This is a genomic window from Bradyrhizobium sp. UFLA05-112, from assembly GCF_053572325.1.
In genome coordinates this window covers 57,672-109,326 of the sequence record NZ_JBANBK010000021.1, presented here as the reverse complement: position 1 = coordinate 109,326, position 51,655 = coordinate 57,672, and the positions used below count along the sequence as shown (strand labels likewise).

Annotated in this window: 43 protein-coding genes and 1 pseudogene (1 of these 44 running past the window's edge); 25 read left to right on the top strand and 19 right to left on the bottom strand. The window is 63.8% G+C overall.

Features of this window, described 5'->3' with window-relative positions:
- Positions 1–73: 73 nt before the first annotated feature.
- Complete coding sequence (locus SO180_RS15140) at positions 74–1,591, bottom strand: acetyl-CoA acetyltransferase (RefSeq protein WP_449379627.1); 1,518 nt, start codon at positions 1,589–1,591, stop codon at positions 74–76.
- 126 nt (positions 1,592–1,717) lie between these two features.
- A pseudogene (locus SO180_RS15135) lies at positions 1,718–1,849 on the bottom strand (nitronate monooxygenase); the annotation flags it as partial.
- A 246-nt stretch (positions 1,850–2,095) separates the two neighbouring features.
- Between SO180_RS15135 and yghU the strand changes: the two are divergent.
- Positions 2,096–2,977, top strand: coding sequence for a glutathione-dependent disulfide-bond oxidoreductase (yghU, locus tag SO180_RS15130; protein ID WP_449379626.1), 882 nt, complete (start codon positions 2,096–2,098; stop codon positions 2,975–2,977).
- Between the two features lie 128 nt (positions 2,978–3,105).
- Here the strand turns inward: yghU and SO180_RS15125 are convergent, their stop codons facing one another.
- From SO180_RS15125 to SO180_RS15115, 3 genes are all read right to left on the bottom strand, one after another.
- Complete coding sequence (locus SO180_RS15125) at positions 3,106–4,380, bottom strand: acyl-CoA dehydrogenase family protein (RefSeq protein WP_449379625.1); 1,275 nt, start codon at positions 4,378–4,380, stop codon at positions 3,106–3,108.
- A gap of 265 nt (positions 4,381–4,645) precedes the next feature.
- Positions 4,646–5,023 (bottom strand): VOC family protein, encoded by a 378-nt coding sequence (locus tag SO180_RS15120; protein ID WP_449379624.1) that lies wholly within the window; start codon positions 5,021–5,023, stop codon positions 4,646–4,648.
- 126 nt (positions 5,024–5,149) lie between these two features.
- Complete coding sequence (locus SO180_RS15115; RefSeq protein WP_449379623.1) at positions 5,150–5,929, bottom strand: SDR family NAD(P)-dependent oxidoreductase; 780 nt, start codon at positions 5,927–5,929, stop codon at positions 5,150–5,152.
- Between the two features lie 171 nt (positions 5,930–6,100).
- Between SO180_RS15115 and SO180_RS15110 the strand changes: the two genes are divergently transcribed.
- The 3 genes from SO180_RS15110 to SO180_RS15100 are packed head-to-tail and all read left to right on the top strand — an operon-like array spanning position 6,101 to position 8,266.
- Entirely contained in the window at positions 6,101–6,889 is a 789-nt protein-coding gene (locus SO180_RS15110; RefSeq protein WP_449379622.1) for an enoyl-CoA hydratase/isomerase, read from the top strand.
- Between the two features lie 10 nt (positions 6,890–6,899).
- Positions 6,900–7,886, top strand: coding sequence for a phosphotransferase family protein (locus SO180_RS15105; protein WP_449379621.1), 987 nt, complete (start codon positions 6,900–6,902; stop codon positions 7,884–7,886).
- 2 nt (positions 7,887–7,888) lie between these two features.
- Positions 7,889–8,266 (top strand): DUF6285 domain-containing protein, encoded by a 378-nt coding sequence (locus SO180_RS15100; protein WP_449379620.1) that lies wholly within the window; start codon positions 7,889–7,891, stop codon positions 8,264–8,266.
- A gap of 164 nt (positions 8,267–8,430) precedes the next feature.
- On the opposite strand, the gene SO180_RS15095 is transcribed toward SO180_RS15100, so the two are convergent.
- Complete coding sequence (locus SO180_RS15095) at positions 8,431–9,210, bottom strand: enoyl-CoA hydratase-related protein (protein ID WP_449379619.1); 780 nt, start codon at positions 9,208–9,210, stop codon at positions 8,431–8,433.
- A 212-nt stretch (positions 9,211–9,422) separates the two neighbouring features.
- On the opposite strand from SO180_RS15095, the gene SO180_RS15090 reads away from it, so the two are divergent.
- Positions 9,423–10,697: an acyl-CoA dehydrogenase family protein gene (locus SO180_RS15090; RefSeq protein WP_449379618.1), complete on the top strand. Its 1,275-nt coding sequence runs from the start codon at positions 9,423–9,425 to the stop codon at positions 10,695–10,697.
- Positions 10,698–10,867: 170 nt separating this feature from the next.
- Here SO180_RS15090 and SO180_RS15085 read toward each other — a convergent pair whose 3' ends face one another.
- Positions 10,868–12,448: a fatty acid--CoA ligase gene (locus SO180_RS15085; RefSeq protein ID WP_449379617.1), complete on the bottom strand. Its 1,581-nt coding sequence runs from the start codon at positions 12,446–12,448 to the stop codon at positions 10,868–10,870.
- 259 nt (positions 12,449–12,707) lie between these two features.
- Entirely contained in the window at positions 12,708–13,580 is an 873-nt protein-coding gene (locus SO180_RS15080) for an SDR family oxidoreductase (RefSeq protein WP_449379616.1), read from the bottom strand.
- A gap of 105 nt (positions 13,581–13,685) precedes the next feature.
- Here SO180_RS15080 and SO180_RS15075 point away from each other — a divergent pair, with 105 nt between their 5' ends.
- Genes SO180_RS15075 through SO180_RS15065 form a run of 3 tightly spaced genes read left to right on the top strand, consistent with a single transcriptional unit; the run spans position 13,686 to position 16,184 of the window.
- Positions 13,686–14,495, top strand: a complete 810-nt coding sequence (locus SO180_RS15075; RefSeq protein ID WP_449379615.1) for a crotonase/enoyl-CoA hydratase family protein — start codon at positions 13,686–13,688, stop codon at positions 14,493–14,495.
- 13 nt (positions 14,496–14,508) lie between these two features.
- A complete protein-coding gene (locus SO180_RS15070) occupies positions 14,509–14,640 on the top strand; it encodes a hypothetical protein (protein ID WP_449379614.1) in 132 nt (43 codons plus the stop codon).
- Positions 14,637–16,184, top strand: coding sequence for an acyl-CoA synthetase (locus SO180_RS15065; protein ID WP_449379613.1), 1,548 nt, complete (start codon positions 14,637–14,639; stop codon positions 16,182–16,184). The genes SO180_RS15070 and SO180_RS15065 overlap by 4 nt, the downstream gene beginning before the upstream one ends.
- A 213-nt stretch (positions 16,185–16,397) precedes the next feature.
- Here the strand turns inward: SO180_RS15065 and SO180_RS15060 are convergent, their stop codons facing one another.
- On the bottom strand, positions 16,398–17,576 hold the full coding sequence (locus SO180_RS15060) for an OpgC domain-containing protein (RefSeq protein WP_449379612.1): 1,179 nt from the start codon (positions 17,574–17,576) through the stop codon (positions 16,398–16,400).
- Positions 17,577–17,916: 340 nt separating this feature from the next.
- Positions 17,917–19,320 carry an invasion associated locus B family protein gene (locus SO180_RS15055; protein ID WP_449379611.1) on the bottom strand — a complete coding sequence of 468 codons (1,404 nt, stop codon included), beginning with the start codon at positions 19,318–19,320 and terminating at the stop codon, positions 17,917–17,919.
- 459 nt (positions 19,321–19,779) lie between these two features.
- On the opposite strand from SO180_RS15055, the gene SO180_RS15050 reads away from it, so the two are divergent.
- Entirely contained in the window at positions 19,780–20,184 is a 405-nt protein-coding gene (locus SO180_RS15050; protein WP_449379610.1) for a YccF domain-containing protein, read from the top strand.
- Positions 20,185–20,424: 240 nt separating this feature from the next.
- Positions 20,425–23,235: a phosphoenolpyruvate carboxylase gene (ppc, locus tag SO180_RS15045; RefSeq protein ID WP_449379609.1), complete on the top strand. Its 2,811-nt coding sequence runs from the start codon at positions 20,425–20,427 to the stop codon at positions 23,233–23,235.
- A gap of 132 nt (positions 23,236–23,367) precedes the next feature.
- On the opposite strand, the gene SO180_RS15040 is transcribed toward ppc, so the two are convergent.
- From SO180_RS15040 to SO180_RS15030, 3 genes are all read right to left on the bottom strand, one after another.
- Positions 23,368–24,282: an SDR family NAD(P)-dependent oxidoreductase gene (locus SO180_RS15040; RefSeq protein ID WP_449379608.1), complete on the bottom strand. Its 915-nt coding sequence runs from the start codon at positions 24,280–24,282 to the stop codon at positions 23,368–23,370.
- 134 nt (positions 24,283–24,416) lie between these two features.
- The gene (locus SO180_RS15035; RefSeq protein WP_449379607.1) at positions 24,417–25,556 is read right to left on the bottom strand and encodes a thiolase C-terminal domain-containing protein; all 1,140 of its coding nucleotides are present in this window, start codon (positions 25,554–25,556) and stop codon (positions 24,417–24,419) included.
- Positions 25,557–25,559: 3 nt separating this feature from the next.
- Positions 25,560–25,973 carry a Zn-ribbon domain-containing OB-fold protein gene (locus tag SO180_RS15030; RefSeq protein ID WP_449379606.1) on the bottom strand — a complete coding sequence of 138 codons (414 nt, stop codon included), beginning with the start codon at positions 25,971–25,973 and terminating at the stop codon, positions 25,560–25,562.
- Positions 25,974–26,174: 201 nt separating this feature from the next.
- Between SO180_RS15030 and SO180_RS15025 the strand changes: the two genes are divergently transcribed.
- The 4 genes from SO180_RS15025 (at position 26,175) to alkB (ending at position 29,801) form a co-directional block, all read left to right on the top strand.
- On the top strand, positions 26,175–27,527 hold the full coding sequence (locus tag SO180_RS15025) for an amidase (protein WP_449379605.1): 1,353 nt from the start codon (positions 26,175–26,177) through the stop codon (positions 27,525–27,527).
- Complete coding sequence (locus SO180_RS15020) at positions 27,520–28,206, top strand: DUF2848 domain-containing protein (RefSeq protein ID WP_449379604.1); 687 nt, start codon at positions 27,520–27,522, stop codon at positions 28,204–28,206. Before SO180_RS15025 ends, SO180_RS15020 begins: the two co-directional genes overlap by 8 nt.
- Before the next feature lie 185 nt (positions 28,207–28,391).
- A complete protein-coding gene (locus SO180_RS15015) occupies positions 28,392–29,138 on the top strand; it encodes a 2OG-Fe(II) oxygenase (RefSeq protein ID WP_449379603.1) in 747 nt (248 codons plus the stop codon).
- A gap of 9 nt (positions 29,139–29,147) precedes the next feature.
- Positions 29,148–29,801, top strand: coding sequence for a DNA oxidative demethylase AlkB (gene alkB, locus SO180_RS15010; protein ID WP_449379602.1), 654 nt, complete (start codon positions 29,148–29,150; stop codon positions 29,799–29,801).
- Positions 29,802–29,810: 9 nt separating this feature from the next.
- On the opposite strand, the gene SO180_RS15005 is transcribed toward alkB, so the two are convergent.
- The 6 genes from SO180_RS15005 to hpaH form a co-directional block, all read right to left on the bottom strand.
- Positions 29,811–31,436 carry a thiamine pyrophosphate-dependent enzyme gene (locus SO180_RS15005; RefSeq protein WP_449379601.1) on the bottom strand — a complete coding sequence of 542 codons (1,626 nt, stop codon included), beginning with the start codon at positions 31,434–31,436 and terminating at the stop codon, positions 29,811–29,813.
- A 21-nt stretch (positions 31,437–31,457) separates the two neighbouring features.
- Complete coding sequence (locus tag SO180_RS15000) at positions 31,458–32,327, bottom strand: fumarylacetoacetate hydrolase family protein (protein ID WP_449379600.1); 870 nt, start codon at positions 32,325–32,327, stop codon at positions 31,458–31,460.
- Between the two features lie 3 nt (positions 32,328–32,330).
- A complete protein-coding gene (gene hpaD, locus SO180_RS14995) occupies positions 32,331–33,314 on the bottom strand; it encodes a 3,4-dihydroxyphenylacetate 2,3-dioxygenase (protein ID WP_449379599.1) in 984 nt (327 codons plus the stop codon).
- 132 nt (positions 33,315–33,446) lie between these two features.
- Positions 33,447–34,985 carry a 5-carboxymethyl-2-hydroxymuconate semialdehyde dehydrogenase gene (hpaE, locus tag SO180_RS14990; RefSeq protein ID WP_449379633.1) on the bottom strand — a complete coding sequence of 513 codons (1,539 nt, stop codon included), beginning with the start codon at positions 34,983–34,985 and terminating at the stop codon, positions 33,447–33,449.
- Positions 34,978–35,376, bottom strand: a complete 399-nt coding sequence (locus SO180_RS14985) for a 5-carboxymethyl-2-hydroxymuconate Delta-isomerase (protein ID WP_449379598.1) — start codon at positions 35,374–35,376, stop codon at positions 34,978–34,980. Before SO180_RS14985 ends, hpaE begins: the two co-directional genes overlap by 8 nt.
- 30 nt (positions 35,377–35,406) lie before the next feature.
- Positions 35,407–36,213 (bottom strand): 2-oxo-hept-4-ene-1,7-dioate hydratase, encoded by an 807-nt coding sequence (gene hpaH, locus SO180_RS14980; protein ID WP_449379597.1) that lies wholly within the window; start codon positions 36,211–36,213, stop codon positions 35,407–35,409.
- A gap of 116 nt (positions 36,214–36,329) precedes the next feature.
- Here hpaH and hpaR point away from each other — a divergent pair, with 116 nt between their 5' ends.
- The 11 genes from hpaR to SO180_RS14925 form a co-directional block, all read left to right on the top strand.
- Positions 36,330–36,848, top strand: coding sequence for a homoprotocatechuate degradation operon regulator HpaR (hpaR, locus tag SO180_RS14975; RefSeq protein WP_449379596.1), 519 nt, complete (start codon positions 36,330–36,332; stop codon positions 36,846–36,848).
- 170 nt (positions 36,849–37,018) lie between these two features.
- Positions 37,019–38,104, top strand: a complete 1,086-nt coding sequence (locus SO180_RS14970; protein ID WP_449379595.1) for a malate/lactate/ureidoglycolate dehydrogenase — start codon at positions 37,019–37,021, stop codon at positions 38,102–38,104.
- A gap of 157 nt (positions 38,105–38,261) precedes the next feature.
- Positions 38,262–39,038 (top strand): HpcH/HpaI aldolase family protein, encoded by a 777-nt coding sequence (locus tag SO180_RS14965; protein WP_449379594.1) that lies wholly within the window; start codon positions 38,262–38,264, stop codon positions 39,036–39,038.
- A gap of 99 nt (positions 39,039–39,137) precedes the next feature.
- On the top strand, positions 39,138–40,661 hold the full coding sequence (locus tag SO180_RS14960) for a UxaA family hydrolase (protein WP_449379593.1): 1,524 nt from the start codon (positions 39,138–39,140) through the stop codon (positions 40,659–40,661).
- A 151-nt stretch (positions 40,662–40,812) separates the two neighbouring features.
- Positions 40,813–44,082 (top strand): transglutaminase family protein, encoded by a 3,270-nt coding sequence (locus tag SO180_RS14955; RefSeq protein ID WP_449379592.1) that lies wholly within the window; start codon positions 40,813–40,815, stop codon positions 44,080–44,082.
- 27 nt (positions 44,083–44,109) lie between these two features.
- The gene (locus SO180_RS14950; RefSeq protein WP_449379591.1) at positions 44,110–46,629 is read left to right on the top strand and encodes a circularly permuted type 2 ATP-grasp protein; all 2,520 of its coding nucleotides are present in this window, start codon (positions 44,110–44,112) and stop codon (positions 46,627–46,629) included.
- The gene (locus SO180_RS14945) at positions 46,626–47,504 is read left to right on the top strand and encodes a transglutaminase family protein (protein ID WP_449379590.1); all 879 of its coding nucleotides are present in this window, start codon (positions 46,626–46,628) and stop codon (positions 47,502–47,504) included. Before SO180_RS14950 ends, SO180_RS14945 begins: the two co-directional genes overlap by 4 nt.
- 288 nt (positions 47,505–47,792) lie before the next feature.
- On the top strand, positions 47,793–48,473 hold the full coding sequence (locus tag SO180_RS14940) for a formyltransferase family protein (protein ID WP_449379589.1): 681 nt from the start codon (positions 47,793–47,795) through the stop codon (positions 48,471–48,473).
- Positions 48,470–50,104, top strand: a complete 1,635-nt coding sequence (locus tag SO180_RS14935) for a tetratricopeptide repeat protein (protein WP_449379588.1) — start codon at positions 48,470–48,472, stop codon at positions 50,102–50,104. Before SO180_RS14940 ends, SO180_RS14935 begins: the two co-directional genes overlap by 4 nt.
- Before the next feature lie 245 nt (positions 50,105–50,349).
- Positions 50,350–51,177, top strand: a complete 828-nt coding sequence (locus SO180_RS14930) for a metal-dependent phosphohydrolase (RefSeq protein WP_449379587.1) — start codon at positions 50,350–50,352, stop codon at positions 51,175–51,177.
- 120 nt (positions 51,178–51,297) lie between these two features.
- Positions 51,298–51,655, top strand: the 5' end (the start) of a protein-coding gene (locus SO180_RS14925) for an alpha/beta fold hydrolase (protein ID WP_449379586.1). Its footprint extends 536 nt past the window's final position; 358 of the gene's 894 nt are visible here — the first part of the coding sequence; the start codon lies at positions 51,298–51,300; its stop codon lies off the right edge, out of view.

The following is a 51,655-nucleotide window of genomic DNA, read 5'->3' as shown; positions in this document are numbered from 1 at the left end:
CGATGCCTTCACCCCCGAGGAATGCGCCAACTACCTCAAAAATTCAGGCTATCGAACTTAATGCCATCACGCTTTAGCTCACCTTCCACTCGGGCACGCCGTCTTCCGCCATCGCGATCCCGCCGAGCGATCCTACGGGCGTGCGGTCCATGTTCAGCAGATGCGCCAGTGTCGCGTTGTCGCTTGCCGGAATGCGCGCCAATGTTCGCCGGTCGTCCTCCGTGCGCAGCATGACGACGCCGTGCTCGACGTTGCCATTGCGGCCGTAGAGTACCGTAAAGCTCTCGACTTTGCCCGGGCCTGAGGCCTCGGTCACGAACTCCGGCACCGCGCGCTTGTTGCGGTCGGCATCAAGCTGCACACTCGAGGCCTGCGCCAGCGCCGCGCGCGGCGGCGTTTTCGAGAGCACGAGCCCGTGGTGCTTGGTGACGAAACCGCCCTGGCCGTAGAGCAGGCCGAGTTTCGCGCCACCGCGCAATTTGCGCACCATCGCGCAGGCCGCGTGGGTCATGTAGTTATTGAGCGGTGCGCCGAAGAAGGTAAGGCCGCCGGTCACGGTCGGCTGCACATCGGGCCCGAGCCCCAGCGTCCGCCGCGCCATCTTCGGCACGCAAGGAAAGCAGCTATACAGCTCGATTGCGTCGAACTGCGTGCCGTCACCGCCGGCGAGATCCATCACCGCCTTCAGCACCGCATTCTGCGGATGGCTCTCATAGAACTGATCGCGCGGGAGATAGTCGCGCGGCTCCTCGGCCGAGGCGCCACCGAGCGGATAGACCAGCCGGTCCTCGGCAATGCCGGCCGCGCGCGCCTTCGCAAGGCTGGTGAGCAGCAGCGCGCCGCCCATGTTGACCATTGGGTTGGCGACCATGAGTTTCGTGCAGGGCCACGCGATCAGGCGGTTGTCCGCGGTCGGCGTCGTGATCTCGGCCGGCGCAAAGCGCCGCTTCAACCAGGCGTTCGGATTTTGCGCGGCGGCCTCCGAATAGCGCGACCACAGCGTGCCTGATTCCGCCATCGCCTCGCGCGGCGTCTGCCCCCAATGCGCGGAGGATGCGGCCTCGTAGAAGGGATAGACCGTGACGGGACGAAACACGCCGAGCTTCACGGCGAGCGGCTTCTGGAACGCTGCGCCGCGCTTCGGCTCTTCGACGTCATGCGCAAACGGCGTCCATGGCAGTTTTGCTCCGGCGCGTTCCGCCTTGGTCGCGGTCGATTGCGCCTCCGCGCCGCAGACGGCGGCCACACTGCATTCGCCGCGCGCGATGCGCTGCGCCGCCTCATGCAGATAGCGGATCGGGCTCTCGCCGCCGACCGGCCCGTAGTAGCAATGCGAAGGTTGAACAGCGAGCCGCCGCGCCAGCAGCTTTTCGGGATCGCGATAGCGCCAGCTCAGGAAGTTGACGACGTCGAGCGATTGCACCTCGCCAAGCAGCCTTGCGCCAGCATCTTCTTCGGCCCGCCGGAGCGCCTGTTCGAGAAGATCGAGCGGCTCGAGGCCCGCGGTGATCTCCTTGGGACGATCGACGATCTCGCCGATGCCGACGATGACGGGAACGCGGTCTGGGGGGATGCTGGTCTTGCCTGTCATGACTTCCAATTCACGGTGTCGGTTATTTCGTCATTGCGAGCGAAGCGAAGCAATCCAGGCTGTCTCCGCGGAAAGATTCTGGACGAAGTAGCGTGCCCGCGCATTGCCCGCGGCGGCCGCGCGGGCCGGCGTGTGCACGGTGGCGCCCAGCACGCCAAAATCGCCGGCGCGGCTCACGGCGGCCACGACGTCGCGGCAATGGCTGAAGGCGAACAGGAGGAACTTGATTCCCCGCATCTCGCAGATAGGCGATTTCATCTGTCTCTCCCCGGCGGCCGCCTTCGCGTTGCTCTTGCTTTGGCGAAAACGCTGGCTTGGCCTCGCCACCATGCAAAGCCGCTTCGCCATGGGCTTCTTGCGTGTAGGCGCCGGACGGACGGAGCACCCCGGCCATGACGAAACGGGGAGGGCGCCCATCCGCCAATGCAACCCGGCGCTCTTGCCAATCTCGCCGGTATCGCTAGCTAACAGCCCACGCGCCCTTCCGCGCTGGAGCTCTTTTTCATGACCGACGCACCCGCCTATGAGCCGCCCAAAGTCTGGACCTGGAATAAGCCGAGCGGCGGGCAGTTTGCCAGCATCAACCGGCCGATCGCAGGCCCGACGCATGACAAGGAGCTGCCGGTCGGCCGGCATCCGTTCCAGCTCTATTCGCTGGCCACGCCGAATGGCGTCAAGGTGACCGTGATGCTGGAGGAGCTGCTTGCGCTCGGCCACAAGGGCGCGGAATACGACGCCTGGCTGATCAATATCGGCAAGGGCGATCAGTTCGGCAGCGGCTTCGTCGCCATCAATCCGAACTCGAAAATCCCCGCGCTGCTGGACCGCTCCGGTCCCGAGCCGATCCGCGTGTTCGAGTCCGGCTCGATCCTGGTCTACCTTGCCGAAAAGTTCGGTGCTTTCCTGCCGAAAGATATCAAGACGCGTACCGAAGCGATGTCCTGGCTGTTCTGGCAGATGGGCAGCGCACCCTATCTCGGCGGCGGCTTCGGTCATTTCTACGCCTATGCGCCGACCAAGATCGAATACGCCATCGATCGCTTCGCGATGGAAACCAAGCGCCAGCTCGACGTCCTCGACCGGCGGCTTGCGGAGAGCGAGTACCTGGCGGGCGGTGACTACACGATCGCCGACATCGCGGTCTGGCCGTGGTATGGCGCGCTCGCCAAGGGGCTCGTCTATGGCGCTGGCGAATTCCTGTCCGTGCAGGACTACAAGAACGTGCAGCGCTGGACCGATCAGATCGCCAAGCGCCCGGCGGTGAAGCGCGGCCGCATGGTCAACCGCGTCTCCGGCGACCCCGCAAGCCAATTGCACGAGCGTCACGACGCTTCCGACTTCGAGACCAAGACGCAGGACAAGCTTCAGACGGCGGCTGCGTCGTAAGCCCCTCCACGAGTTGTAGTCGTAGGGTGGGCAAAGCGAAGCGTGCCCACCGCTCATGTCAACCAATGCGGAAGGATGGTGGGCATGGCGCGCGAAGAGCGCGCCCTTGCCCACCGACAGCAACAGGCTTACGGCATGCTCAGCTCATGCCGTCCCACCACCATCCAGTGCACCTCGTCCGGGCCATCTGCAAAGCGCAGGTGGCGAACGTCCTGGTACATCTCGGCGAGCGGCGTCCATTGCGAGATGCCGGTGGCGCCGTGCATCTGGATCGCCTGGTCGATGATGGTGCAGGCGCGCTCCGGCACCATGGCCTTGACCATGGAGACCCAGACGCGCGCCTCCTTGTTGCCGAGCACGTCCATGGCCTTTGCCGCCTTCAGCACCATCAGCCGCATCGCCTCGATCTCGCAGCGCGCCTGCGCGATGATCTGAAGGTTGCCACCGAGATGGGCGATCTTCTTGCCGAAGGCCTCGCGCGTGAGGCCGCGCTGCACCATCATGTCGAGCGCCTTCTCGGCCTTGCCGATGGTGCGCATGCAGTGATGGATACGCCCGGGTCCAAGGCGGAGCTGCGAGATCTCGAAGCCGCGGCCTTCGCCGAGCAGGATGTTGTCTCTGGGCACGCGCACATTGTTGAAGCGCATATGCATGTGTCCGCGCGGCGCGTGGTCCTGGCCGAACACGTGCATCGGTCCCAGGATTTCGACGCCGGGCGTGTCCTTCGGCACCAGGATCTGCGACTGCTGCTTGCTCGGCGGCGCATCGGGATTGGTCTTGACCATCACGATCATGATCTTGCAGCGGGGATCGCCGAGACCCGAGATGTAATACTTCTCGCCGTTGATCACCCATTCGTCGCCGACCAGCTTTGCAGTGGTCGAGATGTTCTTGGCATCGGATGAAGCGACGTTCGGCTCCGTCATCGCGTAGGCCGAGCGGATCTCGCCGTTCAAAAGCGGCTTCAGCCACGTCTCCTTCTGCGCCTTGGTGCCGACGCGCTCCAGCACCTCCATGTTGCCGGTGTCGGGCGCCGAGCAGTTCATGGTTTCCGAAGCCAGCGGGCTCTTGCCGAGCTCGACGGCGATATAGGCGTAGTCGAGGTTCTTCAGGCCCTGGCCGGTGTCGTCATCGGGCAGGAAGAAGTTCCAGAGGCCTTCCTCCTTGGCCTTGTTCTTGGCCTTCTCCAGCACCTCGAGCTGACCCGGCGTAAAGCTCCAGCGGTCGTCCTTCTTCTCGCCATGCTTGATGAACTCCACCGCCATCGGCTCGACGGTCTCGCGGATGAACTTCTTCACGTGGTCATAGAGCGGCCGGACCTGGTCAGACATTCTGAGATCATTGAGCTCGTCGCCGGGATTGAGCGTGTAGTTGGTGGTGCGGGGCACATAGGCGTGTTTCATTCTTGTTCCTCCCGATTGAGTGGGCCGCGATTGCCGCGACAATAGACGCGGCGAGGTCAAAGCGCGAGCGTGGTTTTTTGAATCGATGTAGATCAAACAGCGTTTGAAACGCCATGCCCGCCGCAGTCCCCGGCGTCATCGCCCGACTTGATCGGGCGATCCAGTACTCCGTGAGATCAGTGAGTCCAACGAGAGGCCGCGGCGTACTGGATTCCCCGCCTTCGCGGGGAATGACAGCTTCGATTGGGCGGGAGCGATTGCCCGCTCACACCATCCGGTGCATCGCGCAGATCTTGTTGCCGTCGGGATCGCGCAAGTAGGCGAGGTAAGCCTTGCCCGCCGCGCCCTCACGAATGCCGGGAGGATTCTCGCAGGTCTTCCCGCCGGCCGCGATGCCGGCCGCGTGCCAGGCCTCGACCTGTTCGGGCGAATTGCAGGCAAAGCCGATGGTGCCGCCATTGGCGTGCGTCGCAGGCTCGCCATTGATCGGCTTGCTCACCGAGAACACGCCGGCCCTGGTGACGTAGAAGATGCGATGGCCGTCGACCCGCGCCGGCCGCACCTCGAGTGTCGCCAGCAGCTTGTCGTAGAACGCCTTGGCCTTGTCCAGATCGTTGGTGCCGATCATCACGTGCGAGAACATTGCTCTTTTCCCCCTGTTGTTGTGACTCAGTTTGTAGGGTGGGTTAGCGAAGCGTAACCCACCAATCTCTTTCACGCGGATAATTCCATGGTGGGTTACGCCTTCGGCTAACCCACCCTACAAATCTCAAAACGCGGTATAGCCGCCGTCGATCACGAATGTATCCGCCGTGTGATAGGATGATGCCTTGCTCATCAGGTACACCGCGATGCCGCCGAAATCGGATGGCTCGCCGAAGCGCCGCTGCGGAATCCGTGGCATCACGTTGGCGACGAATTTCTCGTTGGCCATGATCCCGGCGGTCATGTCGCTCCTGATCCAGCCCGGCAGGATCGCGTTCGCGGTGACGCCGTAGCGCGCCAGCTCGACGCCGAGCGCGCGCACCAGCGCGTTGATCGCGGCCTTGGTCGCGGCGTAATGCTCGTTACGCGCGGTGCCGAAGATCGAGGCGAGGCTCGAGGTTGCAACCAGCCGGCCGAAGGGATCGCCGGCATTGGCGCGGTCGGTCATGTGCCTGGCCGCGGCCTGGAAGGCGTGGAACACGCCGTCGAGATTGGTCGCAAACATCGAGCTCCATTCTTCCTCGGTGCGTTCGATGAAGGAGCGCCGTCCGCCGCCGCCGATGCCGGCATTGGCGAAGCAGCCGTCGACCCGGCCGAACGTGTCGAGCGTCGCCTTCATCGCCGCATTCACTGACGCAGGATCGGTGACGTCGCAGACGCGGGCATCGACCTTGCCGGGCGAGCCGGCCATGCTGGCGACGGCAGCCTTGTTCTTCTCGGCGTTGCGGCCCCAGATCGAGACGTTGCAGCCTTGTGCGGCCAGCGCCTGCGCGATGCCGAGCCCGATACCGCCATTGCCGCCGGTGATCACGGCGACGCGGCCGGTGAGATCGAAAATGGTCATGGGTGTTTCCCCGCTGTTTCTTGGCATGACGCGCATCAGCCTGTGCGCACAAGATTGTCCGCTATGTCCCGATCACCATGGACAAGCCGCCGACAAAAATCAAATATGCGCTCCGACGAAAAGCAATTCCGGTCTGCGGAACATCGCGGCCGCAACGGGGGTGAGGAAACCATGCAGTTCAAACACGTCGCGCTCGATTTCGACGGGCCGGTCGCCATTCTGAAGCTCAATCACCAGGAGGTCATGAACGCCGTGTCGGTGGACATGCTGGGCGGGCTCACGGAGGCGCTCGACGAGATCGAGGAACGGAAGAGCGAGGTCCGCTGCGTGGTGCTGACCGGCGCGGGGCGCGCGTTCTGCACCGGCGCGAACTTGCAGGGCCGCAACAATCAGTCGAAGAAGACCAAGGCCGGCCTGACACTCGAGACCGGCTTTCACCCGTTCCTGCGGCGGATCCGCAATCTGCACTGTCCAATCGTTACGGCGGTCAACGGTCCGGCTGCCGGCGCCGGCATGAGCTTTGCGCTGCTCGGCGACATGATCCTATGCGCGCGATCGGCCTATTTCCTGCAAGCCTTCCGCCGCATCGGCCTCGTGCCCGATTGCGGCTCGACCTGGTTGTTGCCGCGCCTCGTCGGCAAGGCGCGGTCGATCGAGCTGTCGCTGATGGGCGAGCGGCTGCCGGCGGAAAAGGCGCTGGAATGGGGCCTCGTCAACCGCGTCCATGACGACGGCGCGCTGATGGAGGAGGCGATGAAGCTCGCGCATGAGCTTGCCAACGGGCCGACGGTGGCGCTGTCGCTGATCCGCAAGCTCTATTGGGACAGCCCGGAAAATTCCTTCGAGGAGCAGCTCAATCTCGAATTCCAGTGCCAGCTTCGTGCGGGTGACACCGAGGATTTCCGCGAGGGCGTCGGCGCCTTCCTCGAGAAGCGTCCGGCCAAATTCAGAGGTAAATGATCAGAGGCAAATGATCGAGGCGGAGCTTTCGCGTAGCGTCGCGCGCTGGTGTCCTGGGGCAACCGGCGTCACGGGGGCTGCAAAACTGTCCGGCGGTGCCAACCAGGAAAGCTGGCGCTTCGACATTCTGCATCCCAATGGGAACGTTGGCGCGATCCTGCGTCGTGCGTCGAGGGACTATCGCGTGGCGCCGTCGCGAGCGGCAGGCTTCGTCGCCGAGGCCAGGCTGATGCAGCTTGCATACGAGGCGGGAGTGCCGTCGCCGCGCGTGCTGCATGTCCTGACGGCGGAGGACGATCTCGGCACCGGGTTCATCATGCAGCGGGTTGAGGGTGAGACGATTGCCCGCAAGATCTTGCGGGACGATGAGTTCGCCGCGGCACGCCCGCTGCTGGCGCGCCAGATCGGCGGCATCCTCGCCGGCCTGCATAAGCTGCCGCAAGCCGAGCTGCCGGAGCTTCGCCGCATGACCGCGAGAAAGGAGCTCGACGAGTTGGAGCGCGACTATCGCAACTTCAACTGGCCGAAACCGGTGTTCGAACTTGCGCTGCGCTGGCTGCGTGACCACGATCCCGGTCCGTCCGACGAGGTGACGTTGGTCCACGGCGATTTCCGCAACGGCAACCTCATCATTGGGGCGGATGGCGTGCGCGCGGTGCTGGATTGGGAGCTCGCTCATCTTGGCGATCCCATGGAGGATCTCGGCTGGATCTGCGTCAACTCCTGGCGATTCGGCGAGATCGACAAGCCGGTCGGCGGTTTCGGCCCACGCGAGGAAATGTTTGCCGGCTACGAGGCTGCTGGCCGCAGGGTCGATGCGGCGCGGGTGAAGTTCTGGGAAGTGATGGGCACGCTGCGCTGGGGATTGATGTGCGGCGCCATGATGCAGCGGTTTCGCGCTGGCCCCGATCATTCCATGGAGCGCGCCATGATCGGCCGCCGCGCCTCAGAGACCGAAATCGACCTGTTGCGCCTGCTGGCGCCGCGAGGGAGCTGAGCATGCAGGACGAGCCGAGCCCGATCGAGCTGACCCATGCGGTCGCCGATTTCCTCCGCAGTGAGATCGTGCCGCTGATCTCCGGCCACCAGGCATTCAAGCTGCGCGTCGCCATCAACGCCCTCGACCTCGTTGTGCGGCAGTTGACTCTGGAGGAGGGGAGTGATGGGCGCGAGATGACGCGGCTGCGCGTGCTGCTCGGCATGGACGGCGCGTTGACCGAGCTCAATCGCGCGCTCGCCGAGCGCATCGCGAAAGGCGAGCTGGACCTTGCGACGCCGGGGCTCGCCGAACATCTCTGGCAGACCACGATGGACAAGCTCGCCGTCGATCAGCCGAATTACGCATCGTACAAGCGGGAGTTGTCGAGGGGTGGATGATCCAGCCCCATTCGCAGCCGTCATCGCCCGGCTTGACCGGGCGATCCAGTACGCCGCGGCAGTTGTTATGAATATCGCTGCCTCTGGAATACTGGATGCCCTCGCTTTCGCGGGGCATGACACCGGTGATGTGAAAGGGCCCTCGCCATGACAGGCGCAGAGCCCTACCGTCCCAGCCACTTCGGCGGCCGCTTCTCGGAAAACGCCTTCGGCCCCTCGATGTAATCCTGCGAGGCCACCATCGCCTTCACCGCCGGGTACTCCCGCTGCTCCTCGATCGCCTGTTCCAACGACACGGCGAGCCCCTTCTGGATGGTCTGCTTCGACGCGCGGATCGACATTGGCGAGTTCTTGGTGATCATCTCCGCCCAGCGCAACGCTGACGCGAGCGCTTCGCCCTGCGGCACCACCTCGTTAACGAAACCGAGCTCAAGGCCCTCCTTGGCGCTGACGTGGCGCGCGGTGAGGATCATGCCCATGGCGCGCTTCAATCCGATCTGCCGCGGCAGACGATGCAGGCCGCCGGCAAGCGCGGCGAGGCCGACGCGTGGCTCGGGCAGCGCGAAGGTCGCATTCTCCGAGGCGATGATCAGGTCGCAGGCGAGCGCGATCTCGAAGCCGCCGCCCATCGCGACGCCATTGACGGCGGCGATGATCGGCTTGTCGCAGTCGAAGCGCGAGGTGAGGCCGGCAAAGCCGCCCTTGTCCCAGCCGCGTTTTCCTCCCGCCGCCTGCCATTTCAGGTCGTTGCCGGCGCAGAACGCCTTGTCGCCGGCTCCCGTAACGATCGCAACCCACTGCGCAGGGTCTGCCGAGAAATCGTCGAACACCTTGTTGAGCTCGAAATGCGCATCGATATGCAGCGCGTTGTAGACCTCGGGCCGCGACAGCGTGACGATGGTGAGCGGACCCTTGCGTTCCACCTTGGAAAATTTCAGCTCCATGATCGCTCCCGCATTTTCTGTTGGAAGGAATTGATCGCCATACTAACGCGCGGCCGGACCTCAGCACCATCCAATTGCGCAAGCGCGCATTGCGTAACCGGCGCCTCTCGGCTTGCTTGACTTGCCAGCGCTCTTCTCACCTTATTCGAGGCAAGCAAAAAGCGCGTAGCGCCTTAACGCAAAACAACAAGATAGCTCCGGGAGAGACTGCCGTGGATTTCTCATTGCCTGCCGATCTCGTCGCCTACCTCGGAGAGCTCGACCGTTTCATCGAACGCGAGATCAGGCCGATGGAGGAGGCCGACGACAACATCCGCTTCTTCGATCATCGCCGCGAATGGGCGCGCACCGATTTCGAGAATGGCGGCCTGCCGCGGCATGAATGGGAGGCGTTGCTGCGCAGGGCGAAGGATTGCGCGGATGCCGCCGGCCATCTGCGCTTCGCGGTGTCCCGGCAATATGGCGGCAAGGACGGTTCCAACCTCTGGATGGCCGTCATTCGCGAACATTTCGCCGCAAAGGGTCTCGGCCTGCACAACGATCTTCAGAACGAGCATTCCATCGTCGGCAATTTCCCGGTCGTGACCATGCTGGACCGCTACGGTCGCGACGACCAGAAGGCGATGATCGACGGCTCGATCAAAGGCAAGTATCGCATCACCTTCGGCCTGACCGAGCCGCATCACGGCTCGGATGCCACCCACATGGAGACGCGTGCCGTTGCTGCGACGCGCGACAACGTCAAGGGCTGGATCATCAATGGCCAGAAGATGTGGACGACCGGCATGCACGTCGCGACCCATTGCGCGCTGTTCGCGCGCACGTCAGGCAATGATGGCGATGCGCGCGGCATCACCTGCTTCCTGGTGCCGGCGACCAGCCATGGTGTGAAGGTCGAGGAGTACATGTGGACCTTCAACATGCCGACGGACCATCCCCGTGTCAGTTTTACGGACGTGTTCGTGCCCGGGGACGCGCTCTTCGGCGAGGTCGGCCGCGGCCTGTCGCTCGCGCAGTGCTTCGTGCACCAGAACCGCATCCGTCAGGCCGCAAGCTCGCTCGGCGCTGCGGTCTATTGCATCAACGAAAGTGTCAAATACGCGCGCGAGCGAAAGCCCTTCGGCAAGGCGCTCGCGGAGAACCAGGCGATCCAGTTCCCGCTGGTCGAACTCGCCACCCAAGCCGAGATGCTGCGCCTGTTGATCCGCAAGACCGCGTGGGAAATGGATGGGCTCACCGAGGAGCAGATCGAGCGAACGCTCTCCGACCGCGTCTCGATGTGCAACTACTGGGCAAACCGCCTTTGCTGCGAAGCCGCCGACCGCGCCATGCAGGTCCATGGCGGCATGGGCTATTCACGCCATAAGCCCTTCGAGCATATCTACCGGCATCACAGACGCTACCGCATCACGGAGGGGAGCGAGGAGATCCAGATGCGGAAGGTGGCGGGATTTTTGTTCGGGTATATGGGCCCGGGGAAGCATTGAGGCGCGAAGTCGTAGGGTGGGCAAAGCGACTCATCCGCCGTAGCTCGAAGGGCGAAGGCGGAAGCGTGCCCACCACTTCTGCCGAAGACGCGGTGGGATGGTGGGCACGACGCTTCGCGCCTTTGCCCACCCTACGGAATCTGCGCGCGCCCCGAGACGACGAGCGAGAATCAATTCACCCTTCGATCCTTGCCCGCCCAATACGGCTCGCGCAACTGTCGCCGCAAAATCTTGCCTGACGGATTACGCGGCAGCGCGGGGATGAACTCCACGCTCTTCGGGGTCTTGAAACCGGCGATCCGTTCGCGGGTGAAATTGATGATGTCGGTGGCGCTGGCCTCCTTACCGGGCTTCATCACCACGATCGCCTTCACCGCCTCGCCCCATTTGTCGTCGGGCACGCCGATCACGGCGGCTTCTGCCACATCGGGGTGGTCGCACAGCGCGCTCTCGACCTCGGCCGGATAGATGTTCTCGCCGCCGGAGATGATCATGTCCTTGATGCGGTCATGGATGTAGAGGTAGCCGTCCTCGTCCTGGTAGCCGGCATCACCGGTGCGCAGCCAGCCGTCGGCGCGAAGCGTCGCGGCGGTTGCCTCCGGCAAGTTCCAGTAGCCCGCCATGTTGGAGCCCGAGCGTGTCGCGATCTCGCCGACCTGGCGCGGCGGCAGCGGCTTGCCATTGGCATCAAGGATCGCGATCTCGACGCCCGGCAGCGCCTTGCCGGCGGAGCGCATCCGCTCCAGCCCCTCGACATGATCCTCCGGCGGCAGCGCGACGATCGTGCCCGTCGTCTCGGTCATGCCGTACATCTGCACGAATCCGCACTTGAAGACCTCGATGCATTCCTTCAGCAGCGCCGCCGGGATCGGTGAGGCGCCATAGAGCATGTATTTCAGGCGCGAGAAATCGACCGTTTTTGCGCGCGGCTGGCGCACCACGAACTGCATTGCCGCCGGCACCATGAAGAGTTTCGTGATGCCCGACAGCTCGAAGAAGTCGAGCACCTTTGTCGGATCGAACTCGCGCGCGATCACGCCGCGGGCGCCATGATAGAGTCCCATCACACCCCAGCCTGAGCCGCCGATGTGGAAGATCGGCATCGCGACCAGCGACACGTCGTCGGTCGACCACCTGTTCCACTCAGGCTTGTCCTGGGCATTTCCGGTCTGAACGAGATTGAGGAAGTTCGCATGCGACAGCATCGCGCCCTTCGGCTTGCCGGTGGTGCCGGACGTATAGAGCTGGATCGCAATGTCCTTCGCGTTGATCGGTACGTTCGGGTCGTTGCCTTCTTGCGCATCGCGCCAGGCGGTGAAATCGGGCCATTCCGGCGCGCCGCCTTCGGTGGTGATCACGCTGCGCACGTTCGGCAGCTTGTCCCTGATCTGGCGCGCCAGCGCGATGAACTCAGGCCCGACGAACAACACCGGCGCCTTGCAGTCCTCCACGATGAACGTAACTTCCGGCCCCGCGAGCCGCCAGTTCACCGGCGCCATCACCACGCCGGCTTTCATCGCACCCATCAAAAGCTCGAAGTAGACGTCGCTGTTCTTGCCGAGATAGGCGATGCGGTCGCCATGCCTGACGCCCATCGCGAGAAGCGCATTGGCGACCTTGTTCGTCTTGACGTCGAATTCGGTAAAGCTGGTGAGGCGTCCCTCGAACTCATAGGCGGTGGCGTTGCCGCGGCTCTTCGCGCGCTCGCGCACCATCTCGGCGAGGTTCGCCAATGGCTGTGATGTGGACATGTCTCTCCCGTGGCGTCTTGTTTTTATGCCGCGGAGTGTGGCGTCATCCGCAGGTAAAGACAATACGGGGGAGGGGAGCTTCGGTTTCGTGTCCCGGACGCGCTGCAGCGCTCTCCCGGCGAAGCGAAGCTTCGTCCGATGCGCTGCTGCGCAGAGCCGGGACCCACACTTTCGCGCACGTGCGAGCAGGCTGGGCCCCGGCTCTGCAACGCATCACGCCGCAAGCGCCCCGCGCTGCGTTGCGTCCGGGGCACGAGACCTAGCCCCTCGCAGCCCGGTCCTTCTCGTTCTGCGCCATGATGGACTCCCGCGCCGCTTTCCAGTCGTCGTCGCTCCAGTCGCGGAGCTGGTAGAAATTGCCGCCCATGGCCAGCGCCTGCCCGCCGTCCATGGCGATGGTCTCGCCGTTGATCCAGTCGCAGCCGCCGGAGATCAGGAACACGGCGAGATTCTGCAATTCCTCCATGCTGCCGACGCGGCCCATCGGGTTCATCGCTTTGGTGCGCGCGCCGGCCTCGTCGCCCGGCTTGATGCGCTTGCTCATGCCTTCGGTTGGAATTTCGCCCGGCGCAATCGTGTTCAGCCGGATGCCGTGGCGGCCCCATTCGGTCGCAAGCGACATCGTCATGGCGTGGATCGCGGACTTGCTCATCGCTGACGGCACCACGTAGGGCGAGCCGTTGCGCACCCAGGTCACGGTGATCGACACCACGTTGCCCGGCTGCTTCGCGGCGATCCAGCGCTTGCCGACGGCATGCGTCACGTAGAACGTGCCGTGCATGACGATGTTGGCGACTGCGTCGAAGCCGCGCGGCGAGAGCTCTTCCGTGCGCGAGATGAAATTTCCGGCGGCGTTGTTGATGAGGTCGGTCAGCGCGCCCTCGCGAAAGATGTTCTCGATCATCTCCTCGACCGCGAGCGCGTTGCGGATGTCGACGCCATGGCTGGTGACGCGGCCGCCGTAGAGGTCCATCAGCTCAGTCGCGGTCTCGTCGCACACGATCTTGCGCCGGCCGCAGATGTGCACCTCGGCGCCGAGCTGGAGAAAGCGCGCCGCCATCGACTTGCCGAGACCGGTGCCGCCACCGGTCACAAGGATGCGCCGGCCGGCCAGAAGATTTTCCTTGAACATGGCGTTTCCCCTCGATGGATTTTGAGTTAATTGGTCGATTGACTAAATCTGGCCGCCGCCCTCCTGTAAAGCCGCGACCGATCAAGAACAGGGGAGAATCCGTCGATGGAAGAGCGCGTGTCGATCTCGGTTTCGGAAGGCGTCGCCGACGTTCGCCTGGTGCGGGCGGACAAGATGAATGCGCTCGATCAGGCGATGTTTCAGGCATTGGTCGACGCAACCGACCGGCTTTCCAAGGAAAAAGGCGTGCGCGTCGTCGTGCTGTCCGGCGAGGGGCGGGCGTTCTGCGCCGGCCTCGACATGGGTCGTTTTGCCGCGATGAAGGAGAAGGGCGGCAATGGAATTCCGGGTGGCGAAAATCGTGATCTCACCGTGCGCACGCACGGCAAGGCGAATTTTGCGCAGCAGGCGGTGTGGGGCTGGCGTCAACTTGCGGTGCCCGTGATCGCCGCCGTGCACGGCGTCGCCTTCGGTGGCGGCTTCCAGCTCGCGCTCGGCGCCGACATGCGCTTCGTCGCACCCGATGCGCGGATGTCGATCATGGAGATCAAATGGGGCCTCGTGCCCGACATGGCGGGCACGCCGATCCTGGCAAGCCTCGTGCGCGACGACATCCTGCGCGAGCTCACCTATACGGGCCGCATCTTCTCGGCGCAGGAGGCGATGTCCTACGGCCTCGCGACGCGTATCTGCGATGACCCACGTGCTGTCGCGCTCGAGGTGGCGCGCGAGATCGCCGGCAAGAGCCCCGATGCGATCCGCGCCGCAAAGCGCATGCTGAACAATCTCTCGGTCGATCCGGCTCCCGCGCTGCTTGCCGAATCCGTCGAGCAGCAAAAGCTGATCGGTAGTGCGAACCAGACCGAAGCCGTTCGCGCCAACATGGAAAAGCGCGCGCCGAAGTTCGCGGATTGATGAACTCTTCGTCATGGCCGGGCTTGTCCCGGCCATCCACGTTGTTGGTCGAAGGCGACGAAGCAAGGTCGTGGATCACCGGGACAAGCCCGGTGATGACGAAATAACCGACCTGTCGCCGGTCAACGAAGAAAAGCAAAAATGAGCGAAACGTCCCAACTCTTCCTCGGCCTCGCCTCCGGCGAACGCCACCGCAGCCATGCGGAAGTCGCCGACCGTGCCGATCGCATCGCAAGCGGGCTCGCCGGGATCGGCGTCAGACAAGGCGATTGCGTCTGCATGCTCATGCGCAACGACATCGCCTTCCTGGAAGCTGCCTACGCCGCGATGCGGCTAGGTGCCTACGGCGTGCCGATCAACTGGCACTTCAAGCCGGACGAGATCAACTACATCCTGCAAGACTCCGGCACGCGCGTTTTGATCGCGCATGCCGACATGCTGCACGCCTTGCACGATGCTATTCCTGAAGGCATCACCGTGCTCAGCGTGCCGACGCCGCCGGAAATCCTGAAGACCTACAAGATCGATCCCGGTCATCTGGCAATACCGGACTCCGCCATCGATTTCGATTTGTGGCTCGCACAATTTCAGCCCTATGACGGCCCCGTCGTGCCGCAGCCGATGAACATGATCTACACCTCGGGCACGACGGGCCATCCCAAGGGCGTGCGGCGCAGTGCGCCTACACCGGAACAGATGGCTGCGGGCGATCGCATGCGCGCGATGATCTATGGCCTGAAACCCGGTTCGCGCGCGCTTTTGCCGGGACCGCTCTATCATTCCGCGCCGAACTCGTTCGGCATCCGCGCAGGAAGGCTCGGCGGTGCTCTTGTGCTGATGCCGCGCTTCGAGCCGCAAGAGTTTCTGGCACTGATCGAACGTTATCGCATCGACACCATCTTCATGGTGCCGACCATGTTCATCCGCCTGATGAAGCTGCCGGTCGAGGTACGCCAAAAGTACGACATCTCCTCGCTGCGCCACGTGATCCACGCCGCCGCGCCCTGTCCGCCCGACGTCAAACGCGCGATGATCGAGTGGTGGGGGCCGGTGATCTACGAATTCTACGGCTCGACCGAATCCGGCGCCGTGACCTTCGCGACGTCAGATGACGCGCTGAGGAAACCCGGCACGGTCGGCAAAATCTCGCCTGGCGCCGAGCTGCGCTTCCTGGGCGAAGACGGCCGCGTGCTTGATGTGGGCGAGATCGGAGAAATCTATTCGCGCATGCGCGAGACGGCGGATTTCACCTATCACAACAAGCCCGAGAAGCGCACGGAGATCGATCGCGACGGCTTCATCACCTCGGGTGACGTCGGCTATATCGACGCGGACGGCTACGTCTTCATCTGCGACCGCAAGCGCGACATGGTGATCTCGGGCGGCGTCAACATCTATCCGGCCGAGATCGAGTCCGTGCTGCACGCTGTTCCCGGCGTGCACGATTGCGCCGTGTTTGGCATCCCCGACGCCGAATTCGGTGAGGCGCTGATGGCGGTGGTCGAGCCGCAAGCCGGCATCACGCTCGATGAGGGCTCTATCCGCACCCGGCTCAAGGCCCAGCTCGCCGACTACAAGGTGCCGAAGCACATCGAGATCCGCACGGAGCTGCCGCGCGAAGATTCCGGAAAGATCTTCAAGCGCCGTCTGCGCGATCCCTATTGGGACGAGGCGGGACGGAGGATCTGAGGTCGTGCAGTAGCCCGGATGGAGCGAAGCGCAATCCGGGATCGGCTCCGCGTATCCACGCGCATCCGCGATGATCTCCGGGCGGCCGCGTTCGAGGTTGCGCGTGAGATCGCTGGCAGACTGAGCAATCTATCACGATTTTGCTCCCGATGTCCGCTTGAGAAGTTGCTTCAGGCTCGGTGTGCACACGCGGCATAGAACCGACGGTTACGTTCAAACCACCATTCTCGCACCCGACTTGGCCGCGATGGGTGCTTCCTTGCGTGGCCGCTTGATGATCTTGTCGACCTTTTTCGACCAGTCGCCGTAGTACGCCAGGGCGCATAGAATTCCGATCCCAACGACGCTTATCAGAATTTGAGCAAGTAACGTTCCTGAGCTAGTCGTCAGCACGAAAAAGCCGAGGAACGAGAGAAATATGCCGACGCAGAACACCCGCAGGGACTGTTGGCCGCATTTGATGAGCGGATCGCAAATGGGGCTCTTCAGCCCCTTCCAATCCATTGGCATGAAGCGGATCACGAGCAATGCGATCACAACGAAATGCACGGCTCGGTAAGGCGCAAGATTTGTCTTGTCGTTCGGATTGAAGGCATCAAACATCCAGTCTGGAACGATCTGCCTGATGCTTTCGACGGAAGCCGCCAGCGTTAGGATGAGGGCAAAAACCAGATAGCCGATGCCCAAACTCACGACCCACCGTGAAATGAGGAAAGGTCGGATTTCTGTGCCTCCACCGAGTGCAGTCCACGCGCCCAGACAGAACAGGAACTGCCAGCAGAGGGGATTGAAGAACCAATGGCCTTCGGGATAGGCGGCAAGGTTCCAGCCGAAATGACGGGCCGCGAGATAGAGCAAGAACGACGCTAGTAGCGTGAGACCAGGGCGTCGCAGCATGATCCATAGCACCAACGGAAACAGCGCCATCAATACGATGTAGAGAGGTAGGACGTCGAGGTTGACCGGCTTGAACCGCAACAGGAGGCCTTGTATCAGCATCGCGAAAGGTCTGTCGCCCAGTCTTGCCACATTGAATTGATGGACAAGGGTGTCAAATTGAAAGCGATAAGCGACATATCCGACCGTCGCGACGTAGAGCACAAACACCATGACATGCGCGACGTAGAGTTGCCAAACCCGCCTCCATAGCCGCGTCGCACCGACGACAAACCCATGGTCTCGCATCATGCGGCCAAAGACTAGCGCTGCCGTGTATCCTGATATGAACACGAATAGATCGGCCCCATCGCTGAAGCCGTAGTTGCGCGTGGTGATCCAGTTGACCACGTTATTCGGCATGTGATTGAGAAAAATCGCCCAATTTGCCACTCCTCGCAGCAAATCAAGACGCAGGTCGCGGCCCTGAGAAGGAAAGACGGCTGTAATCTTCATCTTGGCTCGCGAGCCTCAATCGGACGCAACACCGGGCGTTCGACTGCAAATCATACCTTCCGTCTCTTTTGGAAGATTGATTCAGGTCAACCGTCTGCGCGAGCCCGCCACTAACAATGCTCGTATCTGACTGGAGCCGATCCGATGCCGAACCGTGCTTTTAATAGGCCCCACGAGGGACGGGGTACATCAAGAACCAAGGTAACCGTATCCCGTCGCATGGCTTGCTTGGAACGTCATCGCGGTTGCGCTGTTGCCCGCCTATGTCGCGGGCTGACGCGAACCGACGACACTGCGCATGGCGGGCTCTAACGCTTTCTTTGAAACACCGGAAAACGGCTCATTCCTGATCCATGCCGAAGTCAAATGTCTCCGCGGGTGCTCCCTTCCGAACGGTGCCAAATTGATCAAGCGATAGCGTCAACGCGATGGATGAGGAGTTCAGGTCCGCAAGTTCGAGCTTCAGTTGCTTTCCGGAGTCGAGCTTCGCGATGAGATTAGAGTTAACGGGGGCGGCTGCAATGCAGATGTTAGTCAGGCACCAATTGAAAGGAAACTGAGTCGGGGGTCCCTGATCCACGCTGACTTTGACGCCCTTTTGCAGGTTCGCCCCTTGTGGAACGAAAAGTTGCATGCGAGCAGCGCCGTCAGCGCGCCGGATCAGATCGACTCTGGCCACGACCTGACCAAGATCGTCGGTGCCGGTCGATGTCGTACGGCAGATCGCAGTCCCATCACTGGAATTGAAACAGAGCTTTCTCCAAGCCAAGTATTGAATCGTTTGAGGTAGGCGCACCCTGGGAGCTTTTGCTTGTAACTCCGCACCAGAACGGGAGCCGCCCATTTGTTGCTGCGCGCTGCTGGTTGCTGAATGCTTCTCAAGAAATTGGCTTACCAGCGGAGACCAGATGGGTACTGCGTCGGGGGAATCGATCATGAAGTGGCCGTCGCCTCCGAATGCTGGCAGCACATGATATTCGGCGTTTCCTCCCGCCGCTACGAAAGCATCATGCATCCGCTTCGTCAGCTCTGGCCCGAAATAGGTGTCGTTCTCCGTGTATATCCATAGCATCGGTACTCGCGCCGACTGACCGAACTCGCTCGTCGTTGCGACGAGTTCGTCGGGAGCACAGTTGTTGTTCGGTTTGCCATCTACTCTGCCTCCGCGTCCTGCCGCAAAGGTAATGACAGCTTGAACTGACGATGGGTTGAGGCTCGCGAGAGCCATCGACCCCCATCCACCGCCAGACTGACCCACGACGACAACCTTGCCGGGCTGAATGAATTTCTTCTTGCTCATGTAGTCGATGACCCACTCATTCATGGTGGCGATGGCAAGTCCCGGGCCTTTGAAGTTAGGGTTGTTGCAGGTGCCAACGTGCGCAAAGACCGCTCCATAGAGCCCCTGATCTTTGTCATCCAGGCTACTGGCTCCGTATCTCACCGGTGATATGACAAAATAGCCGCGGCTCGCGAACCACCGCGCAGCCGCGCGGTACTCGATAGTCGGGAACATAGTCCGTTCCTGAAGGCCGAGCGCAATTCCGTGATTCATGATCACAAGAGGAAATGGGCCATCGCCGATCGGCCTTACCACGAAGGCAAGCATAGGAAGTGGGAAGGGGAGCGCCCAGATTTCCTCTTGGATTGTTGGCGATGCTGCAACGTCTTCCGCTACCGCCTGGGAATGAAGAGCCGGTGGAGATGCTAGCAAGGCCAGAGCAATCAGAAGGCGCTTCAGCATCTTCTTACTCCGTTCTTGGGAAAAATGCTTCAGATACTATTGGAAGGCTAAGTGGCCGAGACTCGAGCCCTTTGACGTAGATCAAGCCCCGAAGTCTGAAAAATCCTCTGACCTGCGGCCACTCGTGTTGGACTGCCGCCGTGCTCGGGAATCTTGCGCATCCGCTTGTTCCGAATTCTGCCCTCTTCGTCCTGAACAACGAAACGTGTCCTAGGTTGCGCCTTGATAGGTGGGGCGGAAGTTCGGAGGTCTATCGCTGTTTCATAAATCGGATAAGCGAAGCGACATCCGGGACTTTGACGGTACCGACCCGCATTCCGCTTCGCTTCATGCGGGCTACAAGCTCTTAACCAACGCGAAGGCCAATTCCCGGCATTGCCTGGAGCGAATTTCGGAGCTGTCTTCGCAGCAACAGCTTTCGAGCTTATACAAGCGGGGTCATTGACGGCGGATTATCTCATGGCTCCGGTTTCGATCCTGCTCAACTTGCTCTGGATTCTCATCGGCGGTGCCTGGATGGCGTTCGGCTGGCTGGTGGCTTCCATCATCATGGCCATCACCATCATCGGCCTGCCCTGGGCGAGGGCGGCGTTCAACATCGCCGTCTACACGCTCCTGCCGTTCGGCTCAAAAGCGGTGCGGCGCGACGAGGTCACCGGAGAGAGCGATATCGGCACTGGCCCGCTCGGCGTGCTCGGTAATATCGTCTGGTTCCTGCTCGCCGGCTGGTGGCTGGCGCTCGGCCACGTCATTACCGCCGTGATCCTGGCGATCACCATCATCGGCATTCCCTTCGCCTGGGCTCACCTGAAGCTCGCGGGCATCGCGCTCTGGCCGATCGGCAAGGTGATCGTGCCGGCCTAGCCCCAACCATCCCATCTACAACATCTTGTGTTTCTGGTTCGATGCGTCGGGCAAGCCCTACTTTGCATGGGGTTGATTTCGAGGAAAATGACATCGCGCGCGCCGTTAGGGCAAGTCGTCTGAACGACGTTGCCCTTCGCCCTCCAGTGTGCGCCGCCCCCAAGTTTATCTTGCACCGCGGCAAAAAACTTGCACACTCGCCGAGCCGGGCAGCCAAGGGACTTCGAAGGGAATTTAGCCATGTCCCTCCAGACCGTACCATCTGACACAGCGATCGATCGTTCCAACCGCGCCGAGGAGGCCCAGGCGCTGGAGGCCGATGTCCGGCTGCGGGACGATATTCGCCTGCTCGGGCGCATCCTGGGCGACACGGTGCGTGACCAGGAGGGCGCCGACGTGTTCGACCTGGTCGAGCGGATCCGCCAGACCTCGATCCGGTTCCACCGCGACGAGGACCGGCTCGCTCGCCGCGAGCTCGAGCAGATCCTCGACAGCATGTCGATCCCCGATACTTTGCGCATCGTCCGCGCCTTCAGCTATTTCTCCCACCTCGCCAACATCGCCGAGGACCAGAACAACATCCGCCAGATGCGCGCCCGGAGCGCCGCCAAGGAAACCGGATCACGCGGCGGATCGGGCGTGCTGGCGGAGACGCTGGCGCATGCGAAGAGCGCGGGCGTGAGCGCCGACGCGTTGCGCGGCTTCTTCAAGGAGGCCCTCGTCAGTCCGGTGCTGACGGCGCATCCGACCGAGGTCCGCCGCAAGAGCACCATGGACCGCGAGATGGAGATCGCGGCGCTGCTGGACAGCCGCGAGCGCCTTGCCATGACGGCGGACGAGGCCGCGGCCAGCGACGAGCAGTTGCGGCGCGAGGTGCTGACGCTGTGGCAGACCAATCTGCTCCGCCGGACCAAGCTCACCGTGCTCGACGAGGTCGCCAACGGCCTGTCGTTCTACGATTACACCTTCCTTCGCGAGGTTCCGCGCCTCATCAACGCGCTGGAGGATCGGCTGGAAGAGGGCGGCGAGCAGGCGGCAGCCGAGCTCGCCTCGTTCCTGCGCATGGGAAGCTGGATTGGCGGCGATCGTGACGGCAATCCCTTTGTCACCGCCGACGTCATGCGGGGCACGCTACGGCTGCAATCGAGCCGGGTGATGCAGTTCTATCTCAACGAGCTGCACGTGCTCGGCTCGGAATTGTCGATCGCGGCGCATCTTGCCGATATCTCCGAGGAGCTGCGCGCGCTCGCCGAGCGCTCGCCCGACACCTCGCCGCACCGGAGCGGCGAACCCTATCGCCTCGCGGTCTCTGGCATCTATGCCCGTCTGACCGCGACGGCCGAAAAGCTCCAGGTCGAGATCACGCGCCGCCCGGTCGGCAAGGGCGCGCCGTACGAGAGCGTCAGGGAACTGCAGGCCGATCTCGACGTGCTGCATCGCTCGCTGATCTCCAACAACGCCCGCGTCATCGCCCGCGGCCGGCTCCGGCTATTGCGCCGCGCCGTGGACTGCTTCGGCTTCCATCTGGCGCGACTCGACATCCGCCAGAACTCGGCGGTGCATGAGCGCACCATCGCCGAGCTGATCGATGCGGCAAATCCCGGCATGTCCTATCTCGCGCTCGGCGAGGAGGCGCGCATTGCGCTGCTCACCAACGAATTGCGCAGCACGCGCTCGCTGGTCTCGCAATTCATCAAGTACAGTGACGAGACGATGGGCGAGCTCAACGTATTCCATGCTGCCGCGGAGGCGCATGCGAAGTTCGGCTCGGACGCCATTCCCCAATGCATCATCTCGATGTGCAAGGGCATGTCGGACATGCTCGAAGTGGCCGTGCTGCTCAAGGAGGTCGGTCTCGTCAATCCGTCGGGGCGCAGCGCCATCAACGTCGTGCCCCTGTTCGAGACCATCGAGGACCTGCAGGCCTCATCCGGCATCATGGACCGCATGCTGGCGCTGCACGATTACCGCAGGCTCGTCGACAGCCGGGGCAGCGTGCAGGAGGTGATGCTCGGCTATTCCGACAGCAACAAGGACGGCGGCTTCGTCACCTCGGGCTGGGAGCTCTACAAGGCGGAGATCAATCTCGTCGAAGTGTTCGAGCGCCACGGCGTGCGCCTGCGCCTGTTCCACGGCCGTGGCGGCTCGGTCGGCCGTGGTGGCGGGCCGAGCTATGACGCGATCATCGCTCAGCCGGGCGGCGCGGTGAACGGCCAGATCCGCATCACCGAGCAGGGCGAGATCATCTCGTCGAAATATTCCAACGCCGAAGTCGGTCGCAACAATCTGGAGATCCTCGCCGCCGCGACGCTGGAGGCGAGTCTCTTGCATCCGCGCCAGAGCGCGCCGCGGCGCGAATATCTGACCGCGATGGACGAACTCTCGAGCCTCGCCTTCAAGGCCTATCGCGGCCTCGTCTACGAGACCGATGGGTTCGTCGACTATTTCTGGTCGTCGACCGTGATCAACGAGATCGCGACGCTCAACATCGGCAGCCGCCCGGCTTCGCGCAAGAAGACCCGCGCGATCGAGGATCTGCGGGCGATCCCCTGGGTGTTCTCCTGGGCGCAGTGCCGCCTGATGCTGCCCGGCTGGTACGGTTTTGGCAGCGCGGTCGAGACCTGGATCGCGGAGCATCCCGACAAGGGCATGCCGTTCCTCAAAGAACTCTACAAGGAATGGCCGTTCTTCCGCATGCTGCTGTCGAACATGGACATGGTGCTTGCAAAAAGCTCGATCGCGATCGCCTCGCGCTATGCGGAGCTCGTGCCGGACGAAGCCTTGCGCGAGAAAATTTTTGGCCGCATCCGCCGCGAATGGCATTCATGCATTGAGACGCTGCTCGATATCATGGGGCAGGACCGGCTGCTGCAAGGCAACCCGCTGCTGGAGCGTTCGGTGCGTCACCGCTTCCCTTATCTCGACCCGCTCAACCACGTGCAGGTCGAGCTATTGAAAGAGCACCGCGCGCAGAATCCGGACGAGCAGGTCCTGCGCGGCATTCAGCTCACCATCAACGGCATCTCGGCGGGCTTGCGGAATACGGGTTAGCGCAACACATTCAGTCGTCATGCCCGGGCTTGACCCGGGCATCCACGTCTCTGCGCAGTCGTGTCTGCACGTGGATGGCCGGGGCAAGCCCGGCCATGACGTGTGGAGGCGATGGGCGCTAAGCGGTGACCGTCACACCGGATCCCAGGTGAAGATGTCGGCCGAGCGATCGAGCTTGTAGAACGAACCCTTCAGCGCCGGCATCGCGTGCTCGGCGATCGACTGCGGTGTCCAGCCATCGCTGCTCTGCACGGAGCGGATCGGGCGTGACTGGCTCATCAGGAATATCTCGTTCATGCGGACGGCAAAGATCTGACCGGTGACGTCCTTGGCGGCGTCGCTGAGGAGATAGGCGACGACCGGCGCGATCAGTTCCGGGCCCATCTTCTGGATCTTCGCCACGCGCGCCTTCTCAGCGTCGGTCTCGGTCGGGATGGTGCCGATCATGCGGCTCCAGGCGAACGGCGAGACGCAGTTCGAGCGCACGTTGAAACGGTTCATGTCGAGCGCGATCGACTTCGACAGGCCGACGATGCCGAGCTTGGCCGCTGCGTAGTTGGCCTGGCCGAAATTGCCGATCAGGCCGGAGGTCGAGGTGAAGTGCACGAAGGAGCCGCTCTCCTGCTCGCGGAACAGCCGTGCGGCGGCGTGGCTGACATAGAACGAGCCCATCAGGTGCACCTTGATGACGGCCTCGAAGGCTTCCACGCTCATGCGGTGGAAGATCATGTCGCGCAGAATTCCGGCGTTGTTGACGACGCCGTCGAGCCGGCCGAAACGATCGGTCGCGCTCTTGACGATCTTGCTGGCGGGAATGGCTTCGGCGACGCTCTCGAAATTGGCCACCGCCGTGCCGCCACGCTTCTTGATCTCCTCCACGACCTCTTCCGCCGGTGCTGCGCTGGAGCCCGAGCCATCCGACGCTCCGCCGGGATCGTTGACGACGACTTTGGCGCCCTCGGCTGCGCACAGCAGCGCGATCTCTCGTCCGATGCCGCGGCCCGCGCCGGTGACGACGACGACCTTGTCCTGCAGTGAATTTGTCATGTGAGTTCTCCGCTATCTGTTCCAATCTCCGCCGTCATTCCGGGGCGCGAAGCGCGAACTATGGTGCGTAATTGCGCACCTGAGAATCTCGAGATTCCGGGTTCATGCCACGCATGCCCCGGAATGACGGGCTGTCACCTCTCGTTCGTGAACACGATCGTGCCGCTCGCGGCGAACATGCCGCCGACGCCGTGGCACACCGAAATCTTCGCGCTCGGTACCTGCGCCGGCGCGATGCCGCGCATCTGGCGCACGCTCTCTTGGAGCGCGTACATGCCGTACATGCCCGAATGCATGTAGGAGAGGCCGCCACCATTGGTATTGAGCGGCAGCTTGCCGCCGGGCCGCGTGTTGCCGTCGGCAATCAAACTGCCTGTCTCCTCATAGGGCATGAAGCCGAGATCGCCGAGACCGAACAGCGGCAGATGCGCGAACGCGTCATAGATCATGAGATGATCGACGTCCTTGTGCGCGATGCCGGCTTCCTTGAAGGCGAGCGGACCCGCGACCTTGAAGGCACGCGAGGAGTTGAACGTCTCCATCTGACTGACCATCGGCGTCTCCACGCTCTCGCCGGTGCCCATGATGTAGACCGGCTTGTGCGGAAAATCCCTGGCGCGGTCGGCCGAGGTCAGGATCAGCGCGCCGCCGCCGTCGGTGACGAGACAGCACTGCAGCAGCCGGAACGGGTAGGCGATCATGCGCGAGTTGAGCACGTCGGCGACCGTGATCGGCTCCTTCATCATCGCGCGCGGGTTCTTCGCCGCCCATTCCCGCTGCACCACCGCCACCATCGCAAGCTGCTCATGGGTGATGCCGTAGGTCTTCATGAAGCGCAGCACGGGAATCGGGAACATGCTGGGCGGGCCGTAGACGCCGAAGGGTGCCTCGAACTGGCCGTTGAGGCTGTCCGGCGCGGTAAAGCGCGGCTGCTTGCCGATCATCGACTTGCCGCTCTCGGCATGGGTGATCAGCACGGTCTTGCACAGGCCGGCTTCGATGGCTGCGGCGGCATGGCGAACGTGGAGCATGAACGAGCATCCGCCGACCGACGTACCGTCGACCCAGGTCGGCTTGATGCCGAGATAATGGCAGACCTGCTGCGGCGTCTCGACGGCGGTGGCAAAGCCGTCGATGTCGGACAGCTCCAGTCCGGCGTCCGCGATGGCATTGAGCGCCGCATCCGCATGAAGTTGGAGCTGCGACATGGTTGGGATGACGCCGAGCTCGGTGGTCTCGGCTGCGCCCACGACGGCAACCTGGTTCCTGCGCATGGCCTATCCCTTCGCCGGACGGAACACGGGGAGGGTGATGGCATCATCGAGCTTCTGAAAGACGACCTCGAGCTTCATGTCGAGCGCGAGTGCTTCCGGCGTCTGCGGACAGTCGATGATGTTGCTCATCATCCGAGGCCCCTCCGCAAGCTCGACCACAGCGATCGCGTACGGTGGAGTGAAGCCCGGCGCGGCGGGGCGGTGGTTGATCACATAGCTGTAGAGAAAACCCTTGCCGCTCGCCTTGAAGATGCTGACCTTGCGGGAAGCGCAGGACGGGCAGAACGGACGCGGAGGGAAATAGACATGCGCGCAGGCGACGCAGCGTTGCAGGCGCAGCTCGCCCGCTTTCGTGCCGTCCCAGAAATGCTGCGTTTCCGGCGTCGGCTTCGGTCGCGCGCGCTGCGGTTCGGCCATTGCGGCAGGTCCTCCCAAGTATGTCCTCCCAAGACGCAGGCGTCACGCCCGCCCGTTTCGATCTTGATGCGACAATTGACTATTGGCAGTCAACGGTCCAGCGACGTGCGCGCATGGTAACTATACCGTCTCGCGCGCAATGCTTGTGTCGAACTGAGCCAGCGCGATAGATTGCGCGTGCCAATATTCCGTGAGACAGACATGCCCAACTTTTTTCCGACACTGGCGAAGCTTGCCGAAGACCTCGAGAGTGGCCGCACAACCTCCCGAAAGCTGGTTGAGGAATGCCTCGCCAGGATCGCCGATCCGGCCGGCGAAGGCCAACGCACCTTCATCCATGTCGACAAGGTTGCGGCGCTCGCCTCGGCTGATGCGATGGATGGATTGCGCAAGGCCAACGCGGCGCCGTCGCGCTATGCTGGTATCCCGATCTCGATCAAGGACCTCTTCGACATCAAGGGGCAGACGACGCGCGCGGGCTCGCGGGCGCTCGACGATTCCGATCCGGCGGAGCACGACGCGGCGGCGGTGGCGCGGCTGCGCCGTGCCGGCTTCGTGGTGATGGGGCGGACCAACATGACCGAGTTCGCCTATTCCGGCATCGGCATCAATCCGCATTTTGGCACGCCGAAGGGCGCCTGGAACCGGGCCGAGGGCCACGTGCCTGGCGGCTCGTCCTCCGGCGCGGCGGTGTCCGTGCTGGACGGTATGGCGCATGCTGCGCTCGGTACCGACACCGGTGGCTCCTGCCGCATTCCGGCGGCCTATAACGGCATCGTCGGCTACAAGCCGACGCAACGTCGCGTGCCGCTCGATGGCTCAGTGCCACTGTCATTCTCGCTCGACAGCATCGGCCCACTGGCGCGAACGGTCAGTTGCTGTGCGGTACTCGACGCCGTGCTGGCGGACGAGCCGATCGTTCCGCTGAAGCCGCGCCCGGTGAAGGGCATGCGGCTTGCGGTGCCGACCACCATTGCACTCGACGACCTCGATACGGCCGTGGCGCAGACCTTCGAGCGGGCGCTGGAAGCGCTCGCCAGTCACGGCGCCGCCATCGAGCGCATCGAGATGTCGGAATTCCACGACATCGGCCCGATGAACGCCAAGGGCGGCTTTGCGGCCGCCGAAAGCTTCGCATGGCATCGCTACCTCATCACGGCCAAGGGTGACGTCTATGATCCCCGCGTCGCGGTTCGGATCATGCGCGGCGAGGCGCAGACTGCGGCCGACTACATCGATCTTCTCAACGAGCGCCGCTCGCTGATCGCGCGGGTCAATGCACGGATCGCGCCCTATGACGCGCTGGTGCTGCCGACCACCGCCAACACGCCGCCGAAGATCGCCGATCTTGCCGACGACAAGGCGTTCACCACGGCTAACCTGCGTGCCTTGCGCAACTGCACGCTCATCAACATGATCGATGGCTGCGCTATCTCGCTGCCGGCCCATCGCGAGGGCGAGGTTCCCGTCGGCCTGATGCTGGCAGGCGCTGGTGGATCGGACCATCGCATTTTCGAGCTTGCTGCCGGCATGGAGGCCGTGATCCGTGTTTGACCTGACCTTCACCGTCGACGCCCAGGACACGACAACGCCGCTGACGCTTGCGATCGACCAGGCCGTCATCGCCGGCTGGACCGGCCGCGATCCCGTCGCGCGCGACAAGCACATTGCCGAGCTTGAGGCCGTCGGCATCGCGCGGCCGGCATCGACGCCGATCTACTACCGCGTCTCGGCGCGGCGGCTGACGATGGAAGACTGCATCGAATGTTGCGGCGGCGAGTCCTCTGGCGAGGTCGAATTCGTGTTGATCGGCTGGCAGGGCCGCATCTTCGTCGGCTGCGGCTCTGATCATACCGACCGCAAGGTCGAGGCCTACAGTGTGACCGTCTCGAAGCAGATGTGCGACAAGGTCGTCGCGCCCGTGCTGTGGGAACTCGAGGATGTGATCGACCACTGGGACAAGATGATCCTGCGCTCCTACGCCTGGATCGAGGGCGAGCGCGTGCTCTATCAGGAAGGCACGCTGGAGGCGATGCTGCCGGTCGATGAGCTGATCGCGCGCGGGTTCGACGATAAGAAGCTGCCCGATGGTTGCGCGATGTTCGGCGGCACCTTCGCGGCCAAGGGCGGCATCCGCCCCGCCGACCGCTTCGAGTTCGAGCTGGAGGATCCGGTGCTGAAGCGGACGATCAAGCACGCCTATGATGTGATTACGCTGCCGGTGCTGGGCTGATGCGTCTCCACCGTCATTGCGAGGAGCTCGCGACAAAATTGCGAAGCAATTTTGCGCTGAGGCGACGAAGCAATCCAGGCGGTTCCGCGGGAAGATTCTGGATTGCTTCGCTTCGCTCGCAATGACGGGGAGGCGGTCGGAAATCGGGTGGCGGCGTGGGCGCCGGGGGTGCGAGGATGAATGCCATGACAGCGATCGCACGAAAACCAGCCCAATTCTCCTCCGCAGCTCGTGCCGCCAGGGTCGACGAACTCGACTGGGCGCACATCGAGGGCGAGCTCGACGCGCAGGGTTGCGCAGTTCTGAAGAGCCTGCTCACGCCCGACGAATGCCGCAGCGTAGCCGCGCTCTATCCCGACGACGCACACTTCCGCAGCCGCATCGTCATGGGCCGTCATGGCTTTGGCCGGGGCGAGTACAAGTATTTCTCCTATCCGCTCCCCGATCTGATCGCGCAATTGCGCCCGGCGCTCTACGCACATCTGCATGGCGTGGCCAATCGTTGGAACGAGGCGATGGGGATCGACATCCGTTATCCCGCGGCGCATGCGGCGTTCCTGAAGCGTTGCCACGAGGCGGGGCAGAGCAGGCCGACGCCGCTGCTGCTGCAATACGAGGCCGGCGACTTCAACTGCCTGCACCAGGATCTCTATGGCGAGCACGTCTTCCCGATCCAGGTCGCGATCCTGCTTTCGGAGCCCGGGCGCGATTTCACTGGCGGCGAGTTCGTGCTGACCGAGCAGCGCCCGCGCATGCAGTCGCGCGCCGAGGTCGTGCCTCTCGCACAGGGCGATGCGGTGGCTTTCGCCGTGCATCATCGCCCGGTGCATGGGACACGCGGCACCTATCGGGTTAATCTGCGCCACGGCGTCAGCCGGATCCGGTCCGGACAACGCCATACGCTGGGGGTGATCTTTCATGATGCGAAGTGAGCGCAGCCGTTGACGGCGGATTTGTTTGACAGCCTCGCCGAGGCGCAGCCACCGCGCGAAGACATCGCGGACGGAGCCGTGCTGCTGCGTGGATTTGCGAAGCCGATCGAGCACGCGCTGATTACCGCCGTCCGCGCGATCACGGCGCAGTCGTCGTTTCGGCAGATGACGACGCCCGGCGGCTATCAGATGTCGGTAGCGATGACGAATTGCGGCGAGCGCGGCTGGATCACCGATCACACCGGCTATCGCTATGACCCGATCGATCCGCTGTCCGAAAAGCCGTGGCCGGCTATGCCGCCGATATTCCGAGACCTGGCGAAACGCGCGGCCGAGGAGAGAGGTTTTCCCGACTTCGCGCCCGATGCGTGCCTCGTCAATCTCTACGAGCCCGGCACGCGACTGTCGCTGCATCAGGACAAGGACGAGCTGGATCTCTCAGCACCGATCGTGTCGGTCTCGCTCGGCCTTCCCGCGATCTTCCTGTTCGGCGGCATGGCGCGCAGCGACAAGCCGCGCCGCTTTCGGCTGGTGCACGGCGACGTCGTGGTGTGGGGCGGGCCCTCGCGGCTCGCTTATCATGGCGTCGCGCCGCTCGCCGATGGCGAGCATGCGCTGCTCGGCCGCCAACGGATCAACCTGACCTTCCGCAAGACGCGATGAAGCCGCGGCTCAAGGCTTCGGCGGATGAATGAACGCCCAGGGGCTGACTTCCGAGTCGCGCGGCACTTCGATCGACAGGAGATACGGCCCGCCATGGGCGAGCGCCTTCTCCAGTGCGGCCTTGAAATGATCCGGTGAGGTCACGCGCGCAGCCGCGACACCAAAGGACTCCGCGAGCTTGACGAAATCCGGATTGACGAGATCGGAAGCCACCACACGGCCGTCAAATCGCTCGCGCTGGTCGCGGCGCACGTTGCCATAGGCGTTGTTGTTGAACACCAAAGTCACCACGGCGATGTTGAACTGTACGGCGGTGGCAAGCTCCTGGACACCGAACATGAAGCCGCCGTCGCCGGTGATCGCCACGACCGGTTTGTCGGGATTGGCGACCTTGGCCCCCAACGCAGTGGGGAAGCCGGAGCCGAGCGTGCCCTGATAGCCCGAGGTGATGAAAGTGCGCGGCTCGTAGATCGGAAAGCCGTACCAGGAGGCGAAGCCGACCTGCGATAATTCGTCGGTGACAACAGCGTTTGCCGGCAACACGTCGCGCAGGATGTTGAGATACGCCATCTGCGGCTGGATGCGCTGGATCTCCGCTTGGGCGGACGCGGTCGCCTCGCGGATCGCCGCGCGCCGGCCACTGGTCTTGCTGTAGCCCGCCTTGCGGACGGCGGCTGCAAGATCGGCGGTCGCGGCCTTGGCATCGGCAACAACCGGCGCGTCCGCGGAAAAGCGTCGCATCTCAACCGGGTCGATATCGATCCGGATGCACTTCAATCCGTCCGGACGATACGGCCAGCGCGACATGGTGGGCAGCTCGAGCCGCGTGCCGATGCCGATCATGAGATCAGTGTTCGGCCACAGCTTGTAGGCGGCCGCCATGGTGAGCCCAAGCTCGTGAGCATTGGAGACGATGCCGCGACCGCTGCGAAAGGCGACGACGGGGGCGTCGATCATCTCGGCGAGTTCGAGGATCTCTTCGCGCGCGTCGATCGCGCCGCTGCCGACGAAGATCATCGGTGCCTTCGCGGCCTTGATCAGGCTAGCGGCCTGTTTCACGGCGTCTGGATCGGGCTGCGGTGGAGGCAAGAGCGCCAACACCTGCGCAGCCGCCGTGTGGGCGCGCTGCGTGAAGACGTCCCAAGGCATCTCGACCGAGGCGGGGCCGCGACGTCCCGACAGCATCTCCTGAAATGCACGCGCGACCACCGTCGGCGCGTTGGCCGCCGCTTCGATCCTGTCAGCCCATTTCACATAGCTGCGCAGGGTCGCGAGCTGATCCGGCATTTCATGCAGGTGCCCGCGGCCCTTGCCGAGAAAGGCTGTCGGCACCTGGCCGGTGACGCAGAGCACCGGCTCGTTGCAGCCAAAGGCGGTCAGAAGCGCGGCGCTCGCATTGAGCACGCCGGGGCCGGGCACCACGCTGAACACGCCGGGCTTGCCGCTCGCGCGCGCGTAGCCGAACGCCATGTAACCGCAGGCCTGCTCGTGCCGCGCGCCGATCACCTTGAGCTGCGCCTGGTGGAAGGCGTCGAACAGTCCGTAGACCTGCGCGCCGGGCAGGCCGAACACGGTGTCGACGCCATGGGCGACGAGGCCGCTTACGATCGCTTCGCCGCCGGTGAGGGTAGCCATGGTTGTCTTCCAATCCAGATGTCAGGCTTCGTCGACGACGCCGTTGCGCAACAGGCCGATGCCGTCGGCTTCGACTTCGATGACATCACCGGGCTTGAGATAGCGCGGCGGATCGAAGCGTGCTCCGGCGCCGGTCGGCGTGCCCGTGACGATGATGTCGCCGGGAACGAGCGTTGCGAAGGTCGAGATGTAGTTGATGAGATAGCGGAACGGGAAGATCAGCCGGCTGGTAGAGTCGTCCTGCCGGAGCTCACCGTTGACGCGTGTGGTCAACCGTACATCCGCAAGCTGTGATTCCTGCTTGTAGGGCACCAGCCACGGGCCGAGGCTACCGCTGGAATCGAAATTCTTGCCCTGCGTGACGTTGAATTTTGCGTGCCGCAGCCAGTCGCGTACTGAGCCCTCGTTGCAGAGAGTGATGGCCGCAATGTGGTCGAGTGCGGTGCTTTCCGGAATGTGCCGGCCGGCCTTGCCGATCACGAGCACGATCTCGCCTTCATAGTCGAGCTGCGCGGACGCGCGCGGGCGCACCAACGGCGTCTCGTGGCCGACGAAGGAGCGCGGCGAGCGCATGAACATGCTCGGATATTTCGGCGCGTCCTGGCCATCCCTGTACTCGGCGTTGCGGTCGGGATAGTTGACGCCGATGCAGATGATCTTTTCCGGCGCAGGCACCGGCGGCAGCCATGTGATGTCGGCGAGCGCGTGATCCGGCGTAAGGGCGGCAGCGTCTTCTGCAAAGCTTACCAGCTTGCCGACTGCGATCACCTCGCGCAGTGTCGGATAGTCCTTGGCGTGGCGCGTGGAGAGATCAACGATGCCGCCGTCGACGACGACACCGTATTTGGTCGCACCCTTGACGGAGTAAGTGGCGAGGCGAGGGGCTGTCATCACTCAATCCGCCACCAGCACGTCGGCCACGAATTTCGGCTCGCGTACGGCCTGGCCCGTGAACGGCGAGCCCTGCTCGAACCATGAGCGCGGGGCGGGCGCGCCCCACAGCGTCTGCCGGCGCGGATCGCGCAGCGACCAGCGCAGCGGCTCGTGGTCGTGATCGCCGGTGAAATAATCGCTGGTGTAAAGCTCGAGACGATGACCGTCGGGATCGCGGACATAGAGGAAGAACGCGTTCGAGATACCGTGGCGTCCGGGACCGCGCTCGATGTTCTTCACAAAGCCCTGCGAGGCCATCACGTCGCAGAGATGGATGATGTTCATCGCCGTCGGCGTCCAGTAGGCGAAATGATGCAGGCGCGGGCCCTTGCCGTTGGTGATGGCGAAGTCGTGGACGTTGCCCTTGCGATGCATCCAGGCGGCGGCGATGCGGCCGTTCGGCCCATCCTCCTCGGCATATTCGGTGAGACGGAAGCCGAGCCGCGCGTAGAAGTCGACCGTGTCCTGCACTTCGGCGGCGAAGACGTTGAAGTGATCGAGCCGCTGCGGGTGGCATCCCCGGTAGAGATCGTAGCGGCGCAAGAGATGAGGCCGCTTCTCCATCGAGGCGTAGAGCTCGATCTGGAAGCCGAAAGGATCGGTGAATTGCAGCGTGCGAGCCTGGAAGGGCTGGTCGACGAATGCGTGCTTGAGACCGTTCTCGGTGAGGAACGCAGCCGCCTTGTCCAGATCCTTTTCGTTGCCGACCTTGAAGCCGAGGCGGTTGCAGGCCGGCACGGCGGCCTTGCGTAGCACCAGCGAATGGTGCTGATGCTCCTCGGCGCCGCGCAGGTACACGACGCTGTCGTCGGCATCCTCGACATGCAGCCCGACGGTGGTCTCGTAAAATTCGCGGCTAAGCTTCAGATCGGTCACGTCGAGCACGGCGTGGCTCGAACGGATGATGTTGAAGGGCGGCTCGAAGACGTGTTGCGGTGCCGGCATTGCGTTTCCCCTCTCTAGGCCCGTCATTCCGGGGCGGTCCGTCAGGACCGAACCCGGAATCTCGAGGTTCCCCGATGCGCAATTGCGCATCTGTGGTTCGACGCTTCGCGTCGTCCCGGGACGACTGCTTCCCTAAATTCCCAGTTTCTGAATCTTGTGCGTGCCCCGCGCGAGCGAGACGTGCTTGGTTTCCATGTAGAAGTCGAACGAATAGTCGCCGCCGTCGCGGCCGATCCCCGACGCCTTCATGCCGCCGAACGGCGTCGGCAGATGGCGGACATTCTCCGAGTTCAGCCAGATCATGCCGGCTTCGAGCGCATCGGCGACACGCAGCGCGCGGCCCATGTCGTTGGTCCAGACGTAGCCGGTGAGGCCATAGCGGATGTCGTTGGCGATCTCGATCGCGTCGGTCTCGTCGCTGAAGGGCAGCACGGTGAGGAACGGGCCAAACACTTCCTCCTGCGCGACACGCATCTTGCTGTGCGCGCCGGTCACCAGCGTCGGCTGCACGTAGTGCCCTCCGCCGGGGCCGTCATGGACCTTGCCGCCAGCGGCAATGACCGCGCCGTCCTCGCGGGCGACGTCGAAATAGGAGCAGACCTTTGCAAGATGCCGCTCGTGGATCAGCGGTCCGATCTCGGTCGCGGGATCGAGAGGGTGGCCAACCCTGATCGCCTTCACGCGCGCGGTGAGCTTCTCGACGAATTTTTCGGCAATGCTCGCCTGGATCAAAAGCCGGCTGGAGGAGGTGCAGCGCTCGCCGTTGAGCGAGTAGATCATGAACACGACCGCATCGAGCGCGCGGTCGAGGTCGGCGTCGTCGAACACGATCACCGGGTTCTTGCCGCCGAGCTCGAAATGCACGCGCTTCAGCGTTGGCGCGCCCTGCTTCATGATCGCCGAGCCGGTCGCGCTCTCACCGACGAAGCCGATCGCCTTGATCGCGGGATGCTCCGTCAGCGCCTTGCCGGCCTCTTCGCCAAATCCGTGCACGGTGTTGAGCACGCCATCGGGGATGCCGGCCTGCTTGGCGAGCTTGGCGAGGAGATCGGCGGTGACGGGCGACCATTCCGCCGGCTTGTGCACCACCGTGCAGCCGGCCGCGAGCGCTGGGGCGATCTTCCAGGTCGAGAGCATGAACGGCGTGTTCCACGGCGTGATCACGCCCACAGGGCCGATCGGCACACGCGTGGAGACGTTCCAGTGCTCCTCGCTCGGCGTATTCAGGCCGTCGCGCGCCTCAGCGCATTTGTCGGCGAAGAAACGAAAATTCTCGGCGGCGCGGATCGCGGCTTTCGCCATGAAGCGATAGGCCTGGCCGGTGTCGATGCATTCGAGCACGGCGATGTCGTCGGCGTTGTCCTCGATCGCGTCGGCCACCCGATGCAGCAGCTTGCGTCGCATCGCAGGTCCCATGTCGCGCCAGGACTTGAAGGCAGTCGCGGCGGCGGTCGCGGCACGGTCGATATCCTCGGCATTGCCGCGCGCGACGCTTGCGAGCGTCGCGCCGTCGACCGGAGACTTCGTCTCGAAGGTCTCGCCGGAGATCGAGGCGACGGTCTTGCCGTCGATCATGTGGCCGATGCCGTCGGCACGCAATCTCTTCAGCAGCGGCGCGACGCGCTCGCGGTTGGCCTGGAAGACGTCGGCTTTCGGCGTGGGCTTATCCAGGGGTGGCCTCCGCTTTCAGGGCATCGTGGATGTTGTTGCGCTTCCAGCTCGTCTCCTTGTCGTTGATCTGCATGTCGAACGACAGGGCGAACTTCGAGCTTGCGAAGACGGGATCGAGATGCCTGGAGAGGGCCTGGAAGACGTGCTCGCCGGCTTTCTTGCGGGTGGCGAGATCGCGGCCTTCGCCGATGCGCAGCACCATGTCGAGAAAGGCAAGGTCCTTGCCTCCGTCAGCGATCGCGTAGTGCTCGCATTTGATCGCGCGGACGCGGATGCCGCCGAGCGGGAAGATGCCGGTCTCGACCGCCGCCTTGCGCACGACCTCGCACAGCGCGCTCACGTCGACGCGGTCATCGAGATTGGCCGAATATTCGATGGTGAAATGCGGCATGGCGGTTTCGCTCCCTGTGCTTCTTGTTTGTCAGGCGAAGTAGCAGCTCACCGAGCCGTAGGCACCATAGTCGGCTTGAATTGTGTCGCCCTTGCGGGTCTCGATCGGGCGGATGAAAGAGCCGGCGAGCACGACCTGTCCCGGCTCGAGCGCAAGACCGAGCGGCGCGATCTTGTTGGCGAGCCAGGCGACCGCGGTTGCGGGATGATTGAGCACGCCGGCGGCAAGGCCGGTCTCCTCGAGCTGGCCGTTCTTGAAGCACAGCGCGCCGATCCAGCGCAGGTCGGCCTCCAAGGGGCGGATCGGGCGGCCGCCGAGTACGATGCCGGCGTTGGCCGCATTGTCGGCGATAGTATCGAAGATTTTTCGTGTCGCCTTGGTCTTGGGATCGACGCGTTCGATCCGCGTGTCCAGAATCTCGAGCGCGGGCACCACGAAGTCGGTGGCGTTGAGCACGTCGAACATCGTGCAGTCTGGACCTGAAAGCCGCTTGCTCATGATGAAGGCGAGTTCGGCCTCGATGCGCGTCGCGATGAAGCGGTCGGTCGGCACCAGTCCGCCATCGGCGAAGAACATGTCGTCGAGAAGCACGCCGGAATCCGGCTCGTCGATGTTGAGCGCGCTCTGCATCGCCTTCGAGGTGAGGCCGATCTTGTGGCCTTTGACGAGGCGGCCCTCGCCGAGCTTGATGTCGACCCAGGCTTTCTGAATCGCGTAAGCATCGGTGATGGTGATGGCGGGATAGTCCTGCGAGAGCTGCCTGACCTGCGTGCGCGTCTTCTCCGCCTGGTGCAGACGCCTCGCGCCGCTCAGAATATCGTCGTTGGAAAGCGCCATTTGTGATCTTACAAATCGTGGTGCCGAGAGATACTTAACATGTTAAATGAATTCGTCAAACCGTATTCTGGTTTGCTGCAGTGCAAACGTTTTGAGATTGAGGGCGGAGCATCATCGTGAAGAAGAAACCGGCTGATCCAGCGAACGGAGGCGCGCCTGCCGCCCGGCATGTACCGATGCGCGAGTTTTCGCGTTCGCTGCCGATGTCGCTGCTGAGGGCGCGCGAGGCGGTGATGCGGCAGTTCCGCCCTTCGCTGCGCCAGCATGGTCTCACCGAGCAACAATGGCGCATCCTGCGCGCGCTTGCGGCCATCGACGCGGTCGAGGTCACGGAACTCGCGCGCACGGCGTTTCTTCTCGGGCCCAGCCTGTCGCGCATCCTGCGCGATCTCGAAGGCCGCCATCTGATCGAGCGAAAGACGGCGAAAGAGGATCAGCGCCGCAGCATGGTGTCGATCTCCGAGAAGGGTGTGAAGTTGATGGCGGTCGTGGCGCCGACGTCGGAAGCGATTTATGCCGAGATCACGCGACGCTTTGGCGCCCGCAAGCTCGCTGAGCTTCAGGAGATGCTGGGCGAACTCGAGCAGAGCCTTGCAGGACTTGGAAGTGCCGACGAGGCAATAGCCGAGGAGTGAAACCAGATATGCGCGCGGCAGCGGCAAGAACGATGGACATGGCCGGTTTTTTTCGCTCAAAGTGCCGCCCAAGCCGATCCGCCCAAAATCGGCGCCGGGACCGGATGATGCCGCATCTGCAACCAGCTCATCCGGCAGGGAACAAGAAGGTAGAGGCAAATAGACTCGTTATGGTCACCATTCAGGTTGAGAAGCTGATCGACTTCGTCACGGAGGTGTTTTCGCACGCGGAGTCCTCGCCGGAAGAAGCCAGACGCATCGCGACGTATCTGACCACCGCCAATCTCACCGGCCATGACAGCCACGGCGTGATCCGCGTGCCCGTCTATATCCGCTGGAAGAAGACGGGGAACGTAATCCCGAACCAGAATGCGGAAGTGGTGCTCGATACGCCCTCGCTTGCGGTGGTCGACGGCAAGTTCGGCTACGGCCAGACGGTTGCACCGCAGGCGGTGAGGATCGGCATCGAGAAGTGCAGGAAGGCGGGCCTCGCCGCGGTCGCCCTGCGCAATGCCGGCCATATCGGCCGCGTCGGCGATTGGGCCGAGATGGCTGCGGCCAAGGGACTGGTCTCGGTCTATTTCGTCAACGCCGCCGGCTCGCTGCTGGTCGCGCCGTTCGGCGGCGTTCAGAAGCGGCTGTCGACCGCGCCCTACTGCGTCGGCATTCCGCGCGAGGGCCAGGATCCGATCGTGCTGGACTTTGCAACGTCGATCGTTGCCGAAGGCAAGGTGCTGGTCGCAAGCCGTGGCGGCAAGAATCTGCCAAAGGGCGCGCTGGTGGATTCCGACGGCGCGCTGAGCGAGGACCCTGTTGTGCTCTATGGGCCATACACGCCCGACGGGCCACGCGACCACACTCAGGGAACGGGCGCGATTCGCGCCTTTGGCGAGCACAAGGGCTCGGGCCTTGCGTTCATTTGCGAACTGCTCGGCGGCGCGCTGACCGGAACCGGCGCTACCTCGGGCGGCCGCCGCTTCGCCAATGGCATGCTGGCGTTCTTCGTCGATCCCAAAGTGGTCGACACGTCAGATGTTTTCGACGCCGAAGTGTCGCGCTACGTCGACTTCATCCGGGCCACCAAGCCGATGACCGGCGTCGAGCAGGTGCTGATCCCCGGCGACCCCGAAAGAAAAACCCGGGCCGAGCGCACCCGGAACGGCGTGCCCTTGCCGGATGACACCTGGGCAGCGATAGTGAATACCGCCCGCGATGTCGGTGTCAGCGAGACCAGTATTCAGAGGGCGACGAGCTAATTCACTTTCGTCATTGCGAGGAGCCCGCGACAAGATTGCGTAGCTATTTTGCGCTGGAGCGACGAAGCAATCCAGAGTGTTGCCGCGGAGAGATTCTGGATTGCTTCGCTTCGCTCGCAATGACGGCGAGGAAGAGCCAACAGGGAAGGAAGGAAACGTGGCGAATAAAGTCAAGGAAATCTGGAAGTCGGGCAGGGCCGTCGTCAATGCGTGGCTTGCGATCCCCTCCGGCTTCTCGGCCGAAGTGATCGCGCAATGCGGCTTCGACAGCGTCACCGTCGACATGCAGCATGGGGTGCAGGACTATCTGTCGATGGTTCAGTGCTTCCAGGCGATGGACAAGCATCCCGTGACGCCGATGGTGCGTGTGCCCTGGAACGAGCCCGGCATCATCGGCAAGGTACTTGATGGCGGCGCCTATGGCGTCATCTGCCCGATGGTCAACACGCCGCAGGAGGCCAGGAACCTCGTTTCCTATGCAAAGTATCCGCCGAAGGGCGTACGCTCCAACGGGCCGATCCGTGCCGGCATGTACGGCACTGCTGGCACGTACCAGAAGACGGCGAACGACGAGACCGTATTGCTGCCGATGATGGAGACCAGGACCGCGGTCGAGAACATGGAGGCGATCCTCGATGTCGAGGGCATCGACGGCGTCTATATCGGCCCGTCCGACCTCGGCTTCTCCTACGGGCTCGAACCGAAGCTGGACCGCAGCGAGCCGGAGATTCTTGCGATCTACGAAAAGATCATCAAGGAATGCGGCAAGCGTGGCCTCAACGCAGGCATCCATTGCAGCGGCGCGGAAGGTGCCGCACGCGCGATCAACATGGGCTTCAAGCTGGTGACGTTGTCGAACGAGGTCGGTCTGATGTCGACCTATGCCAGGATGCAGGTGAACCAGACCCGGAAGGATTCCGGCGGCAAGGCTTAAATGCTTGGCGAATGGCGAATGGGGAGTAGCGAATAGCGCTGCTTCCTTTCGCTACTCGCCATTCCCTATTCGCTACACGCCTCCGAAGGAGAAACGATCATGACCCCAGCCCCCGTCATCCGCCTGCATCCTGATGATGGCGTGGTGATCGCGCGTGCGAGCCTGCCGCCTGGAACGGTGGTGGCTGACGGTGTGACGGCGGTCGACCGCATCCCGTCGGGGCACAAGGTCGCGATCAAGCCGATTGCTGTGGGCGAGCCGGTCAGGCGCTACGGCCAGATCATCGGCTTTGCCACCGCGCCGATCGCGCCCGGCCAGCACGTGCACACGCAGAATTGCGGCATGGGCGATTTTGCCAAGGACTATGCCTATTGCGCCGACGTCAAGCCGACGCCGAATTTCGATCTGCCGGCGACCTTCGAGGGCATCCGCCGCCCCGACGGCCGCGTCGCTACGCGCAACTATATCGGCATCCTGACCTCGGTGAATTGCAGCGCGCATGTCGCTGGCCTCGTCGCCGACGTCTTCAAGAAAAATCCTTTCACCGGCGAAAATCCGCTGGCCGAATTCCCCAACGTCGACGGCGTCGTCGCGCTGACGCACAAGACCGGCTGCGGCATGACGCAGAACGAGCCGCTGGCGCTGCTCCGCCGCACGCTCGGCGGCTACGCGCGGCACGTCAATTTCTCCCACGTGATCGTGCTCGGCCTTGGCTGTGAGGTGAACCAGATCGGCGGCCTGATGGAGGAGCAGAAGCTCGCCGGCCGCCTGCGCGCGATGGACATCCAGGAGGTCGGCGGCACCCGCAAGACGGTCGAGGCCGGCGTTGCCTTCGTGCGCGAGGCGCTCGCGGACGCCAACAACGTAAAACGCGAAGCGGTGCCGGCGAGCGAACTGACCGTGGCGCTGCAATGTGGCGGCTCGGACGGCTATTCCGGCGTGTCAGCCAATCCCGCGCTCGGCGCGGCCAGCGATCTCATCGTGCGTCACGGTGGCACCGTGATCCTGTCGGAGACGCCGGAGACCTACGGCGCCGAACATCTGCTCACGCGCCGCGCGGTCAGCCGCGAGGTCGGCGAAAAGCTCGTCGATCTCATGCGCTGGTGGGAAGAGTATACCGAGCGCGAAGGCGCCGAGATGAACGCCAATCCGAGCCCCGGCAACAAGGCCGGCGGCCTCACCACGATTCTCGAGAAGTCACTCGGCGCGATGGCCAAGGCCGGCACCACCAATCTCGTCGACGTGCTGCGCTATGCCGAGCCGGTGACGAAGAAGGGCTTTGTGTTCATGGATACGCCCGGCTACGACCCGGTTGCGGCAACGGGTCAGGTCGCAGGCGGCGCCAATCTCGTTTGCTTCACGACCGGCCGTGGCAGCGTGTTCGGCTGCAAGCCCGCGCCGTCGATCAAGCTTGCGACCAACACGCCCATGTACAAGCGCATGGAAGAGGACATGGACGTCAATTGCGGGACCGTCCTCGAAGGCTCCGAGACGGTCGAAGAGTGCGGCCAGCGCATCTTCGATCTCATCTTGAAGACGGCCTCGGGCCAGCCGACCAAGAGCGAGAGCTTTGATTTCGGCGGCGCCGAGTTCGCGCCGTGGGTGATTGGCGCCACGATGTAACGTCACCGGGTAGCCCGGATTTCGCTTCGGTCCATCCGGGCAACGGGGGGACTATGGCGGATACTTCCTAGGCACGCGCTGCCCGTTGTTAGTGCTTGATCGCGATGACATCAGGTGTTCTGCTCAAAAAAGCTGCTGGAGCACCGCATCCGTGTCGATCTACGTCGCATTACACCACGTCACGCACTACAAATACGACCGTCCGATCGATCTCGGCCCGCAGACCATCCGCTTGCGGCCGGCGCCACACACGCGAACGCCGATCCTGAGCTATTCGCTCAAGGTCACCCCGCCCAATCACTTCGTGAACTGGCAGCAGGACCCGCAAGGCAACTGGCTGGCGCGCTACGTCTTTCCGGAGAAGACGACGGAGCTCAAGATCGAGGTCGATTTCACGGCGCAGATGACCGTGGTCAACCCGTTCGACTTCTTCGTCGAACCCTATGCCGACAGCTTTCCGTTTCAGTACCCCCAGGATCTCAGGACCGAGCTTGCGCCTTATCTCGAGACCAACACGCCGGGTCCGCTGTTTGCCGAATATCTTGCGTCGATCCCGCGCGAGGCCAGCAACACCGTCAACTTCCTGGTCGAGCTCAATCGCAAGCTCCAGGAGCGGGTGCGCTACATCATCCGCATGGAGCCGGGGGTGCAGACGCCCGAGGAAACGCTCAGCTCCGGTGCCGGCTCGTGCCGTGACTCCGCCTGGCTCCTGATCCAGTCGCTGCGCCATCTTGGCCTCGCCGCGCGCTTCGTCTCCGGCTATCTGATCCAGATCCGTCCCGACATCGATCCGATCGAGGGGCCGCCCGAGGTGGAGAATGACTTTACGGACCTGCACGCCTGGGCGGAGGTTTATCTTCCGGGTGCGGGCTGGATCGGCTTTGACGCAACGTCCGGCATGCTGGCGGGCGAGGGGCACATTCCCGTAGCCGCAACGCCGCATTACCGTTCGGCCGCGCCGATCTCCGGCAGCGCCGGCTTCGCCGAGGTCGAGTTCGCCTTCGAGATGAGCGTGAGGCGAATCCGCGAAGCGCCTCGCATCACAAAGCCTTTTTCCGATGAAGCCTGGTCGCGGCTCAATGAGCTCGGCGAACAGGTCGACGGCGATCTCGCCGCGCAGGACGTGCGGCTCACCATGGGCGGCGAGCCGACCTTCGTGTCGGTCGACGATCTCGAAGCGCCGGAGTGGAACACCGAGGCCGTCGGCCCGACCAAGCGTGCCCTCGCTGACGATCTGATCCGTCGCCTGCGCACGCGCTTCGCGCCGGGCGGCCTTTTGCATTACGGCCAGGGCAAATGGTATCCGGGCGAAAGCCTGCCGCGCTGGGCCTTTGGCCTTTACTGGCGCAAGGACGGTGTGCCGATCTGGAAGAACGCAGACCTGATCGCCAGGATCGATAATCCCCGCCGCGCCGAGGTGAGGGACGCCGAAGCCTTCATGGAGGGTACGGCGGCGCGGCTCGGGCTCGATCCCGGCTACATCATGCCGGCCTATGAGGATCCCGCCTACTGGCTCCAGAAGGAGGCCGACCTTCCCGTCAATGTCGATCCTTCCGACTCCAAGCTGTCCGATCCCGAGGCGCGGGCGCGGATGGCGCGGGTGTTCGATCAGGGCCTCGGCACGCCGCGCGGCTTCGTGCTGCCGGTGCAGCGCTGGAATGCGCCGCCACGCTGGCGCAGCGAACGCTGGGGTCTGCGGCGGAGCCATCTGTTCCTGACTCCGGGGGACTCGCCCTTGGGCTTGCGGCTGCCGATGGGCTCGCTCGGCTACGTCCCGCCCAATCAATACCCGTACATCATCGAGCAGGACCCGATGGAGGTGCGCAAGCAGCTGCCGGTGTTCAGCCGTATGCCGCGGCCGCCATCGCCGCCGCGGGTCGCGCCCGACTATCTCAATACGACGGTCCCGGTGCGCACCGCTATGGCGCTCGAAATCCGAGATGGCGTGCTCTGCGCCTTCATGCCGCCGGTCGAGCGGATCGAGGATTACCTCGAGCTGATCGCGGCGCTCGAAGCCACCGCCGAGGAGATGCAGCTTCCAGTCCATGTCGAGGGCTATCCGCCGCCATTCGATTCGCGCATCGACGTCATCAAGGTGACGCCCGACCCTGGCGTGATCGAGATCAACATCCAGCCGGCGAAGAGCTGGCGCGAGGCGGTCGACATCACCTCCGGCCTTTATGAGGACGCCGCGAAGGTGCGGCTCGGTGCCAACCGCTTCCTTGTCGATGGTCGCCACACCGGCACCGGCGGCGGCAATCACGTTGTGGTCGGCGGCTCGAGCCCGCAGGACTCGCCGTTCCTGCGCCGTCCCGACCTGTTGAAGAGCCTGGTGCTTTACTGGCAGCGCCATCCGTCGCTGTCTTACTTCTTCTCCGGTCTGTTCATCGGCCCGACCAGCCAGGCGCCGCGCATCGACGAGGCGCGCCATGACAGTATCTACGAGCTCGAGATCGCGCTCTCGCACGTGCCGCCGCCGGGCTATCAGACGCCGCTGTGGCTAGTGGACCGGCTGTTCCGGCATCTGCTCGTCGACATCACCGGCAACACCCATCGCGCCGAGATCTGCATCGACAAGCTCTATTCACCGGAGGGGCCGACGGGGCGGCTTGGCCTGGTCGAATTCCGCGCGCTCGAAATGCCCCCCGATCCGCGGATGTCGCTGGCCCAGCAGCTCCTGGTGCGCGCGCTGATCGCAAAACTGTGGCGCGAGCCGCAGGCCGGCAGGTTCGTGCGTTGGGGCACGGCGCTGCATGACCGCTTCATGCTGCCTCACTTCATCTGGGAGGATTTCGTTGACGTGCTTTCTGAGTTGAAGCAATCGGGCTATCCCTTTGAGCCGGAATGGTATCTGGCCCAACTCGAATTCCGCTTCCCCGCCTTTGGCCGGGTCCATCATGGCGGCGTGACGCTGGAATTGCGGCAGGCGCTGGAGCCCTGGCATGTGCTCGGTGAAGAGGGCTCGGCTGGTGGCACCGTGCGCTATGTTGATAGTTCGGTTGAGCGGCTTCAGGTGAAGGCGGAAGGCTTCATCGAGGGCCGCCATGTCGTGACCTGCAACGGCCGCCGCCTGCCGATGACCCCAACCGGCCGCTCCGCGGAAGCCGTCGCCGGCGTCCGCTTCAAGGCATGGCAGCCGGCCTCCGGCCTGCACCCGACCATCCCGGTCCATGCGCCACTGACCTTCGACCTCATCGACACCTGGAACGGCCGCTCGCTCGGCGGCTGCGTCTATCACGTTGCCCATCCCGGAGGGCGCAGCTACGACACCAAGCCGGTCAACACCTACGAGGCCGAGGCGCGGCGGCTGGCGCGCTTCCAGGACCACGGTCATACGCCGGGTCCCAGCCAGCCGCCGCCGGAGGAACGCACAATTGAGTTTCCGCTGACCCTCGACTTGCGCACGCCGCTCCTGCATTGAGTATGGTGATGGGGCAGGGAGTGGTGCATGGGCGAAGGCGCGACCGACGGAGAAGGCCAGGCGGGCAGGCGCCTCAGCCGGCGCCGCGTCGCGCAATGGGTCCGCGACTATAGCCGGCTGCCCGGCATCCCCGACGAATTCCTCGGCCCCGACGGCGCCCCGCGCGCCGTCTGGAGCCGTTTCTTCGATGCCTTCGGTGCGCTGGCGCCCGACGAGATCGAGCGGCGCTTTGCCATGGCCGACCGCCATTTGCGCGAGGCCGGTGTCACCTATCGCGCGCCCGGCGACAGCGCCGACCGGCCGTGGTCGCTCAGCCATCTGCCGCTTCTGATCGACGAGGCCGATTGGCAGCAGCTCTCGGCCGGTATCAGGCAGCGCGCCCAGCTCCTCGAGCTCGTGCTGCGGGACATCTATGGCGAGGGACGGCTGGTCGCCGAGGGCGCGCTGCCTGCCGCTGCGATCGCAGGCAGCACCGAATATCTCCGGCCCGTCTGCGGCGTGGCGCCGCCCGGCGGGCGGTACCTGTCGATCTATGCCGCCGACGTCGGCCGTGGACCCGACGGGCGCTGGTGGGTGCTCGGCGACCGCACGCAGGCGCCGTCGGGGGCGGGCTATGCGCTGGAAAACCGCCTCGTGCTGTCGCGGGCCTTTGCCGATCTCTACAAGTCGATGAACGTGCCGCGCGTCGCGCCGTTCTTCGAGGCGTTTCGCGACTCGCTTCGCGCCAGCGCCGATCGCGACGAGCCGCGCATCGGTGTACTCACGCCCGGCAGCTTCAGCGAGACCTACTTCGAGCACGCGACGCTGGCGCGCTATCTCGGTTTCCTGTTGGTCGAGGGTGACGATCTCGCAGTCAGCGACAACCGCATCCACATCCGCACCGTCGCAGGCCTCAAGCGGCTCGACGTGCTCCTGCGGCGGGTCGATTCCAATTCGCTCGATCCGCTCGAGCTCGACGCATCCTCGCGGTTAGGCGTGCCCGGGCTGATCGACGTGTTGCGCAAGGATGGCGTCGTCGTCGCCAACATGCCTGGCTCCGGCGTGCTGGAGGCGAGGGCGCTGCTTGGCTTCCTGCCGGCATTGAGCCGTCGCCTGCTCGGCGAGGACTTGAAGATGCCGCATATCGCCACCTGGTGGTGCGGCCAGCGCTCGGCGCGTGAGGAGGTTTTGGCACGGCTCGACGAGGTCGCGATCGAGGGCGCCTATCGCCGCGGCGTTCCCGGCTTCCACGGCACGGGTCCGGTGCTTGCAAGTGAACTCGACGCCTCCGAGCGCCAGCGCCTGATCGACGCGATCGGCGGGCGCGGCATGGATTATGTCGGCCAGGAGGTGGTGCGGCTGTCGACGATGCCCGTGTGGGAGCAGGGCCAGCTCACCCCGCGCCCCTTCGTGCTGCGTGTTTTCGCCGCCGCCACGCCCGACGGCTGGACCATCATGCCCGGCGGCTTCTGCCGCATTGCCGAGCAGGCGGACGCCCGCGCCGTGTCGATGGGCGATGGGGCGCGCGCCGCCGACGTCTGGGTCGTCTCGGAGAAGCAGGTCTCCACCGCGACGCTGCTGCCCCCGACCGACAAGGTGCGGATCCGCCGCATCGCCGGCGTGCTGCCGAGCCGTGCCGCTGACAATTTGTTCTGGCTCGGCCGCTATCTCGAACGCGCCGAGGCCACGCTGCGGCTGGTGCGCGCACTCGGCTCGCCGATGCGCGGGCCCAACAACAAGGGCGCATCGACCGCGATGCAGTCGGCCGAGCGCATCCAGCGCATCCTCGTCGCCTGGGGCGCAATCTCGCAAGCTTCGCGCACGGCGCCCGGACGAATTGCGGCCGAAGCACTGCAAAGCCCCGACCGTTTCGGCTCGGCGCTGTCGCTGGTGCGCGCGGCGCAACTCACGGCAACCGGTCTGCGTGAGCGGTTGTCGCCCGACGCCTGGCAGGTCATCACCGAGATGACCGACCGGCTCGCCTACGAGGTCGAGGACGACGACAGCGTGCTCAGCGCCGCTGAGCTCACCCTGCAGGAACTCGCGAGCTTCGCCGGCCTTGCGCAGGAAAACATGAATCGCGCTGCCGGCTGGCGCTTCCTCGACATGGGCCGCCGCGCCGAGCGTGCCATCAATACCACGCGCTTTGCGCGGCAGTTCGCCTATGACGAGGCCGGCGACGAGGACCTCGACGTGCTGCTGACGCTGGTCGATTGTCAGATCACCTATCGCTCGCGCTATCTGCTGGCGCCGCTGCTCGCGCCGGTACGCGATCTCGCGGTGCTGGACGCCTACAATCCGCGCTCGGTTGCCTTCCAGGTCGCAAGCCTGAACGAGCACATCGCAGCGCTGCCGAGCCTGAAGGAATACGGCCTGATCGAGAAGCCGCAACGACTTGCAGTCGCCGTGCAGGCGATGCTCGCCACGGCCGAGGCCGAGAAGCTTGAGGTCAAGACGCTGTTCTCGCTTGAGCAGGACCTGCTCAACCTCGCGGAAGCGATCGGGTTGCATTACTTCCCGCATGGCCCCAACGCCAGCCGGCCGGAAAAGCTGACGGGGCTTGCGTGATCTACGACATACGTCACGTCACGACCTATTCCTACGAGAGTCCGGTCAGCTTCGCCCGCTGCACGCTGCGGCTGGAGCCGAAGAGCGGCGATGGGCAGGAGCTGATCTCGCACCACGTCGAGATCCGGCCGCGGCCTGCGGACCGCCATGCCCGGCGCGATTTCTTCGGCACGTTGACCGAGAGCGTTGTGATCGAAGTTTCGCATCGCAATCTGCGCATCGATTCACGCTCCCGCGTATCGGTATCGCGAACGCCACCGGCGCGTGATGCCTTGAGCCCGCCCTGGGAAGGCATCCGCGATCTTGCCTTCGAGGCGACGAGCCTCGGGCCGTCGTCGCCGGTCGGCTACGTCTTCGCGAGCCCCCTGGTGCCGGTGCTGCGTCCCGTCAGCGCCTATGCTGCGATGAGCTTTGCGCCTGGCGCCGGCATCCTCGCTGGCGCCGTCGATCTGATGCATCGCATCCGCAGCGAATTTCGCTACGATCCGAAGGCGACGGTCATCTCGACGCCGCTCAACGAGGTCTTCGACAAACGCCACGGCGTCTGCCAGGACTTTGCCCATGTGATGATCGCAGGCCTTCGCGGGCTCGGGCTGCCGGCGGCCTATGTCAGCGGTTATTTGCGCACCATCCCGCCGCCCGGTCAGCCACGCTTGCAAGGCGCCGATGCTACGCACGCCTGGGTGTCGCTGTGGTGCGGGCCTGAGCTCGGCTGGGTCGATTTCGATCCGACCAACGATCTCCTGGTCGCGAACGATCACATCGTGCTCGCAATGGGGCGCGACTTCTCCGACGTCTCGCCGGTCGACGGCATCATTGTCGGCTCGCCGAAGCAGAAGCTCGGCGTCGCCGTGGACGTGCTTTTGGTCGAGTAGGCGAGCTCTGTGGATAGGTATTCCCTTGTCATTCCCCGCGAAGCGGGGAATCCAGTAGCGGCTTCTCCGTATTCGTGACGGCCTCTGGGATACTGGATCGCCAGCCTTCGCGGGCGATGACACCGAGCAAATGGCGAGCGGCTTCCACGCCCAAAAGGTCCAATTCCGTTTCCAACAATTTTGTTTCTCGATGTTTCTCGGGCGTGTCCGGCCGCTCATCATTAATGCGCTGGTAACAGGCAGCTGCGACATTTTGGCTCACCACCATCGTTAACGAAGCGGTAACCGATGTTCGAGGCCGTTGTGTTGCTGACGGAAGCTGCCGAGGAGGTGGCTTTGTCGCGGATATTGAGGAGCCACCGGCAAGACCTGACGATTAGGCCGGTGACCGGGATCAACGAGCTCAGGAGTCTGGAGCCATCGCTTCTTCAGCAAGCCCGGCTGATCGCCTTTGCGTCCAACACCATCGTGCCCGCCGACCTGCTCGCAAGTCTCGGCTATGGCGCCTACAATTTCCATCCGGGGCCGCCGACCTATCCCGGCTGGGCGCCGACGCATTTCGCGCTCTATGACCGCGCGACCGAGTTCGGCGTGACCTTTCACGCCATGGCCGAGCGCGTCGATACCGGCATGATCCTCGACGTCACCTCGTTTCCCATTCCGGAAAACACTGGCGTCAGCGGTCTCTGCGAGCTGACTTACGTGCAGCTCTTGAAGCTGTTCGCGGAATGGGCCGATCGATTGGCCCGCCAGCCTTTGCTTCCGACGCCGCACCCGGCGATCCAATGGAGCGGTCGAAGAAACTCGCGGCGTAGTTACAAGGCCATCTGCGACATTCCGCTGGATATCAGCAGGGACGAGCTGTGGCGCCGGATGCGCATCTTCGGTGCCAATCACGACGGCATCGCGCCGACCGTCAATTTGCACGGCGTGACCTTCACGGCGACGTTTCCGGCTGAAAGCGTATGAGCGCCGCGACTTCTCTCTTGCCGCAGGTTCCGACCGGACCGAGCGCCGCAGACCTGCTGCGTGCGGGACGCGAGCATTACAAGCGCGGTGAGCTGAAGGACGCGATCGCGATCTTCAGGGGCGGTCTTGCGCTGGCGGCCATGATGTCGATCGGTACGGCCACCGACGTTGCGGCTGACCTTCACGCCGCGCTGGCCAACGCCTTCATGCTCTGCGACGATCTCGATTCCGCGGCCGAGAATTACAGGGCGGCCTTACGGCTTGCGCCGCATCTCGTCGCCTGCTGGTGCAACCTCGGCAACGTGTATCTGAGGATCGGCATGGCGCAGCAGGCCATTGCGCTCTATCTCGAAGCGCTGCGGCTGAGCCCGGCGCATCGTCCGTCGCGGACCAATTTGGTGCAGGCGCTCGTCGCGACCAGGCAATACTTGCTTGCGCAAGTCCTGCTAGGCGAACTCATCCAGGAAACGCCTGACGACGCGGACCTTCACGCCGAGCTTGGCAAGGTCTGCTTCGAGCTGAAGCAGGTCGAGGCCGCGATCGCGCATTTCGAGCAGGCCGCCGCGCTCGCATCGGAGCGGGCCGACAATCTCTACTGGATCGGCGCCATCCAGCAGGCGATCGGCGAGAGCGAGGCTGCGGAGATCGCCTATGAGCGAGCCGTCCGGCTTCACCCGGTGCTGCGCAGACCCGCGACGCGGTCGCCGGCCAGCTTCCGCGTGCTCGCTCTGTTCGCGCCCTTCGTCGGCAACACGCCGGTCGCGTATCTGTTTCGGGATTGCGCCTACCAGGCCGACATTCTCTCGCTGTCGCCCTCGACCCGGCCGGATCTCGCGACGCTCGCGCGTGAGGTCGACGTCGTCGTCAACCTCGTATGCGACGCTGATCAGGGCAAGGCCGTCCTTCCGCTCGCCGATGAGATTGCCGGGCGCCTCGGTAAGCCGGTCGTCAACGAACCCGAAAAGGTCTTGCGGACGACACGCGATACGACCTCGGTTGCGCTTGCCGGTATTCCCTGCTGTCGCGTGCCGCGCACGCTGCGCATCGCAGCCGGTCACGTGCATCCGCCCGCTGGAAATGAGCTGACGTTTCCGTTGCTGGCAAGGCCGGCGGGGACCCATGGCGGGGACTTCTTCGCAAGATTCGAGGATCCCGATACTCTGACGGCGTTCCTCGCCGAACGCGTGAGTGAGGATCGCTATCTGATCGAGCCTATCGACTACCGGTCCGCCGACGGCTTCTTCCGCAAATACCGGTTCATTTTCGTGGGCGAGGAGATCCTGCCCTATCATCTGGCGATCGGAGACGACTGGAAGCTTCATCGCGATAGCACGGATATGGCCAGCCAGGACTGGATGCAGCGCGAGGAGGAGCAATTCCTGCGCGACCCAAAATCGGTCTTTTCCGCCTGCCATTACGACGTGTTGCGAACGATCAGGGGCCGCATCGGTCTCGACTATTTTGGCATCGACTGCGCGCTCGACGACCAGGGCAATCTCGTCGTCTTCGAGGTCAACGCCTCTATGCTGGTGCACGACGAGAATTCGGATTTTCCGTACAAGGCTCCGTTCGTTCGCAGGATCAAGACTGCGTTCGACGCCATGCTGGCCCGGCTCGCGCGGAGCGATTGACCCGGGGACACATGCCGGCCGCGACGACCGACAGGTGCGGAACGAGTTGGCCTGACAGGTAGTCCTCGCCATCCTCGATAGGACGACAAAGCTGTTGCGGTGCATGGCGCAACACAAATCTTTTCGGTTGCGCTGCCATTGGAGATTTGGTCAGCGGGGCCGAGATAGGCTATGCTGCCCCCGGCGAGGAGAAACGAGGCGTCAGGAGTTGGCGTGGGGACACCACCGACGACGGGGCTGCATCCATGATCACGTTACCGAGACTGGCTGCCGAATCTCTGGAAAAGCTGCTCGGCTCGTTCATGCGCCGCCGGTTCGACGAGTCCCATGCGAGAGTCATGGAGATCGCGACGCGTACGGCGATGGAGTGCATCGGCAATAGTGATGCGCTCTACCACAATATCGAGCATACGATGCTGGTGACGCTGGCCGGCCAAGCTATCCTCAGTGGCCGCAATCTCCATGCGCACCTGTCGGCGGAAGATTACATCCATGTTCTGATCGCCTGCCTTGCCCACGACATCGGCTATGTACGTGGCCTGTTCGAGGAGGATGACAACGACGGTTTTGTGATCGATGAGGTCGGCACGAAGGTGTCCCTGCCACGCGGCGCATCCGATGCGAGCCTGATGTCCTATCACGTCGACCGCTCGAAGCTTTATGTGATGCGGCGGCTGGCGCCGATCTCCGGTCTCGACCGCGAGCGCATCGCGCGCGCCATCGAGGGCACGCGGTTTCCGGCCCGGAACGGCCAGGAGTACGACGCCGACGCCTCGATCCTGCGCGCCGCCGATTTCATCGGCCAACTCGGTGATCCCAATTACCTGCGCAAGGCCAACGCGCTCTACTACGAATTCGAGGAGGTCGGCATCAACCGCCAACTCGGCTATGATTCGCCTGCTGACATCGTGCATCGCTATCCGCAATTCTATTGGGATAGCGTCGCGCCGCATATCCAGACCGAGATCGGCTATCTCAACCAGACCGACATCGGCCGACAGTGGATCGCCAACCTCTATGCCAACGTATTCCGCGCCGAGCGCGACATCTCGCTGTCGGGGCCGCAGAAGTAGGCCGCACCTTGTAGCCCGCATGGAGCGAAGCGGAATGCTGGGACGCCGGCGCTCGCGAGTCCCGGACTACGCTGCGCTTCATCCAGACTACGGCTAGATTGCAAGAGGATTGTCGCAAGAATGCAGCCAAAAACAGTAACCACCGGCGTCCTCGAGATCGCCTATCTCGAATTTGGCGCGCCGGATGGCTGGCCCTGCATCATGGGCCACGGCTTTCCCTACGACGTCCACGCGTATGCGGAGAGCGCGCCCCTGATCGCACGATCCGGCGCGCGGGTGCTGGTGCCGTGGCTGCGCGGCTACGGCGGGACGCGATTTCTGTCCGACCAGACGTTGCGCTCGGGCGAGCAGGCGGCGCTCGGCGCTGACCTCCTGGCCTTCATGGATGCCCTGAAGATCGAACGTGCGGTGGTCGGCGGTTATGACTGGGGCGGGCGCGCGGCCTGCGTGGTCTCGGCGCTCCATCCGGAGCGCGTGG

Bases quoted from the DNA above. Each gene is read 5' to 3' on its own strand.
- yghU (WP_449379626.1), top strand. From the start codon at position 2,096: ATGACCGACGCACCCGCCTATGAGCCGCCCAAAGTCTGGACCTGGAAT.
- SO180_RS14970 (WP_449379595.1), top strand. From the start codon at position 37,019: ATGGTCACCATTCAGGTTGAGAAGCTGATCGACTTCGTCACGGAGGTG.
- SO180_RS15115 (WP_449379623.1), bottom strand. From the start codon at position 5,929: ATGACCATTTTCGATCTCACCGGCCGCGTCGCCGTGATCACCGGCGGC.
- SO180_RS15055 (WP_449379611.1), bottom strand. From the start codon at position 19,320: ATGCTGAAGCGCCTTCTGATTGCTCTGGCCTTGCTAGCATCTCCACCG.
- SO180_RS15025 (WP_449379605.1), top strand. From the start codon at position 26,175: ATGCCCAACTTTTTTCCGACACTGGCGAAGCTTGCCGAAGACCTCGAG.
- SO180_RS14950 (WP_449379591.1), top strand. From the start codon at position 44,110: ATGGGCGAAGGCGCGACCGACGGAGAAGGCCAGGCGGGCAGGCGCCTC.
- hpaD (WP_449379599.1), bottom strand. From the start codon at position 33,314: ATGCCGGCACCGCAACACGTCTTCGAGCCGCCCTTCAACATCATCCGT.
- SO180_RS15140 (WP_449379627.1), bottom strand. From the start codon at position 1,591: ATGACAGGCAAGACCAGCATCCCCCCAGACCGCGTTCCCGTCATCGTC.
- SO180_RS15030 (WP_449379606.1), bottom strand. From the start codon at position 25,973: ATGGCCGAACCGCAGCGCGCGCGACCGAAGCCGACGCCGGAAACGCAG.
- SO180_RS14935 (WP_449379588.1), top strand. From the start codon at position 48,470: ATGAGCGCCGCGACTTCTCTCTTGCCGCAGGTTCCGACCGGACCGAGC.
- SO180_RS15125 (WP_449379625.1), bottom strand. From the start codon at position 4,380: ATGAAACACGCCTATGTGCCCCGCACCACCAACTACACGCTCAATCCC.
- SO180_RS14930 (WP_449379587.1), top strand. From the start codon at position 50,350: ATGATCACGTTACCGAGACTGGCTGCCGAATCTCTGGAAAAGCTGCTC.
- SO180_RS15085 (WP_449379617.1), bottom strand. From the start codon at position 12,448: ATGTCCACATCACAGCCATTGGCGAACCTCGCCGAGATGGTGCGCGAG.
- SO180_RS15070 (WP_449379614.1), top strand. From the start codon at position 14,509: ATGGCCGGGCTTGTCCCGGCCATCCACGTTGTTGGTCGAAGGCGACGA.
- SO180_RS15015 (WP_449379603.1), top strand. From the start codon at position 28,392: ATGACAGCGATCGCACGAAAACCAGCCCAATTCTCCTCCGCAGCTCGT.
- SO180_RS15120 (WP_449379624.1), bottom strand. From the start codon at position 5,023: ATGTTCTCGCACGTGATGATCGGCACCAACGATCTGGACAAGGCCAAG.
- SO180_RS14940 (WP_449379589.1), top strand. From the start codon at position 47,793: ATGTTCGAGGCCGTTGTGTTGCTGACGGAAGCTGCCGAGGAGGTGGCT.
- SO180_RS14960 (WP_449379593.1), top strand. From the start codon at position 39,138: ATGACCCCAGCCCCCGTCATCCGCCTGCATCCTGATGATGGCGTGGTG.
- SO180_RS15095 (WP_449379619.1), bottom strand. From the start codon at position 9,210: ATGGAGCTGAAATTTTCCAAGGTGGAACGCAAGGGTCCGCTCACCATC.
- SO180_RS15100 (WP_449379620.1), top strand. From the start codon at position 7,889: ATGCAGGACGAGCCGAGCCCGATCGAGCTGACCCATGCGGTCGCCGAT.
- ppc (WP_449379609.1), top strand. From the start codon at position 20,425: ATGTCCCTCCAGACCGTACCATCTGACACAGCGATCGATCGTTCCAAC.
- SO180_RS15065 (WP_449379613.1), top strand. From the start codon at position 14,637: ATGAGCGAAACGTCCCAACTCTTCCTCGGCCTCGCCTCCGGCGAACGC.
- SO180_RS15000 (WP_449379600.1), bottom strand. From the start codon at position 32,327: ATGACAGCCCCTCGCCTCGCCACTTACTCCGTCAAGGGTGCGACCAAA.
- SO180_RS15040 (WP_449379608.1), bottom strand. From the start codon at position 24,282: ATGACAAATTCACTGCAGGACAAGGTCGTCGTCGTCACCGGCGCGGGC.
- SO180_RS15105 (WP_449379621.1), top strand. From the start codon at position 6,900: ATGATCGAGGCGGAGCTTTCGCGTAGCGTCGCGCGCTGGTGTCCTGGG.
- hpaH (WP_449379597.1), bottom strand. From the start codon at position 36,213: ATGGCGCTTTCCAACGACGATATTCTGAGCGGCGCGAGGCGTCTGCAC.
- SO180_RS15005 (WP_449379601.1), bottom strand. From the start codon at position 31,436: ATGGCTACCCTCACCGGCGGCGAAGCGATCGTAAGCGGCCTCGTCGCC.
- SO180_RS15050 (WP_449379610.1), top strand. From the start codon at position 19,780: ATGGCTCCGGTTTCGATCCTGCTCAACTTGCTCTGGATTCTCATCGGC.
- SO180_RS15075 (WP_449379615.1), top strand. From the start codon at position 13,686: ATGGAAGAGCGCGTGTCGATCTCGGTTTCGGAAGGCGTCGCCGACGTT.
- SO180_RS14985 (WP_449379598.1), bottom strand. From the start codon at position 35,376: ATGCCGCATTTCACCATCGAATATTCGGCCAATCTCGATGACCGCGTC.
- SO180_RS15080 (WP_449379616.1), bottom strand. From the start codon at position 13,580: ATGTTCAAGGAAAATCTTCTGGCCGGCCGGCGCATCCTTGTGACCGGT.
- SO180_RS15110 (WP_449379622.1), top strand. From the start codon at position 6,101: ATGCAGTTCAAACACGTCGCGCTCGATTTCGACGGGCCGGTCGCCATT.
- SO180_RS15060 (WP_449379612.1), bottom strand. From the start codon at position 17,576: ATGAAGATTACAGCCGTCTTTCCTTCTCAGGGCCGCGACCTGCGTCTT.
- SO180_RS15035 (WP_449379607.1), bottom strand. From the start codon at position 25,556: ATGCGCAGGAACCAGGTTGCCGTCGTGGGCGCAGCCGAGACCACCGAG.